A 57,671-nucleotide genomic window follows, 5' to 3' on the forward strand; every position below is an offset into this window, starting at 1 on the left:
ACGGTGGCTGGTTCTCTTGGGGTAAGAAGGACAAACAAGATGAGCTGGCCGATAGTGCTAACCAGGTTACCCTGCAGCAGATTCTTGCCGGTATCGATACCACTGAAGGCACTGAGCCTCCCTTGTTCAAAGAGATCAAAGGGCTTGGTGTAAGCGCTAGTCCCGAAGGAGAATATCCTGGCTACTTGATTGTGATTCGCGGAAATGATGATGAGATTGAAGTGCGTATCCGCGATACCCGTGGCCAGCCGCTGTCTCGGACCAAAGCCTCTGAGTTACTACTCTCGATTCAGCAGAACTTGATTTAATGGGCCTGCGCTTCGCCTCACTGGGAAGCGGCAGCAAAGGCAACGGCACTCTGGTCGCCAGTGGCGACCACTGCCTGCTTGTTGATTGTGGCTTTACCATCAAGGAGACCGAGCGGCGTATGGCGCGGCTCGGTATGTCCCCTGCCAATCTCACTGCCATTCTGGTAACCCATGAACACAGCGACCACCTGTCTGGGGTTGCTCCTCTCGCGCGTAAGTATGGCTTGGCTGTTTACCTGACCCCGGGCACTCTCCGAGCTCGCGATATTGGCAAGTTGCCTGAAGTTCACCTGATTGAAGGTCATCAACCGCTTACTGTTGCCGGTATACAAGTCACACCTGTGGCTGTGCCTCACGATGCACGGGAAGCTGCGCAGTATGTTTTTCGCAGTCGTGGCAGTAGTCTCGGCCTCCTTACTGATCTGGGGACGGTGACACCTCATGTAGAGGCCCACTTTAGCGGCTGCGACGCACTGGTTTTGGAGGCTAATCACGATCCCCAGATGCTGGCACAGGGGCCATACCCTCCCTCATTAAAAAGGCGGGTTGGCGGAGCTTATGGTCATTTGAGTAATCAACAGGCTGCCGGATTTTTGCAGCGGGTGGGCTATGAACAGCTGCAGCACTTAGTGGTGGCCCATATTAGTGAGAAGAATAATACGCTGGAACTTGCCCGTTCAGCGATGGCTGAGATGGCGGAAAGTGTGGAGAATTGTATTTTTGCCTGCCAGCAAGAGGGATTCGACTGGCTCACTGTGGAAGCACGGGGATAGGCCCCATTCGCTTCGTACCACTCGGCTCTAAATCTCTCAATACAAATCTGCTTTGCCTTAGTTAGGACGACCTCTGGCTATTCGAGGGACGGGGGATATATGGAAACAATACTGATTTATCTATTGGTTGGGGCGGTGGCTGGCACTATCGCTGGCCTATTTGGTGTTGGTGGCGGCCTGATTATTGTTCCAGCGCTGGTACTGGTTTTTACCGCTATGGGAGTCTCGCCAGAAATTCTGACCCATATGGCTGTTGGGACCTCACTTGCCACGATTGTTATTACTTCTATTAGTTCTGTACGAGCCCATCACAAGAGAGAAGCTGTGGATTGGCAGCTGTTCAGGAAGATGACGCCGGGAATACTGCTGGGCTCTTGGCTGGGAGGGATGACGGCGGAACTATTACCTGGGGCCTGGTTACAGTTATTGATAGGAGTCTTCGCCATTGTGATTGCCGTCCGTATGTGGCTGAGTGGCCTCCGCCATGGCCAGGTTGAGGAGGGAGTTGGTAATCCTCCAGTTGCTCCTTTGCTGGCTGCTGCCGGCGGCGTGATAGGTTGGGCCTCTGCAATTTTTGGTATTGGCGGAGGGTCCCTCACCGTACCTTTTCTTTCCCGGTGTCGTGTACAAATACAGCGCGCGGTTGCTACCTCTGCAGCTTGCGGGTTACCAATCGCTTTAGCTGGGGCGCTGAGTTTTACGGTGCAGGGGTGGGATAATAGCCAGCTGCCGAGCTGGAGCAGTGGATATATCTATTGGCCCGCTTTCCTGGGAATCGTCGCAACCAGTACCTTGTTTGCCCGTTTTGGGGCCAATTTGGCTCACTGTCTTCCGGCAAAGTGGTTAAAACATGGCTTTGCTGTTTTACTTTGTATGATAGGCGGGCGCTTTATTTGGCTCAATAGCAGCTTGCTAACCTCTTAGATACTGGCAGATTTTAATGGTAGTTTCCTCTTGAAGCGATTTGGTTGATTGGGGGGATCTTAAGATTCTTTTCCTTTGGCAGAATCAGGTGATCCCGTCTTATTATATCTGCCTACTTATCTGTTTATGGGCTCTAAAATATTCACTAACATCTGTCTCGGTGCGCTATTAGTAGTGACTAAAATGAAGCATCATGGAGATGTTTTTTATTTATTTATTGCTCGGTGCGGTTGCTGGGACTGCAGCAGGCCTCTTGGGAATTGGAGGAGGCCTGATTATTGTGCCGGCACTGGTACTGATTTTTTCTGCAATAGATATTTCTCCTAAGGTCCTAACCCACATGGCCGTGGGGACTTCTCTGGCGACAATAGTCGTAACTTCAATCAGCTCAGTGCGAGCGCACAACGCAAAGGGCGCAGTAGACTGGCACTTATTTTGGCTGATGACCCCGGGAATACTTTTGGGGTCCTGGCTGGGTGGTGTGACTGCAGACTTATTGCCTGGTGCTTGGCTACAGCTCTTGATAGGTATTTTTGCCATCTTAATGGCAATACGCATGGGATTGAGTGGCTTGAGAGCTATGCCTCTAAAGAACGGTAATAGCCGGTTACCATCTCGATTTCCCTTAATTTGTTCTGGTGGGGTAATTGGCTGGTTAGCGGCCATTTTCGGAATCGGAGGTGGGGCTCTGGTAGTACCTTATTTATCTCACTACCGGGTCAAGATGCAGCATGCTGTGGGAACCTCTGCGGCATTTGGGTTGCCTATCGCAATTTCGGGGACTCTCAGTTTTGTTGTGCAAGGATGGAGTAATAAGTTGCTGCCTAGCTGGAGTAGTGGCTACATCTATTGGCCCGCATTTTTGGGTATTGTTTTAACCAGTGTGTTCTTTGCCAAAGTAGGAGCGAGCTTGGCGCATAGGTTTTCAGCTGAGCGATTGAAATTGTGTTTTGCTTTACTGCTCTGTGTTATCGGGGGACGGTTTATTTGGCAAAATTTCAGTTTGCTAACAAATGTTTTAGCTAATTGACTTCAATTACTGGCAATCAACTATCTCGGTTAGCCTTTAAATGAAAGCCGCTGTTTCCAGCGGCTTTCATCAAACTGGACTCAGTTTAAGGCGTCTCTCATGCAGTTTTTGTTTCCACTTGGGATTCTGCCGCCTGCTGACTTTCATTGGTGTCACTTTCCCAATACTTGGATTTCAGGCTGATCAACGCGAGGATAATACCTACGCCGATGGTGAACAGGCTGATTTGCAGGTAAAGGTCGGGCATTTCTGCAACATTACTAGGATCGAAGTGTCCAGCCAGAAGACCCGAGAAAATATTGCCGATGGAATAAGTTAGGACAAAGACTCCCATCATCTGTCCAGCGAAGCGGCGCGGAGACAGTTTGCTAACAGCACTCAATGCTACCGGGCTCAGGCAGAGTTCGCCAACAGTATGCAGGAAGTAAGTTGTAACCAGCCAGTATGGAGCGACTTTAAGGCCATCAGCGGCATATTGAGCCGCAAAGAACATCACCAGGAAGCCGCTTGCCATAATGATGAGGCCAATTGCACACTTTAGCCCATAGGATGGCGTGATCATCCGCTTACCAAGATTAATCCATAGGGCGGCGAAGAAAGGTGAAAGGGTAATAATAAAGATGGAGTTGAAGCTCTGCAGCCAAGATGCCGGCATTTCAAAAGAGCCGATAAGGCGGTCAGTATAATCACGACCAAACAAGTTTAGAGATGAGCCGGCTTGCTCGAAGCCTGACCAGAAAAAAGTAGAGGCCACACAAACCAGGAACAGGGCCCACATTTTCTTTTTTTCGGAACCGCTCAACTTTCCGCCGAAGTAAATGAAGCCGAAGTAGGCCAGGAAAGTTAAAGTAAAGGCCACCGCGACATATTGAGCCATGACCGTTGGATTAATAACGATAGTGCCATTCATGGCAAGACCGGTGATCAAGGCCACACCGACAGCGATTACTCCGATGATCCGCCATGCAAGCTTGGCCTTTTCTGGAGCTAGAGGGTTTTCCGGTGCCAGGCTCGCATCACCCAGATTCCCGATTGTCCTACGGTATTGGATAAGACCGATCGCCATACCGACCGCTGCTGCACCAAAGCCCCAATGCCAGCCAACATTCTCACCAAAATATCCACAAATTGCATAACCGAGAATCGAACCAATATTGATACCCATATAATAAAGTGCGTAGCCACTATCACGGCGAACATCATCGGGCTGATAGAGGTGACCGACCAGGGCACTGATATTGGGTTTGAGTAGACCAGTACCGCAAGCAACCAGAATCAGGCCAATAAAGAAACTGCTATCTGTAGGGATTGCCAGAACGATATGGCCACACATGATAATAATGCCGCCATACCATATGGTCCGCTGTCCGCCAAGGAGGCGATCCGCAATCCAGCCGCCAGGCAGGCCAAGGAAGTAGACAGCGCCAGTGTAAAGACCATAGATCGCCGTAGCAGCAGCGACAGTGAAGGCTAAACCTTCTTCTTGCAAGCTGGCGGTCATAAACAGTACGAGCAGAGCGCGCATACCGTAGTAACTCATCCGCTCCCACATTTCAGTGAAGAACAGTGTGGAAAGCCCTTTGGGGTGGCCAAAAAAGCCCCCTCCATTCTGATGTGTATTCGACGACATAAGCTGAATTTCCAATTGTTATAGCTCTAGTAGGGTATGCAGGGCATACCGGGTACATCTCTATTGATCCCGAGCAGTTGCTCGCTTTGACCATGCGGTCATCTCGTCTATTCAGGAGAAACTATACCCCCTCAAGTATTGATTCGAGATTCTTTAGCTAACTAGTTCTTTTCCTTGCCATAAGAAAGCCCTTCTCATGGAATTAGAAGATAGAAGCTTGCGAGCTAGCCCCCAAAGCAATTCCTGAAGTTTACCAGTTGTCTAATTTACAGGCGAACCGTTGTCGGATTATTTGGTGAAATGGAAATTGGGCACTTCCTTTACTCTCAAAATAGTGGTAAATCCTGTTTGAAAACCTATTTCAAGGGGAAAATAACAATGAAAGCCCCATTGCTGCTTAGCCTGATCCTGTTCTTGGCTGCTTGTTCAAGCTTGCCCTCTAAAAAAGATAAAGCGGAGATAGACCTGACCTCGGCCTTGAGCGGGGAGGCAATACTTGGGTATCCGGTCAGCCTGAATGAGTTGCCCTCAGAGGATCTTCTTTGGCTATCTCCCGAGGTGCGAGATTTTTTGGCGACTCTGGCTCCTGACTCTGATTCTCGCCACCGCCTTGCCGCTCTGATAAGGGCCTTCGAGGAGCGAGAGTTTCTGGTCCAGTACGATGAAAACAGTACGCTTTCGGCTATGGAAACCTATCGCCAGGAAAGAGGTAATTGCCTTGCTTTTACGTTGATGATGGTGGCTATGGCTCGGGAGTTGGGAGCGGAAGCTTACTTCAATCAGGTAGAGGTTCCACCAGTTTGGAGTCATGATGAGGCGGAGACCTTTGTACTTTACCGCCATATAAATATGGTTTCTGAAAGCCTCCGTGGCCGCCGGGTAGTCGACTTTAATCTGGCTGCCTATGACCCAGTCTATAAACAGTTCGAGCTGGATGACACCACAGCCTTTTCGCTTTATTACAGTAATCGGGGAATTGAGCTGATGCGTGCAGGAGAGCGGAAGCAAGCTTTTTTGCACTTGCGAAAGGCGGTGGAGATGAGCCCGGAGAGAAGCGACTTGTGGGCTAACCTAGGTGCAATGTACAGCCACTTTGGATTCCTCCAAGAAGCGGAGCAAAGTTATCGTAAATCCTTGTTCCTGAAGAATAATAATCTCACCGCAATTAGTAACTTAGAGCGACTTTATCGCTTCAAGGGTGAAGAGGGTCTTGCTGATATATATGCCAAGCGTGCTCGCTTTCATCGCGAGAGAAATCCTTATTATCTCTACTATCAGGCTCGGGAAGCCTACGAAGTTGGCGAGTATAGGCAAGCCGAGAAGCATTTGCGCCGTGCTGTTTGGCGGTATGAGGGCGATCACCGCTTTCACTTTCTTTTAGGGTTGGCAAGGTACCAGCTTGGGAACATGGCGGCATCACGAGCAAGCTTTGAAGAGGCCTTTTCTTTGGTAACTGGGCCATCTACTGCGAAAGCTTATGAGCGCAAGTTGAATTTACTTTTGAAGTAGGGGGTTTTGTACAGATTGTGACTTGTCACAATTGAGGGAAGTGTTCAGAGATGCAGGTTAGCAAGGTAAGCACTTTTTTTGAGTTTTGGGTAAATTTTTATTGAGGGGGGGAGTATCTGGTTCGTCTCTATCTACGTTGGGAGCTGAAGTGGCCATGGGGGTGGTTGCTTCATGAGTAAACTCAAACGTATCTAGTAGGGCCCAGCCCTACTCTAGAGAGAGATAAAACAATGAAAAGGAATATCCTTTCGTCTGCAATCAAGACAGCACTTGGAGTATCTGTAGTCCTTGGAGCAACTGGCCAAGCTTTTGCCCAGGAATCCGCGGATGCAAATGACGCGACACTGGTTGAGGAAGTAATCGTAACCGGTTCACGCATCACCAGATCTAACCTGGAAGCTGCTACACCAATCACAACCGTAAACTCTGAGAGTATCGAATTCTCCGGCATGATAAACAGTGCTGACGTTCTGCGGAGTCTGCCGGCAACTGGTGTGTCAGGTATTTCTAGTAGCAACTCTAACTTCTTTACTTCTGGGGCTGGTGTCAACACCGTTGAGCTCCGCAACCTGGGTGAGGATCGTACCCTTGTTCTGGTTAACGGGCGCCGTTATGTTTCTGGTGTTGCAGGTACATCAGCTGTTGACTGGAACACTATCCCTACTGAGCTAATCGAGCGCGTAGAAGTTATTACTGGTGGAGCATCAGCTATCTATGGTTCTGATGCACTTGCTGGTGTAATCAACGTTATCCTCAAGGATGACTTCGAGGGCCTGAGCATCACCTCCTCGCATGGTGAAACAGTAGAGTTTGGCGACGACCAAACGGATCGTTTTAACATCACTGCTGGTGGCAATTTTGATGACGGTAAAGGTAATGCCGTTATCTCTATGACCTACACCGATCAAAAAGGTGTTTTGGCGCGTGACCGTAAGAATACTGAAGTTGACGATATTGCTACTTGCCGCTTGACACAAAATATCGACGATTGTCAGGATAGCACCGCTCCTTTTTACTCTTCTTACTCTGAGCACGGCCGCTTCTTTGTCCCATCCACAGGGGATTCTTATGTAGTTGATGGTGGCCAAGTTGTTCCTTGGGACCAGGAGAAGTATGGGTTTAACCGTCAAAACTTCCGTCGCTACACTATACCAACAGAACGTTACCTGATTAGCTCTAACCTGAACTATCAGATTAGTGACTCTCTGGAAGCGTTTATCGAGACCACCTTTGCCCGCACCGAAACGCAGAGTGAAATCGAGCCATATCCACACAGTAATGAAGATTTATTTATTACTGGAATCTCCGTTGATAATCCCTTCGTGCCTGATGACCTGCGCGCTGCTGTAGTAGCTGAGGGTGACGACGTAATCGAATATTTCCGTCGTACCACAGAGCTGGAGCAGCGGGGCAATTTTGCGGAGCGTCAAACTTTCCGTGGTTTGATGGGTCTGCGCGGTGAGTTCAACGACTGGAATTGGGATGCTTATTTTGGTCAAGGCCAAATGCAGGATAGCCAGCGTGGCACAGGTCAGCTTAATATTTCCAACTTCCGAAATGCGTTGAATGCGACCGTTGATGGCGATGGCAATATCGTATGTGCAGATGCCGCTGCAGTAGCAGAAGGGTGTGTACCAATTAACCTGTTTGGTTATGGTGCCATTTCTGCGGATGCAGCAAAGTACGTAACTGCTCCGTCAATTCGCGACCAGCGCACCAAGCAAACCTTTGGTGGTATCAACATAAGTGGCGAACTGCTTGAGTTACCTTCTGGCCCCTTAAGCTTGGCAGCTGGCCTTGAGTACCGTGATGAGTACGCGGCAGATTTCCCTGACGCCTTAACTCGTACCGGTCAGAATGCCGGAAACAAAGAAGAGCCTACTGAAGGTAGCTTCGATGCTACTGAGTTGTATGTTGAGGTAGAGGCACCAATACTCTCGGGTCTTCCTGGTGTCCAAGAGTTGAGCGTCGGCGCTGCATATCGTTATGCCGATTACAATACTGTTGGCAATACCGATGCTTACACTGCACGTTTTTCATGGATTCTTAATGATGATCTGCGAGTTCGTGGCCAGTATGCACGCGCTGTACGTGCCCCAAATATCAGTGAACTTTTTGCACCCGGTGGAGAATCCTTTGGTGCAGTAAGTGATCCTTGTAATGGAGTAACTGCATCTACTACCGGCACTATTGCAGAAAACTGCCGTGCTATTCCTGCTGTAGCTGCTCGAATTGCCGATCAGGGTGTGTTCGACTTGTCACAGACTGAAATCCAAGGAACAGGTGGTTTCGTTGGTAAGGGCAACGGTAACTTGGATCCTGAGACCTCTGACAGTTACACCTTAGGTGTGGTGTTTGATCGTGACTTGGGTATTGGTAGCCTGTCTGTTTCTGTTGACTGGTACAACATCGAAATTGAAAATCTAATCGATACTGTTGGTCGTCAGACTTCTGTGGATTTCTGCTACAACGCTACTAGTTATCCAAATAATTTCTGTGATTTTGTTGTCCGTGATACTTCTGGCGCTGACTTCCAGTTGGGTGAAATTACTGAAGTAAATTCCGGCTATATCAATGAAGGCTCCCTCGAGACCGAAGGTGTGGATGTCCAGGTTCAGTGGGGCATGGAGTTAGGTAGCGGCCAGTTGGATCTCTCTTTAGTCTATGGCCATGTAATTGATTACACTGAGACCAAGTTTGGAGAAAGGGATGAGCTCGTAGGAGAGGTTGGCCTTTCTGAGAACGAGTGGGTTGCGACAGTTAATTACTCCTTGGATCGACTGATGGTACAGTGGGAGACCTCTTTCATTGGCGATGCAGTGCCTGACTTGAGTAATGACCTGTACAATTTTGAGGTGGGCACTTATGTCTCTCATGACCTGTACGCTTCTTATCAGTTCACTGATAGCATCAGCGCAAACCTCGGTATTAATAATGTCCTGGATGAAGAGGCTCCGGTTATCTTGAGTGGTATTCCGGGCAATACAACCGGGCACGATACTGCTGCTGCTGTCTACAATGATATTGGTCGCAGTGCATTCGTGGGCGTTCGTATGGAGTTCTAACCCTCTTTACTGAAATCGCTAACAGCGGGCCATAAGGCCCGCTTTTTTATTTTCCTCTCCTCTAGAGCCCTCGCTAGTACTTGTTTTGGTTCCGCTTCATCTAGGGCTTAATTTTTAGCCATCTCTTTCCTTTCCATAAATATACTGCTTGCTAATGCGAAGTGCGTGATTCTCTGCTTAGGTGAATTATTTTTCCTAGGACAAAAGTGACTTTTACGAATATAAGGGCAAGCCCGAATTTATTGAGGTTTTCCTGGTTTAGACCGTCCAAGAACTGTTGGGAAGAAAGCAGCCACTTGGGGGTAGTTGTTTTCATGACACGTCAAAAATGACAAAAAACAAATAAGTCCAACGATCAAGAGAGGATTGACCATGAAGAAGAATCTCCTATCTGTGGCTGTAAAGGGAGCCCTTGGCTTCACTGCAGCGGCAATTATGGTTCCAGCTATGCCAGCTTTTGCCCAAGAAGATGCGCAAATGGTGGAAGAGGTTGTTGTAACAGGCTCCCGTATTGAGCGTGCGAATGATGTGAGTGTTAGCCCTGTAACTTCCGTTACTGCTGAAGACTTAAAAGCAACGGGGGTTGTACGTGTAGAAGATTTGATTAACGATCTTCCGCAGGTTGCTGCTACTCAAACAGCTGGGCAGGCCAATGGTTCAACTGGTACGGCAACGGTTTCTTTGCGTGGGCTCGGCTCCCAGCGCACACTGGTGCTGATTGATGGTCGCAGAATGCCGGCAGGTTCTCCACTGCAGGGTGGTTCTGGTGCTGACTTAAACCAAATCCCTGGAGCTTTAGTGGAGCGGGTTGAGGTACTTACAGGTGGCTCTTCCGCAACTTACGGATCTGATGCAATTGCTGGTGTTGTCAACTTCATCATGATGGATGATTTTGAGGGCGTTCGTTTCGAAACCCAAACAAGTGTGTATCAACACAATAATGACAACAGCAAAATGCAAAGCTTGGTCGAATCTAATGGATTTGATGTGGCTGATGGCAGTGTGACCGACGGGGAAACCAATGATTTTTCCCTGATTATGGGGGCCAACCTCGATAACGGTCGCGGCAATGTAACAGCTTATGCGAACTACCGAAAAATTGATGCAGTACTACAATCTGACCGGGATTACAGTGGCTGTAGCCTGGATGGAGGCCCTGACAGCTTCGAGTGTGGTGGCTCCTCAACAGTTCCTTGGGGGCGTTTTACTGATTTTGGGGGCAATGAGGGAGATAATACAGAGGGCTTTGACTACAGTCTTGATGGGACTGGCTTCACTAACTTTAGCCGCCTGTATAATTATGGCCCACTGAACTACTTCCAGCGCCCTGATGAGCGCTGGACAATGGGTGCTTTCGGTCATTATGAAATCAATGAGAAAGCTGAAGCTTATGCTCAGCTGATGTTTACGGATGACCGTACCGTTGCACAGATTGCCCCCTCAGGTGCTTTCTTCGTTACCGATGATTTGTATTGCGGCAACCCCCTTCTTTCTGAAGAGCAGTTCCAAGCAATCTGCGGCGTTTACGGCTTAACAAAAGATAATTATGTTAGTGATCTAACAGTTGTTAATACTGATCCAGACACAGGCCTTCAAACTTTTAATCCAGGTAAGGTATACATTGGTCGTCGAAATGTGGAAGGTGGACCTCGTCAGGATGATATGCGTCACACCACTTTCCGTGGCGTGTTTGGGCTGCGTGGCGACATAAACGATAGCTGGAACTATGATGTTTACTATCAGTATTCTGAAGTTAGTTTAGAACAGACTTATCTGAACGATATGTCTGTAACTAATATTCGCCGCGCGCTGGACGTTCGTACTGATGATCGTTTGGATGCAAATGGAAACCCCCTTGCAGAAACATACGGCCAACCTGTTTGTCAATCTGTTATTGATGGTTCTGACCCCAACTGTGTGCCCTGGAATGTATTTCAAGAGGGCGGTGTAACTCAGGAAGCGATTGATTACTTGGTCTTGCCACTTTATGCCCGTGGTACGACTGATCAGGAAATTATCTCAGGATATGTGACCGGTGATCTGACGGATTACGGCTGGAAACTCCCCAGCGCAGATAATGGTATCGCTGTAGTAATGGGCCTGGAAAGTCGCCGTGAGAGCCTGGTTTATTCTCCCGATGCTGGTTATCAGAATGGTGAGGGTGCTGGACAGGGTGGACCAACATTGCCTGTTGACGGCTCTTTGAGTGTTAAAGAAATTTTTAGTGAGATGAATGTCCCACTCATCAATGGAATGCCAGGTATTGAATACTTGGGATTAGAGCTAGCTTACCGCTACTCCGACTATTCTACAGATGAGCAGACTAATACCTATAAAATTGCAGCGGACTGGCAGCCTACTGAAGACTTAAAACTGCGTGGTAGCTTCCAATCAGCTGTTCGTCATGCAAATATTCGTGAACTTTTTCGCCCCCAGTCAATACAACTTTTTGATATGACTGAGGACCCTTGTGGATCTCGCACTAAAGATGGCCAGCCAGTTGCGCCTTCAGCAACTCTTGAGGCCTGTATGAATAGCGGCATTACTGCAGCCACCTATGGTAATTCAATAGATTCACCCGCTGGTCAATATAATTTTATTGGTGGAGGCAACCAGGAGTTGACACCAGAGGAGTCTGAGACTCTTTCATTTGGTTTTGTGTACTCTCCTTCATTTGTTGAGGGGCTGACTGTCAGTGCCGACTACTTCAATATTACTGTTGAGGATGCAATTGCCAATATTCAGCCAGAAACCATCTTGAATAAGTGTCTGGAAACTGGTGAGGCTCGATTCTGTGATTCTATTAGCCGCGGTGGTAATGGTAACTTGTGGATTGGTGAAGCGGCTATTACAGCGGTAGATGTCAATATCGGTTACTTTGAGACTGAAGGGGTTGATATTAATGCAAACTATGGCTTTGATATTGGAAGCTATGGCGCAATTGATATGAACTTGATTGCAACATACCTCACAAAGTGGGATCAGCAGGAGTTTAAAGGCGAGCCAGTTGAAGAATGCGCCGGTAATTGGGGCAGTTCTTGTGGTACACCCACTCCAGATTTCGTAAGCACCTTACGTACAACGTGGTCTACCCCTTGGAATTTGGATGTGGTTGGTAGTTGGCGCCATATTGGTGGTGTTACTGATCTTGGTGCAAATGAAGCAGACTTTGATGCAGTTGACTACTTTGATTTAGCTGCTTCTTGGGCAGCTTCTGAAAATTGGACCATTCGTGGTGGTATTAATAATGTTTTTGACAAGGAGCCACCTCTAACCGCTGATGCAGGTTCAAGTATTTTTGGTAATGGTAATACCTTCCCAGGAATCTATGATGCACTTGGACGTTATGCATTCTTAGGTCTGACAGTGGATTTCTAAATTTAGAAGCTAGATTTAGAAGTTAAAAGGCGCGGCATGATATGCCGCGCCTTTTTTGTTGGTGTTTTAGAATAGATTTAGCTCTTATATTTATTTAAGATTTTTAAATGCTTGCTGTAATAATTATTTCTTCCCATAGAGGTGCTATACAGAGGGTTGCGGACCTGCCAAATACTGGCTGTTTTCACATAATTTTTCCTTTGGGAGAAGTCTAGGCAGCTGGACTCCCATGGTAACTCTAGAAATCTCAGAAGTTCTCTAGTTGTGATTTCAGAATTAGTTACAAGGTTCTCGTAGTTGATTTCATAGATATCATTTGGGAAAAGATTCTTCCAGTGATCCATTAAGTCAATATGTTCGCTGTAGTAGTGTGCAATATGTTCCAGGTTTACTGAATAATTAAAATCTGGCCCCATTTGTTGGAAGAAAATTGATAGGCAGTTGTCTAAAAAGTTTCTTGTTGTCCATACTATTTTCGCTTTAGGAAAAATTTTTTTTATTAATCCAATGTGGAGGAAGTTGTCAGGCCTTTTGTCTGTGATATATTTTTCGATTGGAACAGGTCTTTTTAATTCTTTTATATAGAGTTTTGATAAACTATTGAAAAAGTCTTGTTTTTTTGTCTTCAGGATTGGAGGGTATAGGCTTCCCATCTTTTTAACCTGTTCAGGTATAAATTTTATTTCTCCACCTGGGGAGACTTGAGAGTGGCCACTTAATATTTGTTCAAGTAGGGTGGAGCCTGAACGGAACATACCACAAATAAAGATTGGAGTGATACTGCTATTCCCTGATCCCTCTGGGATGGAATTATCTTTAAAAAACACATCTTTCAGTGTGTTTGTTTGCCACTCCTGTAGTTTAGGGTCGTAAGGTGGGATTCGTTGAGCACCTAAGGCATTGGCTTCGCAATAAGTTTTAAATGCTGCATCATACTGGTGGCAATCATCAAGCAATTTTCCTAGTGCGAAATTTAGTTCCTCCATGTTAAGGTTAGAGAGCCTACCAGAATCTAAGGCTTTTCTTATATTGTTTATACGAGGGTCCTGGATGCTGTCGGCATGGTACATATATGATAGTCGAGCGAGAGCCAAACTGCATTTTGGATCGACTTTCAGGGCTTCGTGATATATTTTAGTTGCTTTCTGTTTGTCGCCTTGTTCTTCAAACAGAGCGGCAAGGTTTAAAAGGGCGGGTGTATATTCTCTGTTTTTATTTAGTGCAAGCTGATAACTGTCTTTGGCTTTATCCTCTTGTCTTAGTTCAGAATAAATGACCCCGATATTTGTGTAGACCTCTTCCGGATTTGAGATCCCCTTGCTCAGAGCTTTTTTGTAAAAGGATAAGGATTCTGAAAGTCTGTTTTCTATTTTTAAATGGTATGCGAGGTTGTAGACAATGTTTGGGGAGCACTCTGGCGTTTGTTGGATGTAATAGTTTAGAGCCTGTATAGCCTTATCGTTATATCCTTGTGACTGAGCTAGCTTATATGCTTCGGCCCAATAGCTTGTGTCATTTTTTTTTATTGAAGCAAGAGAAAATAAATGATCTAGGGCCTTATCCTTTCTGCCAAGCCTCAAAGTAAGTTTGTATAGCTCCTCAAGAGCCAAAGTTTTCAAGTTGTTATCAGAGTCTTCTAGAACCCTCAGTAATTTAGCCTCAGCTGCTGTATATTGGTGCTTATTAATGAGCTTTTTGGATTGTTGCAATTCACTAAATGAAGCCTGAGGTTTAGTCATTTGAGTTGTCCACAGCAGATGATTGAAAAAAAGGCGCTTACACAAGCGCCTTGGTGGATGATCAATTTTTTTGAAGCTTCTGCCCCAAAAACTTTAGTTGGTACAAATTATCCACCTTCAGGATTGCCTAAAACCCCTTTACGATTTTGGTTATTTACCATGTTGGATGACTCGCGAGACATCCTTTTCCATTCTTCCGCTGTCATGCATGTTTTTTGCTTAAACCTGGAGCCGGTAATTGCTCTTGATTTACAAATCAGTTGATTGCTGGTGTTACTCTCGACTTCATTTGTATTTTGGCTGGATGGCGCAATGTTTTGGCCTTGTTGTTGCTCACTTGCGCAGCCTATAAGTAGCCCCAATCCGAAAAAAACAGAGATGAGTGATTTTTTTCTCATTAGATATTTCCAATTATCTTAAACAAGTCCATGCTAATGCTTAAATAAAGGCGGATCTATTATAAGGCCACCAATCGTTGAGGTCACCCTAAGGCGGAGAAAGGAACGATTCAGGGGCAGGCTAATTAAGAACTATATTGCTCATGTTAATAAAGATGGTAAAACCGGCTGGTTCTAATAACTGATTCTTTCTTAATGGTCTTGAAGTAAAAACTTTCGATATTTATTGCGTAAAGTGAAGTTCCTCTTAATTTTCGATCATTCTCATGGTGAGCGGCACTCTTTTTTAATTTTGGCTTTTATCTTTTTGGTTGATGTGTGTTTCCACTAGTGGTTTTTGGGGGTAGAGGTCGGAATGTGATAATAAGCAGGGGTTTTTAGGTTGGTCTGGTGCGTTCTGAGCCTAGGGGGCAGCGTGAGCTGACTGTAATGAGGTTTGTCAGTCATGTGTGGTAAGTGATATAGGTTCATAATGATACAGATCGCTGCCTCCTTGAGAATAATCTCATCAAGAGGACTCTTTAAGTCCTGGCTATACAGTTTCATGTTTTCATTCTAGAGAGATCGATAAGCCCTGAATTGGTAGAGGACCCTTTGCTCTCTCACCCCATTTCCCCACAAGCTCCCCCTAATATGAGTAAACCCGGGGCTAAATCTTGCCAAAATAGCCTTCAATCAGCTTATCTTGGATAGCATTGGGCTTAAGTGTTTTTATACTAATAAAGCCCTATATTTCGCAATATAAAGCTAATTTTAGACTGCTAGATAAGTATGTATATCTGATATCGAACGGTATATGTACTAAATATCTTTTTGTTTTTAATCACAAGCAAGCCAACCTTGAACAAAAAAAAGTCACAATAGTTCCATAAATCTCTTCAATGCTTTAAAGTCAGGTACGTTCTTTAAGAATGCTAATAGATAAAAGCAGTTTAAGTACCTTAAGTATAAGAAGGTTCCACTATGATCAAGACCAAACTGAGCGTTGCCATTGCAGCACTGGGCACGATCGCCAGCACTGGCGTATTCGCCCAGGAATCCGTCCCCGGACCAGAGGTTGAAGAAGTAGTTGTTACTGGTTCTCGCATTGCGCGTGACCCACTGTCCACTACTGGCCCAATTACCCTCGTTGACTCAGAAGCCATCCAGCGTTCTGGAGTGGGCACCATCGACGAACTGTTGAACCAACTACCGTCCATGGGTACCACCGGTATCAACGCCAACGATAATAATGGCGGTGCTGGTCTTTCATTCGTGGACCTACGTAACCTGGGTTCAGCGCGTACCCTGGTACTGGTTAATGGTCGCCGCTTTGTGTCTTCAAGCTCAGGCGTGAGTTCTGCTGTAGATATGAACAATATCCCTGTAGACATGATTGACCGGATTGAAGTGCTGACTGATGGTGCCTCTGCGGTATACGGCTCTGACGCTGTGGCTGGAGTTATCAACGTAGTATTGAAAGACTCTTTCGATGGTGTGCGTATAAATGCCCGTGCTGGTGCTACTGAAGCTGGTGGCGGAGAGAATGGCGAGCTGTCTATCACTTTCGGTAAAGAGTTTGATCGCGGACAATTCATCGGCAACGTTACTCATAGTAAGCGCGATGAGATCGCTTACACCGACCGTGACTGGGCTGGCCTACAAAGCTCTATGTCCCCGACTGGCAATATTTTCACCAACTACGGTGCTTTTAGTGTTGGTGAGGATGGTGAAACGCTTGGTGATTACTCCTCCTACGACATTGGCCAGTACATGTGGCTGTCCGGGTCTATGGAACGTACCAGCTTTACAGGAAGCGGCACCTTCTCAATTACTGACTCCATCGAATTCTATGGAGAAGGTTCTTACACCACTAAAACTACCAATCAGCAGCTTGCTGCTCAGCCGATGTATGCAGGCAATGGCCTGAACATCACTGCTGACCATCTTTCAGCAGAAGTCCAGTCTCAGTTGTCCGACGCTTGGCAAGCGGCTGAAGATGCCTACCAAATTGAGCTCGCGGCATATAACGCAGCTGTTGCAGAGTGGGAAGCCCAGGGCAGCCCTGATGACCTGAAGCCTACTGAACCAGAAGCCACTCACGGGGAAAACTGGCAAGACGGCCTCAGTGATGTGCGCTTACGCCCGGTTGCTGGTGGTACTCGCGACTCTGAGCAACAAACTGAAACTTACCGAATTCTCGGCGGCTTGCGTGGTGATTTCTCCAATGGCTGGGGCTGGGATGCGTTCGTGAGCTACGGCAGAAACGAAGGTGATAACACCGTTGGCAACTCCATCAGCAAGACGAAAGTTCAGGAAATTCTTGATGGTGTAAGCGGTATTGCAGAGGAAGATATCCAGTTCCTCGGCGGCATGAGCGGTGAAGTTATCGACTACATCAGCTACACCGATCGTGAAGACAACGAATACGATATGCTTAATGTCGGCGCCAGCTTGACCGGAGACATCGAACCTATTCAGTTCCAAGGTGGAGCTTTAGGTTTTGCTGCGGGCGTTGAGTATCGTAAAGAGTCTGGTGAGTTTAATCCGAGTGAAGAAACTCAACTTGGTGAGACCTTTAGCAACCAACAAGATGCCACTTCTGGCGACTTTGCGGTAACTGAGGTATTTGCAGAGTTCAACCTGCCAATCCTGTCTGGTGCCAAGTTTGCTGATGAACTCTCCGTTGACGCTGCTGTACGTTACTCTGACTATGACACCTTTGGCGGTCAGGCAACTTATAAGCTTGGCGCTGTATACGCACCAACAGAAAACCTGCGTTTCCGCACCAGCTTATCCACTGCATTCCGTGCTCCAGGTATCTATGAACTCTATAGTGGTTCTGCTCAGAGCTACGAGTACCTCATCGATCCCTGTGATACCAGCAGCAACAATGAGGATGGGCAGGGTGCAAACTGTGGCATGGTAGGCGCAGGCTTCACCCAAGCAGGCAATCAGGTACCAACCAACATCGGTGGTAACGAAGATCTGCAGCCTGAAGAATCTACAAGCTTCACGGCTGGTATCGTATGGACCCCGGCTTTTGCTGAAGATCTGTCTATCACCCTTGATTACTTCAAAATTGAAGTCGAGGATGCAATCACTTCAGCTGATACACAGCAAATCCTGGATGACTGCTACCGCGATGGCAACGCTACAGCTTGTACGCTGGTACGCCGCAGCGACAGTGGCCAGATCGAGTATCTGGAAGGCTCCCTGATGAACATCGGTGAGATCAACACCAGCGGTATTGATATCGATGTAGTTCAGAACTTCCATTACGATGCGGGTAAATTGGCTCTGCGTGCCCAGGCAACTCACCTGCTTGAGTACGAAGAGTACAACTCTCAGACAGACCAGACCACTGACCGGGTAGACTACATCGGCACTACCAGTGAGGCTTACACCAAGTGGCGCGGCCTTGCCAGTGCAACCTGGTACGCTGACAACTGGGACTTTGGAGCTGACATTCAGTACATTGGTGATGGCCACAGCCCATACATGGACATGCCTTCCCACACTTATCTGAATTTGAAAGCAGGCTGGGATGTAAATGAGTCCATGCGCCTAACCGCTGGTATCGATAATGTGACCGATCGTGAACCGTCTACTACTTCAGGTAGCGATTGGAACGGCACTTACGACTTCCAGGGCCGCTACGCCTGGGCTGGTGTTACCTATCAGTTCTAAGAGCTGTTAAAGCATCATATTAAGGGGGCTATTTTAGCCCCCTTTTTATTGCTTTGATTTTTGTTAATTTCTTAGAAAGATTATCGGTCAAATACTACGAAGTTCTACATGGTTGTTTAAAGTAACCTAAACCAATATCAATTTATTGGCCTCAGTGACGCTTTTTATTGAGGTTGAGTTTCTTTACTTTATTCTCCTAATCTAAGTACCTGTAGATTCAATTGATCAGTGCAACACCCCTGTAGGAATATGGCCTATCGGGGGATCATTGAATGAAGCGCATATTTACAGCAGAAGAAAAGGAGTGGATTTTCGACGCTTGGAAAAAGGGCATTGGCTTTTGTGAAATTGCCAATGCCATAGATTCTAAGTCAGGAACCATTTTTACTGTTTTGAGAGATACTGGCGGAATTAAACCAATATCCAGAAAGCCATCTCCTCAACACCTCACATTAGCCGAACGCGAGGAAATACGTGCAGATCTTTCTGCAAAACAAAGTATTCGAGTAATCGCTCGCTCCTTGAATCGGAATCCATCCACAATCTCGCGTGAGATTCAGAGAAATCGGGGGCGACGATACTGTAAAGCAGTAGACGCAAACAACCGTACAAAACGGATGGCAAGGCGTCCCAAGCCGTATTTGCTGGAGCAAAACTCGAGGCTAAAGAAGCTTGTTTTGGAAAAATTAGAGTTGAACTGGTCTCCAGAGCAGATATCGGGTTGGTTAAGGAAGACATATCAGGCTGATGAATCAATGCAGATATCAGCAGAGACTATCTATAAAACACTGTACTTCCATGTGCGTTCAGCACTTCATCATAAGCTAGTAAAGCATTCGCGTCGATCTCACAGTCTTCGTCACAGCAAACAACATTCACGTAAAGGCGAGCGCGGTACTATCAACATCTTCAACGGTATATCGATAAGGGAGCGTCCTCAGGAGATACAAGAGCGATGTGTTTTAGGTCATTGGGAGGGTGACTTAGTGTCAGGTTCAAACAACACTCATCTCGCCACGCTTGTGGATCGAAAATCGCGGTTTACGATCATTCTTAAATTGAAAGGGAAAGATGCGACTTCTGTGAACCAGGTGCTTGTTGCTAGGTCTAAAAACTGCCAAAAGAGCTTTGCCAATCACTGACGTGGGACCGAGGAATGGAGTTGGCGAAGCACGCTGAATTTAAGGAAAATACAGATGTTCCTGTCTTCTTCTGCGATCCTCAGAGCCCTTGGCAAAGGGGAACGAATGAGAATACCAACAGTTTAATCCGTCAGTACTTTCCAAAAAAGACATGCTTGGCGCAGCATACTCAGAGGAAACTCAATCAAGTTGCTAACGATCTTAATAGCAGGCCAAGAAAAACACTGAATTTTGCGACACCAAAGCAGGTTATTAAACAGGGTGTTGCCTTGACAGGTTGAACCCACACCTGCTTTTTCCTTGTCGGTGGTGTGATTGATAGAATATTAGTGCCCAGCCAATTGTTAGAATTGCCTTTAATGATCGACACCTAGGTTTTCCTCGCTTTTTCTTTAAGTTCTAAATAAAAGAGGAAGTGCTTATTGTTTTATCTGATGTAGATTTCACACTTTTTTGGGTAAGGGAAAGGTTGTAAGTGTGGGATGTATACTAGCCTTGAATTGAGTTTAATATACTTGGTCATGAAATTGTGGGCTTAAATTTTCGATCCTAATCAGGGCTGTTGAAGTTATTTTAATAGCGTTATAGCAATGGGTTAGGGTGATTCGTATTGTAATGCTATCTAATTCTTCTATTAGGTTGTCGGTTGATGCTTCAGGGGAAGGTGTTCTTCTGGAGGCGTAGTGAATTGCATCTTGGTACGTAACTGGGAGGCTGGCTATAAGTCAGAATTTGAATGAAATATTACCAAATAAAAACCGGCCAGTTAAATCATATGTGCGATAGTCAAAATTATTATCTGTAGCGGTAATAGTAAGAGGAGGGGCGGTGTCGAACAGGTTTCTTATTCCAAATGAAAGTTTATAATTTGATGCGACAGAGAAGGCAAATTGTAAATCGTGTGTAGACCAGCTATTAATTTTTCGATCTACAAATGCATTACCCTCAACATAGGACTCCCTCATTTCTCCTACGAAGTGTACAGTGTATCCGGCTTCCCATTGATTTCCAGTCCAATAAATCCCTGCATTAGCTTTCCAGTCGGGAAGAGATCCCGCTCCACCCTTTGCAGTATTTACAAATAATCCTGCTAAGTCTTCCTCAGGCAAGCTCGGGGCACTTTGGTTTAGGTAGTGCAGCATGTGGCTCAGGTTCAGAGCAAAGCTAACTTGGCCGATACCCTCTGGATTTACCACTTGGCGGAGGGCAATATCGTAGCCTCTTATATGGCGGCTTCCTTTATTGATACGCGTGGCTAAGATTTTTGTAATTTCACCATTTTCATCCCTAATAACTTTTTGATCAAAGGTTCCCATGTAAGCATTTTGCTCGACTAAAAACTGCGGACTAGCACCGATCACTTCTTCTTGTCGTATGTCGTAGAACTCAATAGTTGCGTTAAGACCTTCAAGTTGACTTGGGGTCCAGCTGAGACTGGCGAAGAGGCTTTTTGATGTCTCTGGCTTCAGGTTGGGGTTACCACCAAACTCAGTTAGGTATTGGATTCGAGCGCTGTCTGATTGTTTTAAGCATCCAATTAGTCTGTCTGCATTCTGACCCGTACATGGATCTAAGATAAACTCCTGACTCTGATAACCCTGCTGGTACATATCGGTAAGAGTTGGGGCCCTAAACCCTGTAGTAAAACTGGCTCTCAGCTGCAGGCTCTCTGTAGGGTGCCAGCGAATAGCTAACTTAGGGTTATGAGTACTGCCAAAGTCACTGTAGTCGGAAAGTCTTACTGCGCCATCTAGCCATAGTTTACTTTCTTGTATGGGTATCGAAACTTCTGCGAAAGCTTCTCTGATGGTACGGGACCCTTTAGCTGAGCCAGGTGTATAGCCTCCAATGAATGAAAGCTCCATGCTGTCATTGGAGTTTGAGGTTAAGCCCTCGTGTCGAATTTCAATACCCCCTGCTGCTAGTATTTCCCCTGATTTTATTTGCCCTAGTGCACCATCAGAGACAAAGGTTAGTGACTCCATGCGTGAATGGTTCCGGGTGGAGCTTTGGTCACGGATGAAGTCCAGTTGCTCCTCGTTGATGCTGCCACTTGGACCTAGAAGATTTACAGGGGTACAGCCGTTATTTGTGCTGCAAACATCAGGCCCCTTTAGCCCCAGGGAGAGAGCAAAAGGATCGATTAAGTTACTGATTTTCTCGGTTCTGTCGGTATGGTGAAAAGCTGCGCCGAGTTCCCATTGCCACTCATTGTGTACACCTTTCAGGCCTCCGTTAAAACGCCAGGTTGTTGCATGGTTCTCTTGGATGCGGGGCCCTAGTTCAATGATTCGTTTCCGGACGTCAATGACATCTTGATTGAAAGGGTTGTAGATGTTGTCTGCTGTTATAGTCAATTCACCATTATCAAAGCGGGTGAATACCGGGGTGGGAGCGTTGGTGGCTTCTGCTGAGGTGTGCAGTCCCATTATTTCTGCAAAAAGCTGAGTGTTCTCACTTAAATCGAAGCTGGTGGATATATAGCCGGAGTTACTTTCGACAGGGGTTATTGCAGAAGTGTAGTCATTGTAGTTGTACCTCTCCTCAAGAGACCAATCCTGGTAGCTCCCACTTGGGGCGTTGGTAAGTACCTGATTTCTGCCTAAAGCAATAAAGCCTTCAGGAATTGCAGATGAACGTTTATCTGTACCGCCATCCCCGCGGCTATCCGCTGACTCTGACAGGCTGCGATCGCGGCTCATCACCGATCCCTGTCGATAGTGTGCCAAGCCTATCATCAGGTGACTGCGCTCCCCTTGCCGTCCCCAGGTTAGGTGGTGGGATTCAGTCTGGCGGTCATTTTCATATGCTTGGCCGTAGTAGCTATCGACAGAGAGTCCCTCGAAGTCCTTGCGGAGAATGATATTGATAACCCCGGCAATTGCATCTGATCCATAGATAGCTGATGCGCCGTCTTTTAGGATTTCAACGCGCTCAACCAGAGACAGGGGAATGGTGTTGAGGTCTGTAGCCTCACCGTTAAATCCATCTCCTATGATGCGGCGGCCATTGATCAGGACTAAGGTATTGCTCGCAGGTAGGCCGCGTAATGATACTGTTGCCGTGCCGTTGTCTTCTTGGCTGACTGATGTGCTGGTGGAGTTGCCGGATACTGCCGGTAAGAATTTTAATAAGCCCGCAATTGTTTGCGCCCCTGTAAGCTCAAGTTGCTCTCGGGAAAGTCGGTCGATAGGGGCGTAACTATCAAGCTGGTAATGACGCAGGTGGCTGCCCGTCAGACTTTGTCCTGTAACAGTGACTTCCTCTGTTGGGAGAATGGTTGTGCCTAAGGGGTCTGGTGACTGCTCTTTGTTAGGTGTTATCGCAAAAGAGCTTGGGCCAATGCGCTGGTAGGTGAATGGAAGGTCCCGCAATAACTGCTGTAGTATGGGTTCGAATTGGCCATCATCACTTGTCAAGGTCTGCTTGGGTACCGCATAGCGGGATGCAGATGAGGTTTGCACCAGAACGGAGACCTTACACTGTTGGCCTAATGATATTAGGGCCTGGGGAAGCGACCCTGCTGGTAGTTGGATTTTGGGTTCTGGGCAGGCGGCATCAGCTGTACCAGTATTTGGTAGCAGCAAAGCCAGAGAGAAAAAAGCCCAGTGCTTTAGCTTCAAAGAGGGTGCCCGTGTTTATTGTATTCAGTGCCATAGCTGGCACTGAAGTACTTGTTACTATTTTATTAGTGGGCGGCAAATTGTAATTTGCACAATAAACAACCGCCAAATTAAGACGGTTATAACCTAGTTGTGCTTTGGGGACAAGATAGTCAGGTTAGAGTTACTGCGGTCTTGCTGAAGTTGTAAGGCTGTTGCAATGGCCTCTAGGGTATTATCAGGGTCAGAAACGGCGAAAGTACCAGAAACCAGACGCCCCTCTACTTGTGGAGTGGCAGCTACAGGTACCGAAAGATAACGATTTAACTCCTCTAGGGCCTCTTTTAGTGGAGTTTTCTCAAAAACGAGAAGGCCGCGGGTCCAGTCAGTTACTTCCTCGGGAGAGGTCCTACGGACTTCGCCAAGGCCTCGATCAGTAATGCTGACTTTCTGGTTTTTGGTTAATTTTACCGACTCTGGGGCCAGTCCGGGGCTGGATTCTGCCTCGCTTACTGATACTGTACCTTCAGTGACAGCTACCCTGGTGCTCTCCGGGTTGAGCTCTACATTAAACTCCGTCCCAAGTACGCGAATATTGGCACCGCCGGCTGAGACAGTGAATGGTCGGGAAGTTTGTCGGGCAACTTCAAAGAAGGCTTCGCCGCGAATTAGTTGGGTCTGCCTTTCGTTTCGGCTGTAGTTAATAAGCAGCTTACTGTTGGAGTTTAGTTTTATTTCTGACCCATCAGCTAGGTTTATCGTTCGAATCTCACCAAGTTCGGTGGTATAGACTTCCTGCTTGGGTTTTCCTGTATTAAGCCACTCTAAACCGACCAGGGCAGCGAGAAATACGCCACAGGTAGCTAGCCCACCACTGAGGATCCACTGCGGCATACCCCAACTGCTACGCATTGACTTCTTCGAGGTCCCAAAATTTTGCTTTCTTTCGTGAGTAGAATCAGCTATTTGTGGCGCTGGAGTGCTTTCTGGGAAGAGCTGGTCAACCGGCATATGTGCAAGTGCACCTAGGTCACCCCATAGCTCTGCAATTTCCTCAAAGGCCTGGTGGTTCTCACTCGACCCGGACAGCCAAACTGCAAAATCACGCTTATCAGCTTTACTGACGACATCAGAGCGTAAGCGCGCAACCCAAGCGCAGGCCTGATCCAGGCTTTCTTCGCTTAAGTTTTGTTGTGCGTTGATATTCATGCTTGCTCTGATATTTCGTGTTTCTGGCTATTCAGTGAGACTGTCGTGCCTAAATTTGTGGTGCATCTTACTCAAATTCCGCTGATTTGTGTGATGCATGCGGCTCAAACTTTCCATTTGCGAAATAATCACAATGTACTCGATCACTTTGTCAGCAAAATATTCTGAAAGTGCCCTGATTGGCAGGGTTGTTCAAGCTTTAAGTATCTTCCTTGCATTCTGAGACGGCTGAGCAGATTCCCCCCTCAACAAAATTTTGAATTCTTGGGGGATCGCAGAGATTTAGTCGACCTTCTTTCTACAGGCTTTTAGAGCCTGTAGAATATATTTCTCCACACTACTGACCGAAATATTCATTTCTCGTGCAATTTCACTGTAGGAAAGCCCGCGGGCTCTATGTAGCAGGAAGGCCTGGCGACATTTGAGTGGCAGTTTATCCATGGTTTCGTAGATGGACTGAAGCTGTTGACGTGCTGCGAGAACCCTTTCCGGGGATTGATGGTCAGCGTGATCATCGCTGTGGGGCTCCCCATCAAAGGGAACTTGCTGATTGATATATTCCACATGCAGCTTGCCCCGGCGCAGTTGATCGACAGCCAGGTTGTTGGCAATTTGATAGAGGTAAGCGCGGGGGTTGTCCAGTTCCTTTTCGTCGCTGAGTTTTTGCAGGCGCAGGTAGGCGTGTTGTGCGATATCTTCGGCATCATCTGGACTTTTAACAATGCGTGCAACAAACCGTACCAGGGCTTGGCCGTGCTCGGCAAACAGCTTTTCCAGAAGCGTCTTCCTGGCCTTATTCATTACTTATCGTGATCCCCGTACCAAACTCGCTGTAGTTATGGACTGATTGTTCTAAGTGCGAGTTGGCGCACAGTTATAACACAAGCATTGCTTTGGCTACGAGTGGCACGATCGATCTCTTTAGGTTGCTGTTGGTGACCGGCTATGCGTAGGCGCCTATGCCGGTATAATGGCGCCCGCGCAAGTGGCGCACGATGATCGATTTTGCAGAGGTGTGCCGAGCACCGGAGACTGGATGAGCTATCAAGTACTGGCACGTAAGTGGCGCCCACGGCTATTTCGGGAGATGGTAGGGCAGGAGCATGTACTCCAGGCACTGATCAACGCCCTGGACAACGGCCGCCTGCATCACGCTTACCTATTTGCCGGTACCCGGGGGGTGGGCAAGACCACCATAGCTCGAATTCTAGCCAAGTGTTTGAACTGTGAAGAGGGTGTCAGCTCTGAGCCCTGCGGCAAGTGTGACACTTGCATGGAGATTGCTGATGGTCGCTTTGTTGACCTAATTGAAGTGGACGCGGCATCTCGCACCAAGGTAGAGGATACCCGTGAACTGCTGGAGAATGTTCAATATGCTCCGACAAGAGGGCGCTATAAAGTTTACCTGATTGATGAAGTCCATATGCTCTCCAATAGCTCCTTCAACGCCCTGTTGAAAACCTTGGAAGAGCCCCCTCCTCATGTGAAGTTTCTTCTCGCCACAACAGATCCGCAAAAGCTGCCGGTCACTGTGCTATCCCGCTGCCTGCAATTCAAACTAAAGAATATGAGTCCTGAACGGGTGGTTGAGCATTTGCGCTTTGTTTTGGAGCAGGAGCAGGTACCTTTTGAAGAGGGGGCCCTCTGGCACCTTGGGCGCGCTGCGGACGGCAGTATGCGAGATGGCATGAGTCTTACCGATCAGGCGATCGCTTTCGGAGCCGGAAAAATTAGTGAGGCTGAGGTTCGAGGTATGCTCGGTAGTATTGATACCGGGCTGGTGTGGAAGTTACTCCAAGCTCTGGCTGATGAGGATGCCGTAGCGCTGTTTGCGGTGGTTGCAGAGCTGTCCCAACAGGCACCCGACTACGGCGCTGCGTTAGCGGAGATTGCAGATAACCTACATCGCTTGGCAGTCGCCCAGGTTTTACCTCAATCGATGGATAATTCTCTTGGGGATGGGGAGCGGCTGAAGACTCTTGCGGCTCAAATAGCCCCGGAAAATATACAGCTTTATTACCAGATGGCTCTGCATGCCCGCCGCGACTTGCCTCTGGCCCCAGACCCGCGAAGTGGTTTCGAAATGGCGTTGCTGCGTATGTTGGCATTCCGCCCCCAAGGGGTAGCGGATATCCCCAGGAAGGCACTTCCCGTGAATGAGCGGGAAGGGCAGGGCATTCCTGAAAAGGTAGAATTACAATCTAGCTCCCCAATAGTACGGGAGGATGCCGAGGCAAAAAAGTCTGAACTGACCTCGCCACAGCCAGAGGTTGCGGCGGAAAAAGTGATACCTGTTTCCGGGGAACAGTTGAAGCCAGTTCAAGCAGACGAACAACCGGTGCTGAAGGTTGCAGGAGAGCCTGAGCCGGACATACCTGAGTCCGAGATCACTCCGGGCCGTGTGGATGAGGAGCTACCCTCTCCCGAGATTGAAGCAGGAGTGTCATCGCCGAGCCCCCGTGAAAATGTCTTGGCTGAGCTTCGACAGCGTGTAGCGGAAGTGGAGTCGACCCCGGTAGTTCCCGCACAGCCGCAGCAGAGGCCAGCAGTGGTAGCCACCGAGGTGCCAAAAGCGCGCCTTGATGCGCTCACTCCAGGCAGTTGGCCGGCGATGTACCAGCAACTGGGAATCAGCGGGATACTGCATTCTATCGCCCAGCACCTTGAGCTTGTGGGGCGCCGGGACAATATACTGTCCTTTACCTTGGATGAATCCTATAGCAGCCTCTATGACGATGTGCATCAGAGGCGTCTCGGAGATCTGCTTGGAGACTTCTTTCAGCAGCCGGTGGTGGCGCAGATCCAGGTTGGCTCGGTGCAAGGCGGTACACCTGCGCGTTTGGCAGCCGCGACCCGTGAGGTTCGCCTTGTCGCTGCCCGTGAAGCGCTGACTACTGATCCTTTGGTTCAGGAGCTTCAGGCCGAATTAAATGCGCAGTTACTGCCAGACTCCGTCGAATCACTAGTCGAAGCAGATTAATACAATATTGTATGCCCGGTTTTTATTTGGGTGGTTACATGAAACAGGAATAGAGGTTACTTATGAAAGGTTTGGGCGATTTGATGCAGCAGGCCCAGAAAATGCAAGCCGACATGCAAGAAAAGATGCAGAAGCTCCAGCAGGAGTTAAGTGACCTGCGTGTCTGTGGTGAGGCTGGTGCGGGTCTGATTAAAGTCACTATGAATGGCCGTCACGATGTGACATCAGTGGAAATTGATCCTTCGTTGCTTACTGAAGATAAAGAAATGCTTGAAGACTTACTTGCGGCGGCAGTCAATGATGCGGTGCGCAGGGCTGAAGAAAAGGCTCAGGAGCTGCAAAAGCAGCAGGTTGGCGATCTTGCTTCGGGTATTAATCTGCCCGAGGGTTTTAAATTCCCGTTCTGATAGCCGGGCATCCCATCTAATTAGAGTTTTATGTTTAGTCCCCTGATCGAAGAACTGATTCGCGCATTGCGCTGCCTGCCTAGTGTTGGGCCCAAGTCTGCGCAGCGCATGGCGATGTACCTGCTGGAAAAGGATCGCGATGCTGCAGTGCTTTTGGCGCAGAGCCTGTCGCAGGCAGTGGAAAAGGTTGGCCGCTGCAACCAGTGCCGGACACTCACAGAGGAAACTATTTGCGCGCTGTGTAATAACAGTCGTCGCGAGCAAACGTCCCTATGTGTAGTGGAAACCCCCGCAGATGTTTTGGCGATAGAGCAGGCTGGCAATTATCATGGCCGTTACTTTGTACTGCATGGCCATCTCTCCCCAATTGATGGTGTAGGGCCAGCGGACCTGGGAGTAGATTTGCTGGAGCAACGCCTCGCCAGTGAGTCCCTGCAGGAATTAATTGTAGCGACCAACCCGACGGTCGAAGGTGAGGCAACGGCGCAATATATAGCTGAGCGTGCAAGGGCGCATGGTGTAGCGGTAAGCCGCATCGCTCACGGGGTTCCCATTGGAGGAGAACTGGAATATATCGACGGCGGAACTCTGGCTCATGCCTTTAACAGCCGCACATCTTTTTTCCCCTCTGTTGAGTGATACCGATGGTTGAGATAGATACCACTCCGCGCTGGGTGGATAGCAGCGAGCAGCTGGCTGCCCTGTGTACCGAGTGGCGCCGGCAGCGCGCGGTAGCACTGGATACTGAGTTCATGCGCAGTCGTACCTTTTACCCTCAGCCAGCCCTGGTGCAGGTAGGGGATGGGAAGTACTGTTACTTGATCGATAATCTAGCTATTGAAGACCTTCAGCCTCTGAGGGATTTACTCCTGGATGCGGCTGTGACCAAGATCATGCATAGCTGCAGCGAGGACCTGGAAACCCTGGAATGCCTGTTGGGAGTCGTTCCTGAGCCGATTTTCGATACCCAGATTGCAGCTGCTATGAGTGGCATGGGGGCGGGCCTGGGATATGCGGCTACTGTTCGCGAGTTATTGAATATTGAATTACCGAAAAGTGAGACCCGCTCTGACTGGCTGCAGCGTCCACTGAGTGAGGCACAACAGAGTTATGCGGCTCTTGATGTCGCTTGGTTGCCAGTGCTTTATGGTGTTTTACTGAAGCGACTAGAGGGATATGGCCGGGAAGGATGGCTTCAAGAGGATTGCGCTGCACTGGTAATTGCTGCGCGTAGTCCACAGGCGCCGGAACTCTATTATAAGAAAGTAAAGGGGGCATGGCGCCTGCGTGGCAAGCAGCTGGCGGCTCTTCAAGACCTCTGTGCCTGGCGTGAGCGCGAGGCACGGGTACTAAACATGCCGCGTAATCATCTGCTCAAAGAAAATATCTGTATGGCCCTGGCCCAGCAGTTACCGCGGCATAAAGGTGCTCTGAGTCAGGCTGGGTTTGAAGGTCGCGCCCTCAGGGAGCATGGGGACAGTCTGTTGCAGGTGATTTCCCAGGCTGTACAGCGGAGCGATATGCCAGCACGCCTACCGCAGCCCCTCAATCGCCAGCAGGGAGAGGTTCTCAAACAATTGCGCCAACATCTCAGCATAATTGCTGAACGCGAGGGCCTGCCAGCTGAAATCCTTATCCGCAAGAAGGAGCTAGAGACTCTGGTGCAGGCCCGCAAGCCGGAGCTACAAGGGCGCATGTGTGGTTGGCGGGCAAAGGTTGTAGGCGAGCCTCTGCTTGATGTATTGCGCCAGCTGCGCAAAGAGGAACTATAAGTGAAAGTTTTATGTGATATATACCGCAGTCCCAAAAAAGAGGAAATGTACCTGTACGTGGATAAACGTGAGGGAACTGCGCGGGTGCCTGAAAATCTATTGGAGCTATTTGGCAGCCCTCAGCACCTGACTACCATGTTGTTAACCCCGGAGCGTAAACTGGCGCGCGCAAATGCTGACAAGGTCCTGCAGGATGTGCGTGCGCGAGGTTACTATTTACAAATGCCGCCGGTAGCTGATTCTGAAATGAGTGAAATCGCACTGAAGAACAGTAAGCTGCAACGCTGAGACTGAAATGGCTCAAGTGCCTTTTTGGCGGCGTAAGACCCTTGAACAAATGAATGCTTCCGAGTGGGAGGCGCTTTGTGATGGCTGTGGACGCTGCTGTATACATAGTCTCGAAGATGAGGAGACGGGAGAGGTATATAGTACCAACGTTGCCTGTCGACTGCTCGATACATATTCCTGTCGCTGTAGCCAGTACAGCCGGCGTAAAGTATTGGTGCCTGGCTGTATACAGCTTCAAGTAGAGGACGTTCCAGAGTTCGGTTGGTTGCCGAGTACTTGTGCTTACCGCTGCCTGTCAGAAGGGCGCTCTCTACCGGATTGGCATCCACTGATTAGTGGGGACACAGAGTCGGTGCATAAGGCCGGTATTTCAGTTCGTGGCAGAGTCGTAAGTGAGGAGCTGGTGCACCCGGATGATATGGAAGAGCATGTCGTTACCTGGGTTGATGTTGATTGAGAGGATGCCTCCAGATGTTCTTGCGGGAGGCGATGAGGATTTAGAGAAGAAAGTAAAAATGTCAGAAGATTTTCAACTTGCCTGGATTGTTTACACGGCGTCGACTCTGGTGCTGTTATTGGCGGGCTGGTGGTTTATGCGCAATTGGCGCTGGAGCTGGTTGCGCCGTACTCTCTTATTAATCTTTGCAGCGGTATTGTTAGTGCCGGTAAAGGTACCTGTTGCTGAATCAGTGGCGATGCCAGTGTTACCTCTCTTTGTTTATCAGATGCTTTTTGAAGAAAATGGCGCAGCGCCGGAGGTCACCGCAAATCTGGTTTTTTCCGCTGGCGGAGCTTTGGCTGTGATGGTTTTTTGGGGGATTGTCACACTGCTGCTGCGCTTTCGGCGCGATCGACGCAGTCGCTTTGATGATGATCCTTACTTTAATGAGCAGTAACCGCCAGAGACCAGACTTTTTTTAGTTAGCGATCACTTTTAAGGGCTGGTGGACAAATAATTGCCTATTAGCCTTTCTTGCATCTAGCCAGTTAATAGTCGACCCAAATATTTCTTCTGCGAACTACCTTTCCCCATTGGATCAAAGGCGCCGTATCCTCTGCTCCGGAGTTCTCTATCCGGTGACAGCTGCTATATCTATTAGGCTGCCTGCAGGCTTGGCGTGAGGCCATGCTAGTCGGTTCAATTTTCGACGTTGAATAAGGGCGTAGCCATATAGAAAATGCGGCTTGGAATGTCCGTAAGCAATTCGAAAATTCACTATGCTGGCAGCTTGATGGCCGGACTTAAAGAAAAATACTGAAGAAGTGCAATTGGCACATTATTCCGTCCTTGTAAGTTGGCGGAGGCTGCCATTGACGTCTGAGGAATCCTGATGCTCGACCACCTGCTGATTCTTACCGCGGTAATGCTGGTTTCGGGCATTCTTGGCGGGTTGGTGAATTACTATCAGATGCTGTTTACAGAGGAGGATCCGGCCGGTCTTGCACGTTGCCTGATTATGGGCTTGTGCGGTGCCTTGATAGTGCCAATTTTCCTCAAATTCACTCAAAGTGACCTCTTGATCGAGATCCAGGGGGATCCATCGCGCCTGCTGATTTTCACCGGCTATTGTTTACTGGCTGCCATTGCCTCGCGTATGTTCGTTTTTAATGCTGCACGTCGTCAGTTACGGGACGCCAGTATTGCCCGGGCCAGGGTTGAGAACCTTGAGCAGGAGCTGCGTACAATGCAGCTCGAGATGATGCCGTTATTGGAGCATGAAATTGAAGGGGATCTGGAGCAGGGGCCAGTGCTGGATTTTAACCAGATCCGTAAGCTGGATGAGAATGCCCTGCAAGTGCTCAACCTCCTTAATAGTGGTGAGTGTGTATTTCGCTCCCTGTCAGGAATGGTGCAAGACAGCGGTATGGAGACCAATTCTGTCGCCCGCGCCTTAAATAGCCTGTTAGTGTTGGAGATGGTCGGTAAGATTCATAGTCACTTGGGAATCCGCTGGTACATCACCAGTAAGGGAAGACAGGTGGTACATCGCCGTAGTACCCAGATGGCTTGACCCCGGTTGCATAAGCAGTCGCTCAGCCTACTCAAGCTGGTCATCCAATTTGGTCGTTCCCGCCTCGCCTCCTGCCCTGTTGTTCAATTATCATTCGCTAAATCAGATAGATAGCGGCGAATACAGGATTGGAGTAGTCATGAAATTTACCGGTACCGACAGCTATGTAGCTACTGAAGACCTGCAGATGGCGGTAAACGCAGCGGTCACCCTGCAGCGTCCCCTTCTGATCAAAGGCGAGCCGGGCACCGGCAAAACTTTGCTTGCGGAGCAGGTTGCGCAGAGCCTCGGCATGAAGTTGATCCAGTGGCATATTAAGTCCACTACCAAGGCACAGCAGGGTTTGTATGAATATGATGCCGTGTCACGCCTGAGGGATTCCCAATTGGGAGTGGATAAAGTCCATGATATTGGCAATTACATCAAGCGCGGTAAGCTGTGGGAGGCTTTCGCGGCTGAGGAACGTGTAGTACTGCTGATTGATGAAATTGACAAGGCAGATATTGAGTTTCCCAATGACTTGCTGGTAGAGCTGGATCGCATGGAGTTTTTCGTCTATGAAACCGGCGAAACCATCAAAGCCAAGCAGCGTCCCGTCGTAATTATTACCTCCAATAATGAGAAAGAGTTGCCTGATGCTTTCTTGCGCCGGTGTTTTTTCCATTACATCAGCTTCCCCGACCGTGACACCATGCGCAAAATTGTTGACGTGCATTACCCGGATATAAAGGGGCAGATGGTGGCAGAGGCGATGGATATCTTCTTCCAGTTGAGGGAAGTGCCAGGCCTAAAGAAAAAGCCCTCCACTTCGGAGTTGATTGACTGGCTGAAATTGTTGATGGCAGATGATATTCCCGAAGAAGTCTTGAAAAACCGTGATAACAGCAGTGCGATCCCTCCTCTCTACGGAGCCCTGCTGAAAAATGAACAAGATGTTCATATGCTGGAGCGTCTTGCGTTTATGGCGCGTCGAGATAATCGTTAATTGGTGAATCGCTGTGTTTCAGGGAGAGGATATGCTCTTCCTGAAGTTTCATCGGTTGGTTCGATTGCAACCCTATTTTCCTATGCTGACTGCGAATTACTATGCTGATTGGCTTTTTTCTAAATTTACGCCGCTATAAATTACCGGTATCCATTACCGAGCTGCTTTCCTTGCTCGAAGCTTTGCAGCAACGTTTGGTGTTTGCAGACTTGGAGGAATTTTACTTCCTGGCCCGAGTTTGCCTGGTGAAGGATGAGAAGCATTTCGATAAATTCGATCGCGCTTTTGAGTCTTATTTTAAAGACCTGGAAACACTGGATGATATTGTCGAGCAGATGATCCCGGATGACTGGCTCCGTGCAGAGTTCCTGAAACAGCTCACGGAAGAGGAAAAGGCTAAGGTCCAAAGCCTCGGTGGTCTGGAAAAACTGTTGGAGGAATTCAAAAAGCGCCTTGAAGAGCAGAAGAAGCGCCACAGTGGCGGCAACCGCTGGATCGGTACCGGTGGCACCAGTCCTTTTGGTAACAGCGGCTATCACCCGGGAGGAATTCGGGTTGGGGGTAAGGGCCGCAACCGCTCGGCATCCAAAGTGTGGGAGAAGCGTCAGTTTAAGAACCTGGATGACAGTGTCAGCCTGGGTACTCGTAATATCCAGGTCGCCCTGCGCAAGCTGCGAAAATTTGCCCGCACCGGCGCTGCTGAAGAGCTGGACCTGGATAACACAATTTCCTCCACAGCACGCAATGCGGGCCTTTTGGATATCCAGATGGTTCCGGAGCGGCACAACGCGATAAAAGTATTGATCTTTTTTGATGTAGGGGGCTCCATGGACCCCTACGTACGGGTTTGTGAAGAACTGTTTTCAGCCTGCCGCTCCGAATTTAAGCACCTGGAGTATTTTTATTTCCACAACTTTGTCTATGAGCATGTTTGGAGAGACAACCAGCGTCGTTTCAGTGAAAACACTTCATTGCTGGAAGTACTGCGTACTTATGCCAAAGACTATAAAGTTATTTTTGTGGGCGATGCCTCTATGGCGCCCTACGAAATTACCAGCCGCTATGGCAGTGTCGAGCATATGAATGAGGAACCCGGTGCTGCCTGGATGGAGCGAATTACGAATACCTACAGTAACCTGGTCTGGTTAAACCCTGTCGGTGAGGAGTACTGGCAATACACCCCCAGTATTGGAATGACACAGCGTTTGGTCGATGGGCACATGTACCCGATGACTTTGGCGGGGTTGGATAGGGCGATCGCCTATCTGGTAAAAGGGCGCTGATGCTGCAGTAATATCTTTCAAGTCAGGCGGCACTGTCCGAACCGCCTGATCACTTCTTACTTATCATTGCCGCTAAAGTGTTTCGGGGGCACACCGTCGTGATCGGCGGTGATACTTAATTCCTCTTTAGTGGTTTCTCCCACTGTGGCGTGCACCTCCTCCGCGCCATGCATCCAATCCACCAGTTTCTCGCGAATGAGATACAGGATAATTCCTGCAACAATGGCAACTAGGGCTACGCCCCCAAAAGTAGCGAGAGGGCCGGACACTCCCACCAACTTGCCAATTTCCGCCGCTCCTTTGTTAGCAATACCAATAAAGGCAAACCAAAGCCCCATCATTAAGGATAAATAGCGTAGAGGGGATAATTTGGTGACTACTGAAAGCCCGATAGGTGATAGGCACAGTTCACCGATAGTGTGAAAAATATAGGCAAACACCAGCCACCATATACTTGCTTTTATGGTTGTAGAGTCTCCGATTTGTAATGCTGCTCCACACATTGAAATAAAGCCGATACCAAGAAATACCAGCCCCAGGCTGAACTTGGCTGGTGAGCTGGGTTCCTTATCTCCCATTCCTATCCAGATGCTGGCCATAATCGGCGCGAGGATAATGATAAATATGGGATTCACCATCTGTAGCCAACTGGCTGGAATCTCCCATCCCAAGATATTTAGGTCGGTGCGATATTTGGCAAACAAGTTCATTGAGCCGGCAGCCTGCTCAAAACCGGCCCAGAAAATCACTATAAAAACACCAAGTACCAATATGACCTTTATACGGTCTCGCTCTTCGTGAGTCAGGGGACGATGCTTTTCGGCCTCTTCATGTTTCCGGTTTTTGAGTTCCAGGTGTGCAGAGGGCTCTACGCCGATTTCTCCCAGATAGCGCTTGGCCTGGGTCATTTGCAGCAGCAGGCCCAACAACATGCCAACTCCTGCAACGACGAAGGCCAGCTGGTAGTCCACCTTCTCTCCAACCCAGCCCACAACTAAATAACCGAGGATTGAGCCCAGGTTTATGCCCATATAGAAAATGGTAAATGCCGTATCGCGACGGTGATCTCCCTCTTCGTAGAGGTCTCCAACCATGGTGGAAATATTTGGTTTGAAGAAACCATTGCCGATAATCAGCAGGGCCAGTCCCAGCCACAGCATATAGATCTCACTGCCATTGGGCAGCCAGGCGTGGGGGAAGCCAAGGGAGAATTGTCCCAGCATCATCAGGGTGCCGCCGAACATAATGCAGCGGCGTTGTCCCCAGCGGTTGTCCGCCATCCAGCCGCCGATAATTGGAGTCAGGTAGACCAGCATTGCGTACCATCCCAGGTAGCTGAGGGCTTTGGATTGTAATTCGGTCTCGGTGAGCTGCTCCCAGCCGAATACTGCAGCGGTGGCCGTGGAGGTCAGGTAGAAAACAAAAATACCGCGCATACCGTAGTAGCTGAGGCGTTCCCACATTTCTGTACCAAACAGCAGAAACAGGCCTTTGGGATGGCCAAACAGCTGCCCGGCGCTGGAGGGGGGCTTGGGCTTGATCTCTTGCATAGTACCGCTCGCAAGGTGTGACCCTGAGGCGCAATGGTGCTTCTAAAATTGACCTCTATCTGCTCCAGTATAGATGAGCGCCACAGTAAGGTTTGATAGCCCTATCGTATCCAGGGGTTATAATCCCGCGTTTGCCATTGCTGTACGAATTATGAGTCACACCGAAGCAGAAAAAGTTGTGGGAGCGCTGCAAACCCGTATCCCGGCCTGTATGGGTAGGGATCGTTTTGACTTGCGCAGAACCCTGAAGAACGTGCGCCGGCGCCAGAAAGAGGGCAAGCCGGTCGATCGAATGCTGGCCCAGCTGGAACAACAGTTACAAGCGTCTGAAGCCCTGGTGGAAGAGCGTCGGCGAAAGCTACCGGACGTGCAGTGGCCGGAAGCACTGCCCGTGGTAGCGCGGCGTGATGAAATCGCCGGGTTGATCGAAAAGCACCAGGTTGTAGTTATTGCCGGTGAAACCGGTTCTGGTAAAACCACCCAGTTACCGAAAATCTGCCTGTCTCTGGGGCGGGGGATTTACGGCCAGATTGGCCACACCCAGCCGCGCAGGATTGCCGCTCGCACTGTGGCTAATCGAATCGCCGAGGAATTGCAGCAGCCCTTGGGGGAATCAGTCGGTTACCAGGTGCGTTTTACCGATCACAGTACTGAGCATACCCATGTCAAACTAATGACGGACGGTATTCTGCTGGCAGAAATTCAGCGTGACCCACTGTTAAATAAATATGACACGCTGATTATCGATGAAGCCCATGAGCGCAGTCTCAATATTGATTTTCTGCTGGGCTATTTGAAAACTATCCTGCCCAGGCGTCCAGACCTGAAACTGATCATTACCTCGGCCACTATCGACCTGGAGAAATTCTCCCGACATTTTGATGATGCGCCCATTATCGAGGTATCTGGCCGGACCTATCCGGTGGACATTCATTACCGCCCGGCTGTGGACAGTGATGCGGATCTCAATGAACAGGTCGTAACTGCGGTAGGGGAGTTACTGCACGAGGAAAAATCCAGCAGCCGGCGCGGCGGGGATATACTGGTATTTATGAGTGGCGAGCGGGAAATCCGTGAATGTGCCAAGGCCCTGCGGGATGCGCAAATTGCCCAGCTGGAAGTATTGCCCCTTTATGCGCGTTTGAGTCTGGCGGAGCAGGCCAAAGTCTTTCACGGCCATAAAGGCCGCCGTATTGTACTCGCCACCAATGTGGCGGAGACCTCTATTACGGTGCCGGGAATTCGCTATGTGATTGACCCGGGTACTGCACGCGTCAGCCGCTACAGCTATCGCAGTAAAATTCAGCGACTGCCTATAGAGCCGGTTTCCCAGGCCAGTGCCAACCAGCGTGCCGGTCGCTGTGGCCGCGTCAGTGCCGGTGTCTGTGTACGCTTATATGAAGAGCGGGATTTTGTGCAGCGTCCGGAATTTACCGATGCGGAAATTCTGCGTACCAACCTGGCTGCAGTAATCCTGCAAATGTTGCAGTTGCGTATTGGTGATATCCGCGAGTTTCCTTTTGTAGATCCGCCCGATCCGCGCCTGATTAATGATGGTTACAAGCTATTACAGGAACTGCAGGCCGTCGATGGTCAGGGCAGGGTCACCAAACTGGGGCGAGCCCTTTCACGATTGCCGCTGGATCCACGACTGAGCCGAATGTTGCTGGCCGGGGCAGATAATGGTAGTGCGCGTGAATTATTAGTTATTGTCGCCGCCCTGGCCGTACAGGATCCGCGCGAACGCCCGGTGGAAAAGCGTCAGGCAGCGGATGAAAAACATCGCCAGTGGCAGCATGAGCAGTCAGATTTCCTGTCCTTTGTACAGCTTTGGGATACTTTCGAAATCCAGCGTCAGGAGCTGAGTCAAAATCAGTTGCGAAAATGGTGCCAGAAAAATTTCCTGTCCTGGTTGCGTATGCGTGAGTGGAGAGATATCCACCACCAATTGCGGGTGGCTTGCCGCGATCTTGAAGTAAAAGAAAACAAAGAGCCAGCGGAGTATGAAGCGGTACACCGGGCTATAGTCGCAGGTCTTCTCGGTAATATTGGCGCTCGCGATGAGAACAAGGAATTTATTGGCTGTCGCAATCGCCGCTTCCATATTTTCCCTGGATCTGGCCAGTTCAAGAAGCCTCCCCGCTGGGTTGTTGCCGCCCAGTTATTGGAAACCAGCCGTTTATTCGCCCATACGGTTGCAAAAATAGAGCCCGATTGGGTATTGGCTGCATCCCAGCACCTGGTAAAGCGAAATTATTTCGAGCCTCATTTTGATGCCCGTTCGGGTCAGGTGATGGCCTTTGAGAAGGTTTCCCTGTACGGCCTGGTGCTGGTGGAGAAACGCCGGATTCCCTACGGTAAGCTTGATCCGAAAACCGCGCGGGAAGTCTTTATTCGCCAGGCTTTAGTGGAGCAGCGTTATCGAGGTAAAGGCCGTTTTTATACACACTACACCGACCTGCTGAAATCTCTGGAAGAGCTGGAGGCTAAATCCCGCAGGCGGGATATTCTGGTAGATGATGAAGTGATTTATCGCTTTTTCGATGAGCGTATACCTGCCGATATCGTTAACCTGGCTGGGTTTGAGCACTGGCGCAAGAAAGTGGAATCCACTGATCCGCAGTTGCTCTTTATTCCCCGTGAATTGTTGATGCAGCAGAGTGCGGATCACGTCGGCGAAGCCCAATTCCCCGATGAATTGCAATCGGGCGGTATTGTTTATCCGCTCAGCTATCATTTCGAGCCGGGCAGTGTGGATGACGGTGTCAGCATTCAGGTACCGATTGCGGCTTTGCACCAGGTGCCCGCTGCTCGACTTTCCTGGCTGGTGCCTGGAATCCTACGGGATAAATGTATTGCCCTGGTCAAAGCCTTACCTAAACAGTGGCGTAAATATTTTGTCCCCGTACCAGCAGCAGTGGATAAAGCCCTGCCGCGATTGCGCCCGGATAATGTCCCCTTATGGCAGTCACTAGCACTGGAGTTACAGCGCCAGACGGCGCAGCAGTTGCCTGATAGCGCCTGGGAATCCGCTGAGCAATCCTTGGAAGATTATTATCGCTTCAATATCCAAGTGGTGGATGAGGCAGGTAAATTGCTCGACCAGGACCGAGATCTCTCGCTGCTACAGGCGCGCTACCGCGATCGGGTGCAGCAGGGGCTTGCGAGTGCAGGAGACAGCTTTGAGCGGGAGGGGATTACCAGCTGGGACTTTGGAGAGCTTCCAGAAACCCACACCCTTAACCAGGGCGGCCTCAAGGTGCGGGCATACCCGGCTCTGATAGAGGAAAAAGACAGTGTTTCTCTGAAACTCCTGGATAACCCGGATGACGCGCGCCGGCTGAGTCGTGCAGGTATTTCCCGCCTGGCACTGTTGCACTTGCCGGAGAAGGTTAAATACCTGCGCAAGGAGCTGCTTCGTGGCAAGGAGCTGGGGTTATCTGCCGCGGACTTGGGGCGGCGTGAAGAGGTTGCAGACGATATCCTGTTGGCTGCCGTGCGAGAGGTATTTTGGTCCAAGGGCAATTGGCCGCGTACCGAAGCTGAATTTCTGTCCGCGCTGGAAAATGATAGTGACCTGGTGGGGGTGGCCCAGGAAATTGGGAACCTGCTGGTCAAAGCTTTAGCCCTACTTGTGCCCCTGCGCAAACAGATCAAACAGCAGAAAAACCTGGCAGTTGCAATGGCGGTGGGAGATATTCAGCAGCAATTGTCTGGGCTCTTTTATCGCGGTTTTCTGTTCGATACCCCTCTGGAATGGTTGCGTCAGTATGGCCGTTATCTTAAGGCGATCGCTATGCGACTGGAAAAAGCCGTCCTCGACCCGAATCGTGATCGCAAATTACAGGTTGAGTACCACAAGGCCGCGGAGCCTTATGCCGATCTGGCTGAAAAATATTCAAGCAGGGAGTTGGCTGCGGAAGCCTTGCTAGTGGATTACCGCTGGATGCTTGAAGAGTTCCGCGTTTCTTTATTTGCCCAGACCCTGAAAACCCTGATGCCAGTATCTTCCAAGCGCTTGCATAAGGCGTGGGTGGAGGCTGATGGGAAGGGGCTGGTAGGTTGATTGCCACTATTGGTATGAGATCACAAAAAAACTGATTTCTTTATGTAATATTCTGGCGACCGGTTCGACAAACCTTATGTGAGTAGGCTATAGGTTCAAAGTGGCGTGAGATTCTCACCCTAAGCTGGCTAGCCTCAACAAATGACGGTTTTCCACCCCGCGTCATTATACTGGCGCGGGAGAAAAGAAAGTCTTTGGTACTTTTTATTACTCAGGGTATTAATTAGGAGATCCCTTATGAACAAGAAGCATCTTTCCCCCGTAGCGGCCGCAGTTGGTGCAGCGTTTATTGCCTCTGCTGCGATGAATGTGTCCGCAACCACTGGCGAAGCTAATCCGTTTGCTGCGGCAGAGCTGACTTCTGGCTACAACCTGGCACTGGCTGACCATGGCGATAAGGAAAAAGAAGGCAAGTGTGGCCACGACAAGAAAAAAGAAGGTAAGTGCGGCGAAGGTAAGTGCGGCGAAGGCAAGAAGAAAGAAGGCAAGTGCGGCGAAGGTAAATGCGGCGAAGGCAAGAAGAAAGAGGGTAAGTGCGGCGAAGGTAAGTGTGGCGGATAATTTAAAGCCATACTCGATCGGGGCGGTATTGCGTTAACTGACGCGCCGCCCCTTGTTCTTTTCTTCACATAGAACCGTTTGAGGCAGACAGAAGTGCGAAATTATCCAGTGGAGGGGGCCGGTCTTGGACTGCGTCGCTCTATGATGGGAGAGGAAGTGCCATCTGCTGCGGTGGATTTCTTTGAGGTAGCGCCGGAAAACTGGATCGGCGTCGGTGGGCGCTATGGCCGCTGGTTTCGGGAATTTACTGAGCGCTACCCATTTATTTTGCACGGCTTGTCCCTTTCAATTGGGGCGCCGGAGCCTTTGGATATGGACCTTGTTGGGTCTATCAAGAAATTTATTCGTGAGCATGATATTCGCTATTACAGCGAGCACCTGAGCTACTGCTCCGACCACGGACATCTCTACGATTTACTGCCGATTCCCTTTACTGAAGAAGCGGTGATGTATGTCGCCGAGCGAATTCGTATTGTGCAGGATGCATTGGGGCAGCGTATTGCCATGGAAAATGTTTCCTACTATGCCGCACCAGGCCAGGAAATGAGCGAGCTGGCCTTTCTAAATGCCGTACTGGAGGAAGCAGACTGTGACCTTCTCCTTGATGTAAATAATATTTATGTCAACTCCATTAATCATCGTTACGATCCATTTGAGTTTCTGCGCGGACTTCCTTCGGAAAGAATGCGCTATGTACATGTGGCGGGACATTACGACGAGGCGGAAGATCTAAAAGTAGATACCCACGGTGCACCGGTAATTGATCCTGTGTGGGAGTTGTTGAATAAGGCTTATGAAATTCACGGTGTAATGCCAACCCTGCTTGAGCGGGATTTCAATATTCCACCCATACCGCAATTGCTCGAAGAAGTAGGGCATATCAAAACCATTCAGGCCAGTCACCAAGTAGAAGAAAACTATGTCCTCAGTCGCCGATAAAACTGACAATTTTCAGGGGTTGCAGAGAGACTTGGCTGCTCATCTGCGTGCTCCGGAGCAATGCACACCGCCTCCCCAAATTGAAGATCGGCGCTTGGCGATTTATCGGGATCTAATTTACAACAATATTGAGTCTTTTATCTCGAGCGGGTTTCCGGTGCTGCGCAGTCTCTATAGTGACGAATTCTGGCACGCTATGGTGCGTGATTTTGTGCATCACCATACTTCTAGCAGTCCCTACTTCCTGCAAATCAGTGAGGAGTTCCTCACTTACCTGCAAAATGAGCGGGGCCAGCGGGAGGGAGATCCCCCTTTTTTACTGGAGCTAGCTCACTACGAATGGGTAGAGTTGGCACTGGATGTCAGTACCGCTGAGATACCTGCCAACCTCAGCCGCGAGGGGGATATATTGGGATCCGTACCAGTAGTATCGCCCCTGGTATGGAGCCTTAGTTATCGATATCCCGTGCATCGTATTGGCCCGGTGTTCCAGCCTCAGGAACCCGATGAAACCCCCACCTTTTTGCTGGTGTATCGCGATCGCAGTGATGAGGTGAATTTCATGGAAATTAATGCGGTGACAGCGCGTTTGTTGCAACTGGCTTCAGAAGAGTCGGCCACTGGAGAGCAACTGTTGGCACAAATTGCTGCAGAGTTACCCCAGGTAGATACCAGCACCCTGAGGAGTTTTGGTGTGGAGCTATTACAGAAACTTCTGGGGAATGGTGTAATTGCAGGCCTTAAACCTCTACCTGCTGAAAAATAGGTGTCGACAGCTTATCTTTTGGCGTCATTATTATTCTAAAGCACCGCTGCACTTGCCTGAAACTGCTTCATCTTTGACGAATCCCAGCTGCTATGCTGCCGAGGGTAGCTTACGATATGCGAGGGCGTTAGAATCCTTGGTCTTAGTATTTGTTAGTAGAGGAGCAGGGTTTTGCTAGGACGCAGAGTTTTATCGCCCTGGTTGATGGCCGCGCTGATCGCGGTTTCTCCAGTGAGTGTATTAGCGCAAGATGACCCGTTTGGAGGCGCGGCAGGGGATACCGCCGTTCAAACTGGTACTGATGGTCAGGTTACCACAAGTGGCGATGAAAATGGTTCGCTACTGGATGAATATGGCTTTGATCCCGCGGATGAATTTGGTGGTGCGGAAGGGGAGGATTTTTCCCTTCGTGACCCATGGGAAGGTTTTAACCGCGCTGTATTTAGTTTTAATGATGGCGCTGATCGCTATGTGTTGAAGCCAGCTGCCGTCAGCTATCGGCAGATCACCCCAATATTCGTGCAACACGGTGTTAGCAACTTCTTCAGTAATCTGGGTGAAGTGACCAATACCTTTAATGGCGTATTGCAAGGTAAATGGGGCCAGGCAGGCAATGATGCAGGTCGCTTGCTGATTAATACCACTATTGGTATTGCCGGTCTTTTTGATGTTGCCAAGCATATGGGGCTTGAAAAAGGCGATGGCGAGGACTTTGGTCAAACCCTGGCTGTTTGGGGGGTGCCTTCCGGTCCATACCTGGTTTTGCCGCTTCTGGGTCCTTCCACAGTTCGGGATACGCCAGCACGGGTAGTTGATTACTACACCAACCCGCTGACCTATGTGGAACATGACCCTACACGCTATACGTTGAGGGCAACCGATATTATTCAGAGCCGCGCCAGCTTGCTGCAGGCCGAATCACTGTTACAGGGGGATCGGTATGTGCTGTTACGTGATGCTTACCTGCAGCGCCGCGACTTCCTGATCGTGGATGGCGAAGTAGATGTGCAGAGTGAAACTGAAGCCGCTGAAGCGATTGACCAGGGTGAAGTTGAAGAGTCCAGTGACTACTGATCACCGGATAGAACTTACTCTTTTTCCAAGGGCCACTCATGCCCGGTCCCGGTAGCCTGTTACTGACTGATGACGAGCGCTCCCGCAGTTTCCTGCGTGGAGCACTTTCACGCCAAGGGTTCTCTGTTGCGGAGGCAAGTAGTGGGCAACAGGGTATCCAGCAATTTTCCCCCGGTCTTTTTCAATTGGTCGCGGTGGACTTCCAGTTACCCGATATGAGCGGGCTGGAGGTGTTACAAAAAATCAAACGTCAGTCTCCAGACACCTCTGTCATCGTAATTTCATCCAGTGCAGTACTGAATGATGCCCTGCAAGCAATACGCCTGGGCGCCTGCGATTATCTCCTCAAACCTCTCAAGGAAGCCGCGCAAATTGACCGGGTTATTTGTCGTATCAGCGGTGAGGAGAATCTGGCCCAGCAGAACCGGGAATATCGGGAAGCTCTGGAGCGGCGTAACATAGAGCTGCGTGATCACGTAGAGCTTTTGCGGCGGGACCAGGAGGCTGGCCGCCAGCTGCAACAGCACTTGCTGCCGCGTACGCCTTATAGTTATCCAGGTGGTATTGAGGCGAACTATCGCCTGATTCCCTCACTGTATCTCAGTGGTGACTTTGTCGATTACGGCCTGTTTGGAGAGCGTTTTGTCGCCTTCTACCTAGTGGATATTTCCGGTCATGGTGTCTCGTCTGCGCTGGTTACCGCACTCGTCAAGCACAGCATCATGCATCGTCTGCGTGAGGGTCCACTTTTTACCCAGCTGGAGTCCCTTGGCAGTGACCTGTTAGAAGTTCTCGAGCTGATTAATCGGGAGTTGTTATCCACACATATGGGCAAACATGCCAGCATGTTCGTCGGTGTTGTGGATACGGCCGCGCGCCAGCTGCATTATGCTGTTGCCGGGCAGATTCCCATGCCGGCTCTCGCCAGTGATGGTGGCGCTGATTGGTTGCCGGGCAAAGGGCGTCCGTTAGGTATCTTTGAGCGGGGTGACTGGCAGGTAATGTGCGCCGAGCTACCGCCCAGCTGGCGTTTGGTGGCGTGCTCCGATGGCGTTCTGGAGCTGCTTCAGGGAGATCTTCTGGAAAAAGAGGAGCGCCTCTTACAGATGATCGCTGAGTGCGGAGGAAATTTGGAAAGTTTGTGCCAGAGCCTGAAAGTAGATACTTTTGGGGCGTTACCGGACGATATTACGATCCTCACCCTGGGGCACAATTAGGACGAGCGTTTGCATCGACTAAATAGTCGAATTTCATGCCCTAGTATACTTGTCAGTCCGGGCAGTCAGGAGTAAGCTCCGCCCACTTTATGCACAAAATTGCACAAGGCGGCAAAACCACCGAGTGCGGCTTGTGTTCTCTACCAGTGAACTTTTGCCACCTGTTAGCACTTTCACCTAAAAGTGTATCCGGGTGAGCCAGGGGTTGTTATGCAGTCCGGGCAAATTATGGTTGGGGCCCACGAGGGCGTTTACATCATCAAGTTGATTGGTGATGTTCGGCTCAACCTTTGTACTTCATTTGATAGCTTCATCGACAACATGTTTGCGCGAGATGACTTCGCTGGGGTGGCTTTCGACCTGGACCGTGCCGAAGGTGTTGACAGCACGACCCTTGGCCTGATGGCAAAAATTGCGATTCGCGCCCAAGAGCGCGGTTGTCAAAAGCCATTGGTTTTCTCTGCCGATAAGGGAATTCAACACCTGCTTGATGCAATGGGATTTGACTCCCTGGTGGAGATCAGTAGTGAGCAATATGATATCTCCGTTGAGACTAAACCCCTGGTCTGCAACACTCCTGATGAATGTGCTGCGCGGGAGAAGGTACTGGAAGCACACCGTGTTTTGATGAGTATGAACGAGCAAAATGCGGAAACTTTCCGCGATCTGGTGCATACCCTCGAGCGGGAATGCGAGCCCTACAGCAAACGCTCCGCCCATCTGCATTGAGCTTCTTAAGGGCTCCTGCTACTGATTTGGCGCTTTAGACCTATTCCCCCAACTTATTCAGCTAGCGACTCAATTATCTTTCAAATCCCTCGCTTCCGCCCTGGCTCTGGTGAACAGTCCGTGGGGTAGGTAGATAAGTTCGGATACCCGGCGAATAAGGTGTTCCTCAAATGCCTCGATAACATCATCGGAAAAAGCGACCTGCCACATTTGCCGAACCAGCAGGTACTTGTCCTGCTCAGTGAACTGATCATTAACTGCTTGGGTAAACTCGAATAATGAGGTGGCATGCTCCCGTTGATCAATGGCCTCATCAATAATCTCGGCGGCGCTGTGTACATCTAGTGCATAGTGTTGGCAAAGTAGATGCGTGAGGGTGTCGCGCTCGCGCTGGTCCAGCTTCTGGTCCACAGTCGCCACTTCAACTAGAAGGGCGGCGCTGATCATGCGCACGTCTTTTTCATTACGTGTTTCTACATCGGCACTGTTGCCAATCTGCTCAAACAGCTTACGGATTTGTTGCAGCATCAGTTTCCTGGTGTCCCATCACTTGGCTTTGTAGCAGCATTTCAAGTCGCTGCTGGTCTTTAACAAAGTTGCGAATGCCTTCTGCTAGCTTTTCTGTAGCCATGGCATCGCTATTGAGCTGGTAGCGGAATGTCGCTTCCTCCAATCTCTGGGTTGGCCGAGCCAAAGGTTCTGTAATCGCCGGTAGGCCTCCTACCAGCATCCCCTCACTTTCCTCCAGGGACTGCAACAACTGCGGGCTGATAGTCAGGCGATCGCAGCCAGCCAAGGCTTCTATCTCACTTGTATTACGGAAACTGGCACCCATCACGATGGTGTCGTAGTCGCGGGATTTATAGTAGTGATAAATATTGCGTACCGACAATACACCGGGATCCTCTTCGCCACTGAACCCCTTGCGCTCACCATTTGCCAGGTGCCAGTCGAGGATACGGCCGACAAAAGGAGAGATTAAAGTGGCTCCGGCCTCGGCACAGGCGATGGCCTGGCACAGGCTGAATAGCAAGGTCAGGTTACAGTGGATGCCTTCTTGTTCCAGGATTTCTGCCGCTGCAATACCCTCCCAGGTGGAAGCAATTTTGATGAGCACACGGTCCCTTTCTACATTCGTTTGTTCGTAGAGAGTGATCAGGTGCCTGGCGTAATCAATTGTGGCGCGGGTATCGAACGAGAGTCGCGCATCCACCTCGGTGGAAACCACGCCGGGGACCAGCTGTAATATCTCTGTACCGATACCCACTGCTAGCTTAATTGCCGCTAATCGCGCTGTCTCCGCTGTCCCACGTTGCTTCTGGTGGCGAGCTGCCCACCCCAATGACTCTTTGATAAGCGATTTGTATTGAGGGAGCTGGGCGGCCTTGTACAGTAGTGAGGGGTTGGTGGTGGCATCTTGAGGGCGGTAGCGGCGGATAGCCTCAATATCACCCGTATCGGCCACTACTAAGCTGCGCTGTTTAAGTTGTTCCAATTTGTTCATTGCACTCCCTCTGTCATTGATTGGCCTCCATTTCCAGCCATCTTGGTTTACCCTCTATGCGGCCTGGGTAACGAGCGTTAAAGCGTGTTCAACAATTTCTGGTCCGGCCCCTTTCTTGTGGGCATTCTCACTTAGGTGGCGGCGGAATCGCCGCGCGCCCGGCAGCCCCTGGAAAAGCCCGAGCATATGTCGGGTAATATGATTCAGGCGCTGGCCGCGCTGCATTTCATTTTCTATATAGGGCAGCATTTGCTCGACCACTTGCGCTGCATCCGGCCCTTCACTTTCACCAAATAGCAGGCTATCCACTTGGGCAAGGATTGCCGGAGTTTGATAGGCTGCACGCCCCAGCATAACACCGTCCATATGCCGCAAATGTTGCAGGCTCTCCTCTAGCGAGTTAATACCGCCGTTAATAATGATTTGTAGCTGTGGATAGTCCTGTTTCAGACGGTAAACCATATCGTAATTAAGTGGGGGGATTTCGCGGTTTTCCTTTGGGCTGAGGCCTTTTAGCCAGGCTTTGCGCGCATGTACGATAAATGTGTCAGTGCCAATAGCTGCCTGGGCCTCCACAAAACGGGTCAGGCCAGGATAGTCCTCCATATCATCAATACCGATTCGGTGCTTTACCGTAACGGGGATAGATACTGCTTCGCGCATCGCGGACAGACCCTCAGCTACCACATCCGGTTCTGCCATCAGGCAGGCACCAAAACGGCCCGATTGCACCCGGTCACTGGGGCAGCCGCAGTTGAGGTTAATTTCAGCGTAGCCCCACTCCTCGGCGATACGGGCGCATTCGGCCAGCTCTCTGGGATCGCTTCCGCCCAGTTGCAGGGCTACGGGTTGCTCTGCTGCATCAAACTGCAGGTGGCGCTCCCTGTCTCCATGCAATATTGCCCCAGTAGTCACCATCTCCGAATACAAGCGTGCCCGCTTACTCAACAGGCGCCACATATAGCGGCAATGGCGATCACTCCAGTCGAGTAGTGGTGCGGTGCAAAAGCGGTGGGGGCTGTATTCAGACATAAACTGCGGCGTAAAAGACTATTAAAAACAGAGTAGCCCGCCATTATATGGGATGTAAAACCCAGACCCTATGGCGGGATGGCCTGATGTTGGTGAATTTGGGGGTCAGAGAGTGTCTTAAAGAGTTACTTCCAGCTTTCTTATCTGAAGGAGAGGGACAGCATGCAAGCATACCCCAGGCTAGAGGGGAGTCATCGCCCCTTTTCAATTGATAGGCCCATCAAGTGCTCGCTTTCGTGTGCTTGACCACTTGTTATCTATTCTTGGAAGGCCGGGCATGGCTAACTGTTGACAGTACTTGTAATAATATGCCCGGCTTAGATCTAAGTTATCTAGACTGGGGTTTTTTACCGTAGTCCAGTATGTTAATAATTTATAACTAAACGGTTTATATAGCACTTTGGCGTTGAGGTATCATATACGATTTGTAATTGTTTACCTGTAGTTGCCGCTGTTAGTGCAGCAGAAAACATCTTATCGATACCCTCTGCAGTTACTCCATTTTCTCCAACTTTTACATAGTGATACTTTGGGTTTGAAGAGCTAGTGCATGAATCAGAATTTTCCTTAAATGCAATCACAAATCTACCATCTCCATAGGGATAGATTTTTGCAATTTGTGATTGATGCCATACCTCATCAGCTACAGCGACACTATTAATAAAAAGAAAGAAAGTAATAGTTGAAATTTTTTTTAGCATAAATTTCCGCTTTTTAAGGCTATTAGTGAACAACTCGGGGCCATAACATTATCAATGGGTGTGGTATGATGTCCAGAGCAACCAATCACTGAAAAGTGTTACTTGGTTTAATATTCTTGTTGTGGTCAACTCCGATCGGACACTTTCTTAAGCACATTTTTCAAATTCGATAGGGGCTACGTCCCCCAGTGTTGTATGTATCCTGCGTGAATTGTAATACGCAATATAGGCCCTCACATCTGTTATCGCATCCTCCCTTGTCGGATAGAGAATTCCCGTTAACCACTCCCGCTTCAGGCTACTAAAAAAACGTTCAGTCGGTGCATTGTCCCAACAGTTTTCCTTGCGGCTCATTGAGCACACCATTCCATGCTGCTTCAGTAGCGTTTGGTAGCTATGGCTGGCATACTGGCTACCTCGATCAGAGTGATGCAGAAGACCTTTTGGTGGTGTGCGCAAATTGATAGCCATCATCAGTGCACGACTTGCCAGGGCCGTTTCCATCTGACGGCCTAAGTGCCAGCCAACAACCCGGCGTGAATAAAGATCAATTACCACTGCCAGGTATAACCAGCCCTGCAAAGTCCAGATATATGTGATATCCGTAGTCCAAACTTGATTTTTAGCACTCGGTGAGAAATCCCTATTTAGAAGATTCTCAGCAACTGGCAGTTGATGTTTGCTATTTTTGGTTAGTGTAAATCGCTTCTTGTGTTTTACTGCCAAACCGAGCTTTTTCATTAGCTTGGGGACTCGATAACGCCTAATTTCAAAGCCTTCTTTGCGTAACAGCTTCATTAACTGACGGCTTCCGAGGCTCTCAAGAGGTTCTGCAAATAAGGCCTTCAATCGATGGCATAGTTGCCAAATCTGGCCATCTATTTGGCTATCATTACGGCGACACCATTCGTACCACAAGCGTGGCGATATGAGTGTTGTTTGAACCTGACACTAAGTCACCCTCCCAATGACCTAAAACACATCGTTCTTGTATCTCCTGAGGACGCTCCCTTATCGATGTACCGTTGACGATATTGATAGTACCGCGCTCGCCTTTACGTGAATGTTGTTTGCTGTAACGAAGACTGTGAGATCGACGCAAATGCTTTACTAGCTTATGATGAAGTGCTGAACGCACATGGAAGTACAGTGTTTTATAGATAGTCTCTGCTGATATCTGCATTGATTCATCAGCCTGATATGTCTTCCGTAACCAACCCGATATCTGCTCTGGAGACCAGTTCAACTCTAATTTTTCCAAAACAAGCTTCTTTAGCCTCGAGTTTTGCTCCAGCAAATACGGCTTGGGACGCCTTGCCATCCATTTTGCACGGTTGTTTGCGTCTACTGCTTTACAGTATCGCCGCCCCCGATTTCTCTGAATCTCACGCGAGATTGTGGATGGATTCCGATTCAAGGAGCGAGCGATTGCTCGAATACTTTGTTTTGCAGAAAGACCTGCACGTATTTCCTCGCGTTCGGCTAATGTGAGGTGTTGAGGAGATGGCTTTCTGGATATTGGACTAATTCCGCCAGTATCTCTCAAAACAGTAAAAATGGTTCCTGGCTTAGAATCTATGGCATTGGCAATTTCACAAAAGCCAATGCCCTTTTTCCAAGCGTCGAAAATCCACTCCTTTTCTTCTGCTGTAAATATGCGCTTCATTCAATGATCCCCCGATAGGCCATATTCCTACAGGGGTGGTGCACTGATCAATTGAATCTACACTGGCCTTTTTTAGGATTTCCTTCTCCATCCGCAATTGCTTTACTTCACGTCGCAGCTGGTTCAGCTCACCTCGTTCGCCCGTATCCAACCTTACTCCGCTCTCTTCCAGTTTCAGCTCTTTTATCCAGCGTCGCAGGTTGTTAGCCGTGGTTCCTACAGCCTCTGCAGCCTTGGAAATCGAATACCCTTGCTCCGAGACAAGAGCTACGGCGTCTTTCTTGAATTCCGGCTTGAATTTCCGGCGTGTCCCTTTTGTTGTCATACTTCACCTCGCTTGGTAGTTTTACCATCTTAGCGAAGTGTCCGGAAGTATTAGACCACTACAGAGGGCTTAAAAATATTTTACCGGAAATTGATGAATTTTTAGAGGTACCCATAAACTAATCTGTCTGAGTGTTGCAGCAATGGCCTTGGGAGGTTGCACTACTCTGATGAAAGAAACCGTCTCTAAGAGGGCGCCTTTTGACTTAAATTGTGATGCTTCATCTATAACTATCCACCAATTGGGTACCAGAACATATGGTGTTGCCGGATGTGATAAGCGAGCCACCTATGTATTACAAGGGCCTTGCTCAGGCCCTGGAAGCATGTGTGTAGCTGTAATGAATTCTAGTGTAGAGGAAGGTTAGAAGTAGGGGGCAATAAGCCAGCGGGTGCAAAGGGTTTCTCTCTGCTGGCTGAAACTTGTTACTCACATGAGTACTGCTCTTCAATAGATTTCGGTAAAACTAATCCACTCCTGTAGTGCCAAATACCTAAACTCTTTGTTCCTTTAGAGGTTCGGTTAGAGTAGAGGTTTGATTAGAAGGTACTGTAGTTTTGTATGGTTTTTCCATAACTGGCTGCCGATCTCTCCACTGATATTTTCACTGAAAATTACCACGTCCCTATTTTGCTATCGTAGAATTAAGCTCTGCGCGGGACTTTATTACGGTTAATCGAGAGAAGCATTGAATTCTTTTGATCGATTAGAGGTTCCGTTCCCGCTCAGAGGTGCTGGAATGGCTAGAGGTTTCAGTGCTTTCGTGAGTTGATGTTGCCTTATCCTGCAGAGTGGCTTCGAGTTTCCGTGCCAGTTTTCGCGCAGTGGCGCGGTAGCTGGTGAGTTTCCCACCTGCTACGGCGAGAATCCGAGGTTTGCGCTCATCATCGCAGCAGATCATAGATTCCCTTGAGCGTGCAAATGGGCTTTTCTCCGCTTCAGGTAGTACCCGCAGACCGGCAAAGCTTTCACAGATATCTTCAGCTTGCAGCCCGCGAGTCTGGGTGAAGTACTGCTGCACAGTGCGCAGCAGGTAGGACTCCTCCTCAATTGTGGGGGACACATCCCGCGGATCGCCACAATAAGGACGTTCTGTGGTGCCCACCAGGGTTTTATCCTGCCAGGGCATCACAAAAACTGCGCGCCCATCATCAGCTTCCACATAAAAGATTTTGTTGCCAAGAGATAGCGGGAGCAATATGTGGGTGCCTGCGACCAGATCTATTGGTGGAAGGGCGACTGGCGGTGAGCAGCGGGCATTTGTAGTGGCGACCCAGGGGCCGCTGCAGTTGACCAGGGCACGGGTGCGCAGTGTGTTGAGTTTACCGTCGGCCACATAGTCAATCCGTACACAATCTTCAGTGACCTCCGCTCCTACCAAACTGCCGGGACAGATAATCTGTGCACCATGGGCAATTGCGGATGCAACCACATCACGGGTGAGGGCGGCATCATCTGTCTGTGCATCGTAGTAGCGGAATACGGCAAGTAAATCTTCACGCTTTAGACCGGGCAGGGTATCCCATTCAGACCTAGGCAGGGATCGGAATCTAGAGTCGCCATTTCGAATACCGGAGAGCAGGGCATAAAGGCTGAGCCCCAGCCTGACCATCCAGGGAGATCTTTTGCTGTTGCGATACACAGGGATATAAAAAGGCACCATGCGCACCAGCTGAGGTTTGTTATCCAGTAACCAGCTGCGTTCGCGCAGGCATTCATAAACCAAGCGGAATTGTCCGCTTTCCAGATATCGCAAGCCACCGTGAATCAGTTTTGAAGAGCGTGAGGAGGTCGCAGCGGCAATCCCCAGCTGCTCCAAAATGACGACAGAGTGATGGGCTTGGGCCAGGGCCTCAGCGGTACCGGCGCCGAGAATTCCGGCGCCGACGACTAGAACGTCAAAATCCGTAGACATCACTCGCTTCCCGGGAGCGCATTAATAATGGCAGGTTACCGGTCAGGATATGGTGTGCGCCGCGTTTACGCCAGAGAACGGCCTCCTCTGTGGAGTTGATTTCATAAACAACCCACTGCCAAGGCCCCGGTGGTAGTTCATTGCACTCAACAAAACTGTCCCGGATCAGCAGATACTCAGGAGCAAGAGTAACAATATCTGCCGATAGACAGCGGGAGACGCAGCTGATCTGCAGTGCCACCCTGTGCCAACCCATATTGCGTGCAGCACGTAAGCTGCGACAGTCCTGGGAGAGCAGGGCGAAGGATTCGCGTTCATTACGCATGAGGTCCAGCAGCTTTTCCACTGCTGCGGTGAAACCGATGCCGGTAATATTGGATGCGGAAATCCCTACAAACCAGTCTAGGTGGCGATGACAGCTTGCCCAGTCCACCAATTGGATAAATGAGTTGATGGGCTGGTGGTGTAGTTGTGAGTCCCTCAGTTCGTGAAAGAAGTGCACGCGCTTATCGCTGGGCAATTGCAGTGTATCGCTGTGGAAACACCAGGGTGTTCCGTCCAGGCTGAAGCGGACATCGCACTGGATTGCGCAGGCCCCCAAGTTATGGGCTGCTTCGAAGGCGGCGATTGTATTCTCCGGTTGGCGGGTCTTGTCGCCTCGGTGCGCGATTAGCATGTGAGTAAAGTCCGGAAAGCGGGTGTTATTGTCGGCTGGATTTGGGGCGAGCGGCCCCTGTCACCAATGGGTATTTCCGACCTGGGTAGGCCCCGGGTCTTACAGGAAAAATAGACTGTGCTCCAGTTGTTGCAAGCATCGTGGGGCTGAAATATTGGCGCCTGGTACCATGAGCCGGCAGTAGGGATTGAATTAGGCTGGATCGCCAACTGCAGTTTACGCAAATGTGATGGTGCTGGGGCTCTGAGAGGTATGGTGGGAAGTTTAACGCTGGCTTTGGTGCAGCTCATCTTTGAGGTGGCGCCATCTTCAATGCAAAGTATTGTCGCAGCAGGCAATGCAGTATCCGCTAGCGCCCGGATTATATTGATATTGCCCACCCGAGCTGAGTGGCGCCAGTTTGAGAAGGGAGCTAAGCGCGAGCTGTGTTTGAGACAGATTCCCACACAGCATTTCTCCTTGGTTGCAACTGGGTTGGATGAAGGTGAACAGCAGAAGCCGCTTTCACTGGGGGCTGGAGATTGCCTCTCTGAAGTGCGACTGAAAGATTACTCTCAATTGGTTATTACAGAGAAATAATTATCTTTCCCAAGGCTTGATTGGTAAATAAAGCCAACTGCCGCCCACTCCTAGTGTAAAATACCGCCACCAGAATAATGAATGCCGAGTTATTCACTTTCCTATGAAAAAGATATTCCTTGCATTGCTTTTGGCAATTTCACAGCCAGCCCTGGCTGCGATGTCTCTAAACAAAGTAATCCTTTACCTCGATGACGCTCCCAGTGCTCGGGATGACGTTGTAATCACCAACCCGGATAATGAGACTCTGTACTTACAAACAGAGATTTTCCGGGTGGATAACCCCGGGCAGGAGAATGAGCAGCGTGTAAGGGTGGTGAACCCCGATGAATTCAAGCTTCTTGTCAGCCCGGCCAAGGCTGTCCTGGCACCAGGAGAAAGAAGACGTTTCCGCCTGATGGCCTTGGATCGTGACCTGGAAGAAGAGAAAGTTTATCGGGTGACGTTTAAGCCAGTTGTCGGAAAAATCAAAACTGAGCAAACGGCCTTAAAAATACTCGTAGCCTACCAGGCCTTGGTATTTGTGCAGCCAAGCAGCGGCCAGTATAAAGTTGAGCTTGTTGGGGAAGGAGATAGCTACAAGCTGGTTAATGATGGCAATATCAATATTGAAGTTGTTGAAGTACGTCATTGCCTCGACGATGGAAACTGTAGGAAATTGAATGTATCGGGCCGTTTGTATGCCAGAACTAATCTCTCACTTGAGGACATCCCAAAAGATGGGGAGTTGGAAGTACTGTTACGTGGGCGCAAAAGCGAAAGGGTGCGTTTCCCTCTTAACAGTTAGCCTAAATTTTTTTCGATATAGCGACTAATAAAGTTAGTGGCTTTTTATATTTTTCTGCCTTGAGAGGTTTTATTTGACGCTGGCTCCTGTGGTAAATCTACTGGCTACTAACCGTCACCGTCAAAACATCGGTATAAAACGGTTCGTTGGCATTTTCCCAGTCTGACGGGGAGACGCTGATATAGATTCTCGCGTTGTCAGAAATACAGGACTCATCAGTCCTGCGGGAGAAGCTACCAGGCACGTCCCCGAGTCCCCCGGGCGCTATGCCGCTGGTGCCCGTTAAGTCATCTGAGAAAGTTACTGTATAGGGTATATTTTCGCTTGATCCACCTAACTCATAACCGCTGCTTCCACCACCGCCGGTACTGCCATTACTACTGCTAAGGTTAACGGTATAGTTGGAGAATCCGATACCGCCTACACAGAAATCTTCTGATCCCTTAATAACCTGGCCCAAAGTGATGCCTGAATTACTCAGGTCGATATCTCCCAGGTTGCGAATAGTAATATTTGGTTCTACTTCCAAGACTATGTCGAACTCTATGGTTTCTGTATCAATGGGGAAAATTAAAAAATACTGGCTTAGTTCCATTTGAAAGCTGCCAGAGTATCGACTGGAAGATGGAGTGAGAGAACTATCTACCTCGACAGAAAGAAAAGCACCTGTATCGTTTGTGGTACCACCAAAGGAGCCGGCCAGAACTCCAGGATTTAATACCTCTGTAATGCCTCCGTTGGAAGTGAATGTTATAGAAATATCAATCTGCTCTCCGTTATCTGAGACCAGTGAAAAAGTATTGCCGTTTAGCGATGATATTTCTAGATAGTACGACCAGGCATTACCGCGTCGATGACTGCGTAAGGTGAAAGGGATATCCTTGGGGTCTGTTTCGTAATTTAAAGTATGGGATCCCCCAAGATTACAAGTGCGTAAACTACCATTACTGGAACAACTGGTCTGCGAATTCACTGGTAAGCCCAATCCCATAGCTAGGATAAGTATAAAATAAACAGGCCAAATAGCTTTTTTTAGAAGTGTTTTAGTGGTGTACACCTTTTGCCTCCGAGGTGTATTCGATTTGGCAAAGAGCCCGAGATTGCTCAATGGTGCCTAGATTTAGCCAGTTTTCCCCACCGGATTGGATTTTTATAGGGATGCGGCAGTTACTCCAGGTAATTTCCTGGGAGGTTAGAGTTTGCTGGTCGCCACTCACTTCCAGTTGGAAAACGCCATATTGGTCGGTAACAGTATTGTGGTCGCCGATGAAAACCTGAATGTTGGCTATTCCTATACCTTCATCGCTTAGTCGGCCTAAAACCAGTGTTTGGGGCAAGATCTGGTAGCTCGCTGAACTTACGTTGCCGGGATAAAGGGTGACAGTTTCACTTCTCTCGCGAAAATCAAAGAAGCCTTGTTCAAGCGGGCGCAGTGACAAATCGTAGCTTTTAAAAGCCGGTAGATTAATAACGGATTTGTTACCACCCTTGGCATAGCCGCGCCGAACACCATTCACCAGTACTTCAAAATCCTGTTGATCACTTCCTTCAATATCGACAATAACTGCGCTTTCCAATGCCCTTTCGCCTCCCCAGGCCAGCTCTCGTTCTGTGGAAATCAAGTTGGTGCTAAAGCCTCCCAGATAATTAATGGCATCACCCTGATCATCATGAGTAAAACCGACAGTAGCATTTGCATAGCCCATATGTCCCGCCAGGTGGGTACGGCTTTCCAGGTAATTTGCCCCCGGTGCTTTTTCAATAAAGAGTTTCTGCTCAAACTCTGGTGCCCATAAGTCACGGTCACGCCAGCGGGTATGAAAAGCCAACCGTTCCCCGTCTGTTCCGCTATCACTATTTTCACTGTGTAAATTAGCGGTGTGCTGCCAGTGCTTTGATCGCAGGCGGAACTCGATACCAAGGTTGGAATATTGCAGCCCATCTGCTTTGCCGTAGGAGAAGCTGGCATTGCCTAGCCAATTTGCGTTTTGAAAGAAAGTGCGGCGAAACTCCAGGGTTGTTAGTTTACGTGCTCCATCGGCAGTGTTATCCAAAGTGAAATCACTGGGTAATAGATTTTGAGCTTTGTCCCGCTCGCTATGGCGCAGGGAAAGATGCCCACCCAGAATACCGCTTTGTAAGCTAAAGCTGCGCTGGGAATACCCTCCGGGTAAAAGCTGATAGTTGTTATCGAAAGGTAGTTGATCTTTTGCTGGAAGCTTGGCCTCCATCGCACTTATGGTGGCAAAAGGCGTTTTTATTAGAGCTTGAAAACGGTGGCCATTACGGCCTTCACTGGTAGTAACCAGGCTTGGGGAAAATTCCAGATATTGCCCCACCCAGCGCAGGCCAACCTCTGCCAGTTGTTGCTTCTCTGTGGTAGCTACTGAAGCGAATAGTCCTGTGCCGGTTGAAAGGCGGCGCGCAATCGAGCCTTGAACCAGTCCTTCATCATAATACTCGGGCAAAGTGCCGGTATTGTAGGGTAGAGTGGGTAGTCCTGCTTGGAAGCTCCACAACCACTCTCCCGGAGCCGGCAGCAACGAGTCCTTGGCAAAAAATTCTGTGTGCTGGCTGAGTGCTCGCCCAGTCTCATCATATGTACGAATCTCCACTTCATAGGCACCATGCGGCATAGTGGAGGTATTTAATAAACGGTTACCTGCCTCCAATAGTTCTGTGTGAACCAGGCGCTTATCCCGATAGACTTCAACCCGCCCGCGTACTGGCATATTAATTTCCAGTGGGGCTCCTTGCTGGTATTTAATATCGGTACGGCTTCGCTGGGAGTTTCGCAACTCCAAGCCGTATATAGTCTCTTTAGACTTAAAAAAATTAAGCCCACCTTGTGGCTGCAATAACCCTATTGAATAGGCCTGCCCACGAAAATCCCTGCTCCAGTGCAAGTTATGAAGCCGGCCACCCTGTTCTGTTGCGTTGGACCAGAGGCTGTGCAGCGCGCTCTCACCAAAACTGATAATGGTATTGCCGCTCAATGTTGCCTGGTAACTATTTGGGCCCCAATCACTTTCGACACCACTCCAGGTGCCACTTAGATTCTGAATTACAGAGAAGTCACTACTGGCAGCCGGTAAGTAAGGGTCTTTAATCGCTGCCTGCAGAGGCAACAGCTCGGGTGCAAAAAACAAATCAAGCCGAAAACGCTCTTCGTCATAGATAACTGCGAACTCCTCAGGCAGCAGGTATCCACAGTTCACTTGTCTAGCCGAGTGACAGATATATTGTGTATTTTTGGACTGGCTTGTTCCCAGTAAAGTGAGTACCCGTTCGGGGTCATTCACTTCTGGCAGAAGGACGAGTACAGATTCGGGGGAATCAAAGCGGATACGGTTAGACTCTACTGAAACCTGCGCGGCCCCAATTTCCTTACCACCGTAATAGAGATCAACCACAAGATGTTCGGAGACTAGCAGCGCATCAAACCCTTCCGGCGCTGATGTTTCCAGCAAGAAGGTAGCCG

Annotated in this window: 44 protein-coding genes and 2 pseudogenes (2 of these 46 running past the window's edge); 28 read left to right on the forward strand and 18 right to left on the reverse strand. The window is 49.2% G+C overall.

Features of this window, described 5'->3' with window-relative positions; translation table 11 throughout:
* From bamC to G367_RS0104985, 4 genes are all read left to right on the forward strand, one after another.
* Positions 1 to 308: the 3' portion of an NlpB/DapX family lipoprotein gene (bamC, locus tag G367_RS0104970; protein WP_020412006.1), read on the forward strand. 880 nt of this gene lie to the left of the window's left edge; 308 of the gene's 1,188 nt are visible here — the last part of the coding sequence; its start codon lies beyond the left edge, outside the window; its stop codon occupies positions 306 to 308.
* Positions 308 to 1,081 (forward strand): MBL fold metallo-hydrolase, encoded by a 774-nt coding sequence (locus G367_RS0104975; RefSeq protein ID WP_020412007.1) that lies wholly within the window; start codon positions 308 to 310, stop codon positions 1,079 to 1,081. Before bamC ends, G367_RS0104975 begins: the two co-directional genes overlap by 1 nt.
* 99 nt (positions 1,082 to 1,180) lie before the next feature.
* Positions 1,181 to 2,005 carry a sulfite exporter TauE/SafE family protein gene (locus tag G367_RS0104980; RefSeq protein ID WP_020412008.1) on the forward strand — a complete coding sequence of 275 codons (825 nt, stop codon included), beginning with the start codon at positions 1,181 to 1,183 and terminating at the stop codon, positions 2,003 to 2,005.
* A gap of 193 nt (positions 2,006 to 2,198) precedes the next feature.
* Positions 2,199 to 3,035 carry a sulfite exporter TauE/SafE family protein gene (locus tag G367_RS0104985; RefSeq protein ID WP_020412009.1) on the forward strand — a complete coding sequence of 279 codons (837 nt, stop codon included), beginning with the start codon at positions 2,199 to 2,201 and terminating at the stop codon, positions 3,033 to 3,035.
* 97 nt (positions 3,036 to 3,132) lie between these two features.
* Here G367_RS0104985 and G367_RS0104990 read toward each other — a convergent pair whose 3' ends face one another.
* Positions 3,133 to 4,665 (reverse strand): peptide MFS transporter, encoded by a 1,533-nt coding sequence (locus G367_RS0104990; RefSeq protein ID WP_020412010.1) that lies wholly within the window; start codon positions 4,663 to 4,665, stop codon positions 3,133 to 3,135.
* Positions 4,666 to 5,043: 378 nt separating this feature from the next.
* On the opposite strand from G367_RS0104990, the gene G367_RS0104995 reads away from it, so the two are divergent.
* From G367_RS0104995 to G367_RS0105005, 3 genes are all read left to right on the forward strand, one after another.
* On the forward strand, positions 5,044 to 6,174 hold the full coding sequence (locus tag G367_RS0104995; protein WP_020412011.1) for a tetratricopeptide repeat protein: 1,131 nt from the start codon (positions 5,044 to 5,046) through the stop codon (positions 6,172 to 6,174).
* 230 nt (positions 6,175 to 6,404) lie between these two features.
* Positions 6,405 to 9,239 carry a TonB-dependent receptor plug domain-containing protein gene (locus tag G367_RS0105000; protein ID WP_020412012.1) on the forward strand — a complete coding sequence of 945 codons (2,835 nt, stop codon included), beginning with the start codon at positions 6,405 to 6,407 and terminating at the stop codon, positions 9,237 to 9,239.
* Positions 9,240 to 9,611: 372 nt separating this feature from the next.
* Positions 9,612 to 12,617 (forward strand): TonB-dependent receptor plug domain-containing protein, encoded by a 3,006-nt coding sequence (locus G367_RS0105005; protein ID WP_020412013.1) that lies wholly within the window; start codon positions 9,612 to 9,614, stop codon positions 12,615 to 12,617.
* A gap of 77 nt (positions 12,618 to 12,694) precedes the next feature.
* Here G367_RS0105005 and G367_RS0105010 read toward each other — a convergent pair whose 3' ends face one another.
* Positions 12,695 to 14,356 carry a tetratricopeptide repeat-containing sulfotransferase family protein gene (locus G367_RS0105010; protein ID WP_020412014.1) on the reverse strand — a complete coding sequence of 554 codons (1,662 nt, stop codon included), beginning with the start codon at positions 14,354 to 14,356 and terminating at the stop codon, positions 12,695 to 12,697.
* A 107-nt stretch (positions 14,357 to 14,463) separates the two neighbouring features.
* On the reverse strand, positions 14,464 to 14,754 hold the full coding sequence (locus G367_RS0105015; protein WP_020412015.1) for a hypothetical protein: 291 nt from the start codon (positions 14,752 to 14,754) through the stop codon (positions 14,464 to 14,466).
* Between the two features lie 963 nt (positions 14,755 to 15,717).
* Between G367_RS0105015 and G367_RS0105025 the strand changes: the two genes are divergently transcribed.
* The gene (locus tag G367_RS0105025) at positions 15,718 to 18,423 is read left to right on the forward strand and encodes a TonB-dependent receptor plug domain-containing protein (protein WP_020412017.1); all 2,706 of its coding nucleotides are present in this window, start codon (positions 15,718 to 15,720) and stop codon (positions 18,421 to 18,423) included.
* Positions 18,424 to 18,695: 272 nt separating this feature from the next.
* Positions 18,696 to 19,846: pseudogene (locus G367_RS0105030) on the forward strand (IS30 family transposase).
* Positions 19,847 to 20,290: 444 nt separating this feature from the next.
* Here G367_RS0105030 and G367_RS0105040 read toward each other — a convergent pair.
* The 3 genes from G367_RS0105040 to G367_RS0105055 all read right to left on the reverse strand — a co-directional run bounded on the left by G367_RS0105040 (position 20,291) and on the right by G367_RS0105055 (position 25,177).
* Positions 20,291 to 23,188, reverse strand: coding sequence for a TonB-dependent receptor (locus G367_RS0105040; protein ID WP_245556657.1), 2,898 nt, complete (start codon positions 23,186 to 23,188; stop codon positions 20,291 to 20,293).
* Between the two features lie 126 nt (positions 23,189 to 23,314).
* On the reverse strand, positions 23,315 to 24,376 hold the full coding sequence (locus G367_RS0105050; RefSeq protein WP_020412021.1) for a FecR family protein: 1,062 nt from the start codon (positions 24,374 to 24,376) through the stop codon (positions 23,315 to 23,317).
* Positions 24,377 to 24,658: 282 nt separating this feature from the next.
* A complete protein-coding gene (locus tag G367_RS0105055) occupies positions 24,659 to 25,177 on the reverse strand; it encodes an RNA polymerase sigma factor (protein WP_020412022.1) in 519 nt (172 codons plus the stop codon).
* A gap of 235 nt (positions 25,178 to 25,412) precedes the next feature.
* On the opposite strand from G367_RS0105055, the gene dnaX reads away from it, so the two are divergent.
* The 10 genes from dnaX (at position 25,413) to G367_RS0105105 (ending at position 34,103) form a co-directional block, all read left to right on the forward strand.
* Positions 25,413 to 27,356, forward strand: coding sequence for a DNA polymerase III subunit gamma/tau (gene dnaX / locus G367_RS0105060; RefSeq protein WP_020412023.1), 1,944 nt, complete (start codon positions 25,413 to 25,415; stop codon positions 27,354 to 27,356).
* A gap of 62 nt (positions 27,357 to 27,418) precedes the next feature.
* Complete coding sequence (locus G367_RS0105065; RefSeq protein ID WP_020412024.1) at positions 27,419 to 27,763, forward strand: YbaB/EbfC family nucleoid-associated protein; 345 nt, start codon at positions 27,419 to 27,421, stop codon at positions 27,761 to 27,763.
* 30 nt (positions 27,764 to 27,793) lie between these two features.
* The gene (gene recR, locus G367_RS0105070; RefSeq protein ID WP_020412025.1) at positions 27,794 to 28,402 is read left to right on the forward strand and encodes a recombination mediator RecR; all 609 of its coding nucleotides are present in this window, start codon (positions 27,794 to 27,796) and stop codon (positions 28,400 to 28,402) included.
* 5 nt (positions 28,403 to 28,407) lie between these two features.
* Positions 28,408 to 29,535, forward strand: a complete 1,128-nt coding sequence (rnd, locus tag G367_RS0105075) for a ribonuclease D (RefSeq protein ID WP_020412026.1) — start codon at positions 28,408 to 28,410, stop codon at positions 29,533 to 29,535.
* The gene (locus G367_RS0105080) at positions 29,536 to 29,823 is read left to right on the forward strand and encodes a YcgL domain-containing protein (RefSeq protein WP_020412027.1); all 288 of its coding nucleotides are present in this window, start codon (positions 29,536 to 29,538) and stop codon (positions 29,821 to 29,823) included. It begins immediately after the preceding gene.
* 7 nt (positions 29,824 to 29,830) lie between these two features.
* The gene (locus G367_RS0105085) at positions 29,831 to 30,280 is read left to right on the forward strand and encodes a YcgN family cysteine cluster protein (RefSeq protein WP_020412028.1); all 450 of its coding nucleotides are present in this window, start codon (positions 29,831 to 29,833) and stop codon (positions 30,278 to 30,280) included.
* Positions 30,252 to 30,719 carry a hypothetical protein gene (locus tag G367_RS0105090; RefSeq protein ID WP_245556658.1) on the forward strand — a complete coding sequence of 156 codons (468 nt, stop codon included), beginning with the start codon at positions 30,252 to 30,254 and terminating at the stop codon, positions 30,717 to 30,719. Before G367_RS0105085 ends, G367_RS0105090 begins: the two co-directional genes overlap by 29 nt.
* Before the next feature lie 435 nt (positions 30,720 to 31,154).
* Positions 31,155 to 31,835, forward strand: coding sequence for a YEATS-associated helix-containing protein (locus G367_RS0105095; protein ID WP_020412030.1), 681 nt, complete (start codon positions 31,155 to 31,157; stop codon positions 31,833 to 31,835).
* Positions 31,836 to 31,974: 139 nt separating this feature from the next.
* On the forward strand, positions 31,975 to 32,820 hold the full coding sequence (locus tag G367_RS0105100) for an AAA family ATPase (protein ID WP_020412031.1): 846 nt from the start codon (positions 31,975 to 31,977) through the stop codon (positions 32,818 to 32,820).
* A 101-nt stretch (positions 32,821 to 32,921) separates the two neighbouring features.
* Entirely contained in the window at positions 32,922 to 34,103 is a 1,182-nt protein-coding gene (locus G367_RS0105105) for a vWA domain-containing protein (protein WP_020412032.1), read from the forward strand.
* A 56-nt stretch (positions 34,104 to 34,159) separates the two neighbouring features.
* Here G367_RS0105105 and G367_RS0105110 read toward each other — a convergent pair whose 3' ends face one another.
* Complete coding sequence (locus G367_RS0105110; protein WP_020412033.1) at positions 34,160 to 35,653, reverse strand: peptide MFS transporter; 1,494 nt, start codon at positions 35,651 to 35,653, stop codon at positions 34,160 to 34,162.
* Positions 35,654 to 35,804: 151 nt separating this feature from the next.
* On the opposite strand from G367_RS0105110, the gene hrpA reads away from it, so the two are divergent.
* The 7 genes from hrpA to G367_RS23125 all read left to right on the forward strand — a co-directional run bounded on the left by hrpA (position 35,805) and on the right by G367_RS23125 (position 45,005).
* Complete coding sequence (gene hrpA / locus G367_RS0105115) at positions 35,805 to 39,719, forward strand: ATP-dependent RNA helicase HrpA (RefSeq protein WP_020412034.1); 3,915 nt, start codon at positions 35,805 to 35,807, stop codon at positions 39,717 to 39,719.
* A gap of 237 nt (positions 39,720 to 39,956) precedes the next feature.
* Positions 39,957 to 40,280, forward strand: coding sequence for an HvfA family oxazolone/thioamide-modified RiPP metallophore (locus tag G367_RS0105120; protein WP_020412035.1), 324 nt, complete (start codon positions 39,957 to 39,959; stop codon positions 40,278 to 40,280).
* Positions 40,281 to 40,373: 93 nt separating this feature from the next.
* Complete coding sequence (locus G367_RS23115) at positions 40,374 to 41,219, forward strand: HvfB family MNIO-type RiPP peptide maturase (RefSeq protein WP_020412036.1); 846 nt, start codon at positions 40,374 to 40,376, stop codon at positions 41,217 to 41,219.
* Positions 41,200 to 41,985, forward strand: coding sequence for an HvfC family RiPP maturation protein (locus G367_RS0105130; protein ID WP_020412037.1), 786 nt, complete (start codon positions 41,200 to 41,202; stop codon positions 41,983 to 41,985). The genes G367_RS23115 and G367_RS0105130 overlap by 20 nt, the downstream gene beginning before the upstream one ends.
* 171 nt (positions 41,986 to 42,156) lie before the next feature.
* Positions 42,157 to 43,059, forward strand: coding sequence for an MlaA family lipoprotein (locus G367_RS23120; protein WP_245556659.1), 903 nt, complete (start codon positions 42,157 to 42,159; stop codon positions 43,057 to 43,059).
* 38 nt (positions 43,060 to 43,097) lie between these two features.
* Positions 43,098 to 44,276 (forward strand): PP2C family protein-serine/threonine phosphatase, encoded by a 1,179-nt coding sequence (locus G367_RS0105140; protein ID WP_020412039.1) that lies wholly within the window; start codon positions 43,098 to 43,100, stop codon positions 44,274 to 44,276.
* Positions 44,277 to 44,486: 210 nt separating this feature from the next.
* Entirely contained in the window at positions 44,487 to 45,005 is a 519-nt protein-coding gene (locus G367_RS23125; protein ID WP_020412040.1) for an STAS domain-containing protein, read from the forward strand.
* Positions 45,006 to 45,074: 69 nt separating this feature from the next.
* On the opposite strand, the gene G367_RS0105150 is transcribed toward G367_RS23125, so the two are convergent.
* From G367_RS0105150 to G367_RS0105190, 9 genes and pseudogenes are all read right to left on the reverse strand, one after another.
* Entirely contained in the window at positions 45,075 to 45,533 is a 459-nt protein-coding gene (locus G367_RS0105150) for a tellurite resistance TerB family protein (RefSeq protein ID WP_020412041.1), read from the reverse strand.
* Positions 45,514 to 46,509, reverse strand: coding sequence for a transaldolase (tal, locus tag G367_RS0105155; RefSeq protein ID WP_020412042.1), 996 nt, complete (start codon positions 46,507 to 46,509; stop codon positions 45,514 to 45,516). Before tal ends, G367_RS0105150 begins: the two co-directional genes overlap by 20 nt.
* A gap of 54 nt (positions 46,510 to 46,563) precedes the next feature.
* Entirely contained in the window at positions 46,564 to 47,541 is a 978-nt protein-coding gene (gene dusA / locus G367_RS0105160) for a tRNA dihydrouridine(20/20a) synthase DusA (RefSeq protein WP_040628208.1), read from the reverse strand.
* Between the two features lie 365 nt (positions 47,542 to 47,906).
* Entirely contained in the window at positions 47,907 to 48,242 is a 336-nt protein-coding gene (locus G367_RS0105165; RefSeq protein WP_020412044.1) for a hypothetical protein, read from the reverse strand.
* 147 nt (positions 48,243 to 48,389) lie between these two features.
* On the reverse strand, positions 48,390 to 49,160 hold the full coding sequence (locus G367_RS0105170; RefSeq protein ID WP_083922674.1) for an IS3 family transposase: 771 nt from the start codon (positions 49,158 to 49,160) through the stop codon (positions 48,390 to 48,392).
* Positions 49,150 to 49,908: pseudogene (locus tag G367_RS25565) on the reverse strand (IS30 family transposase); the annotation flags it as partial. The gene G367_RS0105170 and the pseudogene G367_RS25565, both read right to left, overlap by 11 nt.
* Positions 49,835 to 50,233 (reverse strand): transposase, encoded by a 399-nt coding sequence (locus G367_RS0105180; RefSeq protein ID WP_020412047.1) that lies wholly within the window; start codon positions 50,231 to 50,233, stop codon positions 49,835 to 49,837. The gene G367_RS0105180 and the pseudogene G367_RS25565, both read right to left, overlap by 74 nt.
* Positions 50,234 to 50,939: 706 nt before the next feature.
* Complete coding sequence (locus tag G367_RS0105185; RefSeq protein WP_020412048.1) at positions 50,940 to 52,148, reverse strand: glycerol-3-phosphate dehydrogenase/oxidase; 1,209 nt, start codon at positions 52,146 to 52,148, stop codon at positions 50,940 to 50,942.
* A complete protein-coding gene (locus G367_RS0105190) occupies positions 52,132 to 52,824 on the reverse strand; it encodes a glycerophosphodiester phosphodiesterase family protein (protein ID WP_020412049.1) in 693 nt (230 codons plus the stop codon). The genes G367_RS0105185 and G367_RS0105190 overlap by 17 nt, the downstream gene beginning before the upstream one ends.
* A gap of 252 nt (positions 52,825 to 53,076) precedes the next feature.
* On the opposite strand from G367_RS0105190, the gene G367_RS0105195 reads away from it, so the two are divergent.
* Together G367_RS0105195 and G367_RS0105200 are read left to right on the forward strand one after the other, a co-directional pair.
* Positions 53,077 to 53,403, forward strand: a complete 327-nt coding sequence (locus G367_RS0105195; protein ID WP_020412050.1) for a hypothetical protein — start codon at positions 53,077 to 53,079, stop codon at positions 53,401 to 53,403.
* Positions 53,404 to 53,506: 103 nt separating this feature from the next.
* Complete coding sequence (locus tag G367_RS0105200; protein ID WP_020412051.1) at positions 53,507 to 54,190, forward strand: fimbrial biogenesis chaperone; 684 nt, start codon at positions 53,507 to 53,509, stop codon at positions 54,188 to 54,190.
* Between the two features lie 97 nt (positions 54,191 to 54,287).
* Here the strand turns inward: G367_RS0105200 and G367_RS0105205 are convergent, their stop codons facing one another.
* Together G367_RS0105205 and G367_RS0105210 are read right to left on the reverse strand one after the other, a co-directional pair.
* Positions 54,288 to 55,163 (reverse strand): hypothetical protein, encoded by an 876-nt coding sequence (locus tag G367_RS0105205; RefSeq protein WP_157533346.1) that lies wholly within the window; start codon positions 55,161 to 55,163, stop codon positions 54,288 to 54,290.
* Positions 55,164 to 55,233: 70 nt separating this feature from the next.
* Positions 55,234 to 57,671 carry the 3' portion of a TcfC E-set like domain-containing protein gene (locus G367_RS0105210; RefSeq protein WP_020412053.1) on the reverse strand. 82 nt of this gene lie beyond the right edge of the window, so 2,438 of the gene's 2,520 nt are visible here — the last part of the coding sequence; the start codon falls outside the window, past its right edge; the stop codon is at positions 55,234 to 55,236.

The organism is Microbulbifer variabilis ATCC 700307, from assembly GCF_000380565.1.
In the GTDB taxonomy this organism is placed as follows: Bacteria; Pseudomonadota; Gammaproteobacteria; order Pseudomonadales; family Cellvibrionaceae; genus Microbulbifer; species Microbulbifer variabilis.

Bases quoted from the DNA above. Each gene is read 5' to 3' on its own strand.
- G367_RS0104995 (WP_020412011.1), top strand. From the start codon at position 5,044: ATGAAAGCCCCATTGCTGCTTAGCCTGATCCTGTTCTTGGCTGCTTGT.
- G367_RS0104985 (WP_020412009.1), top strand. From the start codon at position 2,199: ATGGAGATGTTTTTTATTTATTTATTGCTCGGTGCGGTTGCTGGGACT.
- G367_RS0105140 (WP_020412039.1), top strand. From the start codon at position 43,098: ATGCCCGGTCCCGGTAGCCTGTTACTGACTGATGACGAGCGCTCCCGC.
- G367_RS0105190 (WP_020412049.1), bottom strand. From the start codon at position 52,824: ATGCTAATCGCGCACCGAGGCGACAAGACCCGCCAACCGGAGAATACA.
- G367_RS0104990 (WP_020412010.1), bottom strand. From the start codon at position 4,665: ATGTCGTCGAATACACATCAGAATGGAGGGGGCTTTTTTGGCCACCCC.
- G367_RS0105185 (WP_020412048.1), bottom strand. From the start codon at position 52,148: ATGTCTACGGATTTTGACGTTCTAGTCGTCGGCGCCGGAATTCTCGGC.
- G367_RS23125 (WP_020412040.1), top strand. From the start codon at position 44,487: ATGCAGTCCGGGCAAATTATGGTTGGGGCCCACGAGGGCGTTTACATC.
- G367_RS0105090 (WP_245556658.1), top strand. From the start codon at position 30,252: ATGTCGTTACCTGGGTTGATGTTGATTGAGAGGATGCCTCCAGATGTT.
- recR (WP_020412025.1), top strand. From the start codon at position 27,794: ATGTTTAGTCCCCTGATCGAAGAACTGATTCGCGCATTGCGCTGCCTG.
- dusA (WP_040628208.1), bottom strand. From the start codon at position 47,541: ATGTCTGAATACAGCCCCCACCGCTTTTGCACCGCACCACTACTCGAC.
- G367_RS0104975 (WP_020412007.1), top strand. From the start codon at position 308: ATGGGCCTGCGCTTCGCCTCACTGGGAAGCGGCAGCAAAGGCAACGGC.
- G367_RS0105085 (WP_020412028.1), top strand. From the start codon at position 29,831: ATGGCTCAAGTGCCTTTTTGGCGGCGTAAGACCCTTGAACAAATGAAT.
- G367_RS0105110 (WP_020412033.1), bottom strand. From the start codon at position 35,653: ATGCAAGAGATCAAGCCCAAGCCCCCCTCCAGCGCCGGGCAGCTGTTT.
- G367_RS0104980 (WP_020412008.1), top strand. From the start codon at position 1,181: ATGGAAACAATACTGATTTATCTATTGGTTGGGGCGGTGGCTGGCACT.
- tal (WP_020412042.1), bottom strand. From the start codon at position 46,509: ATGAACAAATTGGAACAACTTAAACAGCGCAGCTTAGTAGTGGCCGAT.
- G367_RS0105095 (WP_020412030.1), top strand. From the start codon at position 31,155: ATGCTCGACCACCTGCTGATTCTTACCGCGGTAATGCTGGTTTCGGGC.
- G367_RS0105105 (WP_020412032.1), top strand. From the start codon at position 32,922: ATGCTGATTGGCTTTTTTCTAAATTTACGCCGCTATAAATTACCGGTA.
- G367_RS0105195 (WP_020412050.1), top strand. From the start codon at position 53,077: ATGGTGGGAAGTTTAACGCTGGCTTTGGTGCAGCTCATCTTTGAGGTG.
- G367_RS0105065 (WP_020412024.1), top strand. From the start codon at position 27,419: ATGAAAGGTTTGGGCGATTTGATGCAGCAGGCCCAGAAAATGCAAGCC.
- hrpA (WP_020412034.1), top strand. From the start codon at position 35,805: ATGAGTCACACCGAAGCAGAAAAAGTTGTGGGAGCGCTGCAAACCCGT.
- G367_RS0105180 (WP_020412047.1), bottom strand. From the start codon at position 50,233: ATGACAACAAAAGGGACACGCCGGAAATTCAAGCCGGAATTCAAGAAA.
- G367_RS0105200 (WP_020412051.1), top strand. From the start codon at position 53,507: ATGAAAAAGATATTCCTTGCATTGCTTTTGGCAATTTCACAGCCAGCC.
- G367_RS0105000 (WP_020412012.1), top strand. From the start codon at position 6,405: ATGAAAAGGAATATCCTTTCGTCTGCAATCAAGACAGCACTTGGAGTA.
- G367_RS0105130 (WP_020412037.1), top strand. From the start codon at position 41,200: ATGTCCTCAGTCGCCGATAAAACTGACAATTTTCAGGGGTTGCAGAGA.
- G367_RS0105100 (WP_020412031.1), top strand. From the start codon at position 31,975: ATGAAATTTACCGGTACCGACAGCTATGTAGCTACTGAAGACCTGCAG.
- G367_RS0105005 (WP_020412013.1), top strand. From the start codon at position 9,612: ATGAAGAAGAATCTCCTATCTGTGGCTGTAAAGGGAGCCCTTGGCTTC.
- G367_RS0105015 (WP_020412015.1), bottom strand. From the start codon at position 14,754: ATGAGAAAAAAATCACTCATCTCTGTTTTTTTCGGATTGGGGCTACTT.
- rnd (WP_020412026.1), top strand. From the start codon at position 28,408: ATGGTTGAGATAGATACCACTCCGCGCTGGGTGGATAGCAGCGAGCAG.
- G367_RS0105165 (WP_020412044.1), bottom strand. From the start codon at position 48,242: ATGCTAAAAAAAATTTCAACTATTACTTTCTTTCTTTTTATTAATAGT.
- G367_RS0105010 (WP_020412014.1), bottom strand. From the start codon at position 14,356: ATGACTAAACCTCAGGCTTCATTTAGTGAATTGCAACAATCCAAAAAG.
- G367_RS0105150 (WP_020412041.1), bottom strand. From the start codon at position 45,533: ATGCTGCAACAAATCCGTAAGCTGTTTGAGCAGATTGGCAACAGTGCC.
- dnaX (WP_020412023.1), top strand. From the start codon at position 25,413: ATGAGCTATCAAGTACTGGCACGTAAGTGGCGCCCACGGCTATTTCGG.
- G367_RS0105025 (WP_020412017.1), top strand. From the start codon at position 15,718: ATGATCAAGACCAAACTGAGCGTTGCCATTGCAGCACTGGGCACGATC.
- G367_RS0105120 (WP_020412035.1), top strand. From the start codon at position 39,957: ATGAACAAGAAGCATCTTTCCCCCGTAGCGGCCGCAGTTGGTGCAGCG.
- G367_RS0105055 (WP_020412022.1), bottom strand. From the start codon at position 25,177: ATGAATAAGGCCAGGAAGACGCTTCTGGAAAAGCTGTTTGCCGAGCAC.
- G367_RS0105050 (WP_020412021.1), bottom strand. From the start codon at position 24,376: ATGAATATCAACGCACAACAAAACTTAAGCGAAGAAAGCCTGGATCAG.